Below are 48483 nucleotides of genomic sequence, written 5' to 3' on the forward strand. Positions count from 1 at the left end.
CCGTCCTCGAGGGCCGACAGCCACTCGTGCTCCTTGCTGTACCGCAGCTGCTGGGGGTTGCTCATGACCTGAATTCTCCTGTACGCGGGGGAGTGCTGACGAACGGTGGTCTTACGGTGTGAGACACGAATGCGTCACGTGCGGGACGCCACGGATCAGGCGCGGCGCTTGTAGAAGGGCAGCGCGACGACCTCGTACGGCTCGTGCGTGCCCCGGATGTCGACGCCGACACCCTCGGTGCCGGGCGCGGCGTGCGCCGCGTCCACGTAGGCCATGGCGATCGGCTTGCCCAGGGTGGGGGAGGGGGCGCCGGAGGTGACCTCGCCCACGACCTCCCCGCCGGCCACGACGGGGTAGCCGGCGCGCGGCACCCGGCGGCCCTCGGCGATCAGGCCGACCAGCTTGCGGGGCGGGGCCGCCTCCGCGCGGGCCGCGGCGGCGGACAGCGCCTCGCGGCCGACGAAGTCGCCCTCCTTCTCGAACTTCACGACCCGGCCCAGACCCGCGTCGAACGGCGTCAGCGCGGTGGTCAGCTCGTGCCCGTAGAGCGGCATGCCCGCCTCCAGGCGGAGCGTGTCGCGGCAGGAGAGCCCGCAGGGGATCAGACCGTACGGCGCGCCCGCCTCGGTCAGGGCCTGCCACAGCCGCTCCGCGTGACCGGGGGCCACGAAGAGCTCGAAGCCGTCCTCACCGGTGTAACCGGTACGGGCGATCAGCGCGGGGACGCCGGCGACCGTCCCGGGGAGCCCGGCGTAGTACTTCAGTCCGTCCAGGTCGGCGTCCGTGACCGACTTCAGTACGGCGGGTGAGTCGGGGCCCTGCACGGCGATCAGCGCGTACGCGTCGCGGTCGTCCCGCACCTCCGCGTCGAAGCCCTCGGCACGCGCGGTCAGGGTGTCCAGGACGAGCTGGGCGTTGCCCGCGTTGGCCACCACCAGGTACGCGGGGGCGCCGGCCTCCTCCAGGCGGTAGACGATCAGGTCGTCCAGGATCCCGCCGTCCGCCGCGACGATCATCGTGTAGCGGGCCCGGCCCGCACCGACGGTGGCGATGTTGCCGACCAGCGCGTAGCTCAGGAACGCCGCCGCCTGCGGACCCGTGACCGTGATCTCACCCATGTGCGACAGGTCGAACAGGCCGGCCCGGGTGCGCACGGCGAGGTGCTCGTCGCGCTCGCTGGCGTACCGCAGCGGCATGTCCCAGCCCGCGAAGTCGGTCATGGTCGCGCCCAGGGACCGGTGCAGGGCGTCGAGGGCGGTGAGACGGGGGGCAGTGCTCATGGGCATGGCTCCAGGGCATGACGACAGGGGGTGGATCCCTCCCCATCTGTCATCGGAACCTGAGAGGTTCGCCGAAAGCCCCTGAAAGGGTCCTGACGGGATGGTCCCCGTCCGGGTCGGCTTGCACCTTGGGTGGGACCGCGCAGCGGCCCGCTTTTCAGATCTGCCTCATCCACGCGGTACGGGGCCTGAGAGATTCAAGGGAGGAACTTGCTCCTTCGGCGCCCGGTGCACACGGTGACCGGGACTCTCCCGCGCGGATTCAAACGGCCGGTATGCAGTTGGCGGGGTCATCATCGCACGCATTGCGCAAGAGTGGGGCGTCCGGTCCGCACGGGTACCGGTCCCGACACGGACCGCCCGGAGCGGTTGTGCCGCATTACCTTTTCTTTACACTTCTGGGGGCAGGTCAGTGGGCGACTCGGCAGGGGGAAGGCGATGACGTTGCAGCACTCTGCGACCACCGCGGGGACGGCACGCGGTGCGATGCCCCGGCAGCCCGGAGCACCCGCGCGCGAGCCGCTGGGCGGGCACCCGCCGGCGGTGCGCGACCTGCGGGGACTGGGCGGCGGGGGGCCGTGCGTCCTGGACTTCCCGGCGGGGGACGTGGTGGTGGTCTCCGGACTGCCCGGCAGCGGGAAGTCCACCCTGATCCGGCGGACGGCCCGGGAGCACGCGGTGGACTCCCAGGACACCAGGGACCGCTGGGAGGACGCGCTGCCCGTCTTACTGCCGTACGCCCTCTACCGGCCCCTGGTGCGCGCCGCGCACTACGCGGGGCTGCTGCGGGCCCTGCGTGCGGGCGGCCCGGTCGTCGTCCACGACTGCGGCACCCAGACCTGGGTGCGCCGCTGGCTGGCGCGTGAGGCCCTGCGCAGGCACGGCGCCCTCCACCTCGTCCTGCTCGACGTCACCCCCGAGGTCGCCCGCCGGGGGCAGCGGGAGCGGGGCCGCGGGGTGTCCGGCTACGCCTTCGCCCGGCACCGGCGGGCGGTCGGCCGGCTGCTCCGCGACACCGGGAGCGGAGTGCTGCCGCCGGGGTGCGCCTCGGCGGTGCTGCTCGACCGGGAGGCGGCGGCGGGCATCGGGCGCATCTCCTTCCCCGAGCGGTAGCCGCGGCCGGGCCCCGGAGGCTCCGGGGCGCGATCGGCGGTGTCACCGTTCGCATACGCACAGTTCGCGCCCCGCCGGCCGGCTGTCCGGTATCTGGACAGTACGGCGGGCCGGGGCACCGCTCCCGCCTGCGGCCCTGCGGGCGCGCCGCGGTGCGGTCTAAGGTTTCGACCGCACCGCATGGCGAGAAAGGGACACAGACACCGTGGACATTCCGGCTCAGGCCCAGGCCCCTTCGTATCCGTCGCAGGGATGGCCCGCCAACGAGTTCGAGGAGACGCTCAGCGCCTCGCTCGGCGTGCCCGGGGCCGGCGGACGGCTGGTCGAGGTCCTCGGCCGCAGCCACGTCTGGGTGCCCCTGCCGAACGGCGGCGGCCCCGGCAGCACCGACCTCGACCTGCCGACGGTCGAGATAGACGGCGGGGCCTACGTCCCGGTGTTCAGCTCCGAGGCGCAGTTCCTCCAGTGCGTCGGCTCCCACCTCTCCTTCACCGTGGCGCCCGCCCGCGAGTTCGCCCGTGGACTGCCCCCGCAGCTCGGGATGGCGGTCAACCCCGGCGGCGCCGTCGGGGTCCCCCTGCCGCCGGCCGCCGTCGCCGAGCTCTGCCGGGCCGGGCGCACCGTGCTGGACGGCCCCGCGAGCGGCGGCCGGGTGCGGCTGTACGAGCCGGACTGGAAGGAGGACCCCGTCGACTTCCTCGCCGAGGTGTCCGCGGAGTTCCGGGCGACCGGAGTGGTGAGCACCGGGCGGAGGGCGCTGGCCAGCATCGAGGGCGACAGCCCCGCCCTGTTCGTCGGCGTCGAGTTCGCCGCGGGGGAGACCGCGGAGCAGAGCGTCCCGCTGGACGCCCTGGGCCGGGCCCTGGGCCGGGTCCAGGTGCCCTGGCCGGTCAACCTCGTCCTGCTGGAGGTGGCGCAGGACCCCGTCGGCGACTGGATGCTGGAGAAGGTCCGCCCGTTCTACCGGCGCGACGGGCACTGAACGCCGGGGCCCCGGCCGCACCGTGGCGTCGGGACGGTGTCGGGACCGGCGCATAAGCTGGTTGGATGACGAGGCCGCCCCGTGTGCCCGGGAGCGGCACCACAGCACCGCGCAGCACGCGCAACAGCGGATCGTAGAGGGGCGGGACCCAGGGTGAGTGCGTCAGGCACCGCGGCGGCCGGGCAGGTCGAGCACATGCTTCGCCAAGTGACCCCCGGGCGTCTCGACGCGTACGAGGCCCTGTTGCGGTCCCTGGCGGACGGCCAGGTCTGGATGCTGCTCTGGCACGGCACGGCGGGTTCCCCCGACGCCCAGTACGGCAACATGGAGGTCGACGGCGCGGGCTACGCCCCGTGCGTCACCTCCGCCCAGGAGCTCTCGGCCAGCGGCTGGAGCAGGGCCCACGAGGTGACCACCGGCCGTGACATCGCGCGCTCCCTCTTCCCCGACCGGTGGGGCATCTGGCTCAACCCGCACGCCCCCGGCGGCGGCGTCGGCATCCCGTGGCTGGACCTGCGGCGCATCGCCACCGGCCTCGACCGGATGCCCGCCGGTCCGCTGCGGCTCACCGAACCCGCCGTCGACATCCCGCAGTTCTACGCCCTGCTCTCGCAGAACGCCCACCGCACGCCCGCGGTCCGCGCGCTGCGGCGCGCCTGGGTGCAGCCGGCGCTCGGTGTCCCGTACCTCGCGATCGGGCTCGACCTCTACGACACGGGCCGGCCGTCCGTCGACGCGGTCCGCGCGATGATGCGCGAGTCGGTCGGCGTGGTCCCCGAGGGGCTGCCCGTCTCCACCGTCTCGCTGTCCGACGAGTACGATCCCGTCGCGATGTGGCTGAACGCCAACTCCCGGCCGTTCTACGACCGGGAGGCGCACGTCCAGGCGCCTCCGGCCGCCGGTTACGGCTACCCGCCGGTCCCCGGCGGCGCTCCGCACGTCTCCTAGGATGAAGTGGGTCCGCTCCGGCGGACCGGTCCGACCAGGGGCTCTACCCGGCTGCCCGGGTGCGGTTGAACGGCTTCTCCGCAACAGGGCTTCCACGGCCGGGGAGTTCGCTCAGGAAGCACAGCTGTCCGGATAACGGAAGCCCTTGGACAGCATCACGGTTATGCAAACATTCGCCGTCAGGTCTGGCGGTTGATCGCGAAGTGGCTGAAGACTCCTCGCAGCAGGTGGTCCATGCCCGGCGCGAGCCCTTTTCAAACCAGGGCTGTTCAGTCGTACATCGCCACATGTGTCACATTTCGTCAGAGCCGCTACAGCGGCGGTTCACAGGCCGGCCACCGTCGGCCGAGAGGGGTCTCCAACGCAATGACGGCACCGATCGAGACCACCGGGGCGGACGCGCGGCCCGAGACGGTGCTGGAAGGCGCCGGGCGCAAGGAGATCGAGGGACGTTCGCTCGGCCGCATCGCCTGGACGCGTTTCAAGCGGGACAAGGCCGCGATGGCCGGTGGCATCGTTGTCGTGCTGCTGATCCTCGTCGCGGTGGCGTCCAAGCCGCTGCAGTCGCTGCTCGGACTCGACCCCAACGCGTTCAACCAGAGCCTGGTCGACCCGGTCCTGCTGGCGCCCAAGGGTTCCCTCGGGGGCATCAGCTGGGACCACCCCCTGGGTGTGGAACCGCAGACCGGACGCGACATCCTGGCCCGCATCCTCGAAGGCTCCTGGGTCTCCCTCGTGGTCGCCGTGGGCTCGACCCTGCTCTCCGTCGTCATCGGCGTCGTCATGGGCGTCGTGGCCGGGTTCTACGGCGGCTGGATCGACGGCTTCATCAGCCGCCTGATGGACACCTTCCTGGCCTTCCCGCTGCTCCTCTTCGCGATCTCCATCTCCGCCTCCCTCCAGGGCAAGGCCTTCGGGATGGAAGGGCTCACGCTGCGGATCGCGGTCCTGATCTTCGTGATCGGCTTCTTCAGCTGGCCCTACATCGGCCGCATCGTGCGCGCGCAGACCCTGTCGCTGCGCGAGCGCGAGTTCGTCGAGGCCGCCAGGTCCCTGGGCGCACGCGGCCCGTTCATCCTCTTCCGCGAGCTGCTGCCCAACCTGATCGCGCCGATCCTCGTCTACGCGACGCTGCTGATCCCCACGAACATCCTCTTCGAGGCCTCCCTGTCCTTCCTCGGCGTCGGCATCGCACCGCCGCAGGCGTCCTGGGGCGGCATGCTCACGCAGGCGGTCGACCTCTACGAGGTGGACCCGATGTTCATGGTCATCCCCGGTATGGCGATCTTCATCACCGTGCTGGCCTTCAATCTGCTGGGGGACGGGCTGCGTGACGCACTCGACCCTCGTGGCAAGTAATCGCGGCAGTGCCGCACCGGACTAGCGAGGGGGCTTTCCTCAGCATGCAGAACAGAAAGACAGCAGCGGCCATAGCCGTGGCCGTGGCGGTTTCGCTCGGCGCATCGGCCTGCAGCGGCAGCGACTCGGGCGGTGACAGCAACGGCGGTGGGGGCAACGTCAAGGCTGACGCCGGTCTGACCAGCATCGTCAACGCGACCGACAAGAAGGGGGGAACGGTCACGCTGGAGCACGCGAGCGGTCCGGACTCCCTGGACCCCGGCAACACGTACTACGGCTGGGTGCAGAACTTCTCCCGCCTGTACGGCCGTTCGCTGGTGACCTTCAAGCCGGCCGCCGGCAAGGAGAGCCTGGAGGTCGTCCCCGACCTCGCGACGGGTCTGGGCAAGGCCAGCGATGACGCCAAGACCTGGACGTACACGCTCCGCAAGGGCGTGAAGTACGAGGACGGCACCGAGGTCACCTCGAAGGACGTCAAGTACGCCGTCGAGCGCTCGAACTTCGCGCCGGAGGCCCTGTCCAACGGCCCGACGTACTTCAAGGCGTACCTCGAGGGCGGCGACAAGTACAAGGGTCCGTACAAGGACAAGTCGGCCGAGGGCCTCAAGTCCATCGAGACGCCGGACGACCACACGATCGTCTTCAAGCTCAACAAGCCGTTCGCGGACATGGACTACCTCGCGGCGTTCTCGCAGACCGCCCCGGTGCCGCAGAAGGCCGACACGGGCGCCAGCTACGTCCAGAAGATGGTCTCCTCGGGTCCGTACAAGTTCTCGGCGTACGACGAGAGCAAGGGTGCGACGCTGGTCCGCAACCCGGAGTGGGACCCGAAGTCGGACCCGATCCGCAAGGCGCTGGCGGACAAGGTCGAGCTCAAGTTCAACATCAACGCCACGACGATCGACGACCACCTGCTCAACGACGTCATCACCGTCGGCGCCGAGGGAACGGGTCTGCAGTCCAAGACCCAGCCCAAGGTCCTGGTGAAGGCCGCGGAGAAGGCGAAGACGGACAACCCGTACGCGGGCGCCCTGCAGTACCTGGCGCTGAACGTCAACGTGAAGCCGTTCGACAACGTCGAGTGCCGCAAGGCCGTCCAGTACGCCGTGGACAAGCAGAGCATGGTCGACTCGATCGGCGGCTCGGTCAAGGGCGACCCGGCCACCACGGTCATCCCGCCCACCGTCGCCGGGTACAAGAAGTTCGACCTGTACCCGTCCGAGGGCAGCAAGGGTGACGTCGCCAAGGCCAAGGAGCACCTGGCCAAGTGCGGTAAGCCCAAGGGCTTCAAGACCACGCTGACGGCCCGCTCGGACCGTCCTGACGAGATCACCGCCGCCACGCAGCTCCAGGGCAGCCTGAAGGCGATCGGCGTCACCGCCGAGATCAAGCAGTTCCCGGCGGACAAGTACTTCACGGACTTCGCGGGTGTCCCGGACTGGGTCCACAAGAACAACGCGGGCATGATGATGATGGCCTGGGGTGCCGACTGGCCGACCGGCTTCGGCTTCCTCGACCAGATCGTGAACGGCTCGGCCATCAAGCCGTCCGGTGGCACGAACCTGATGGAGCTCGACGACAAGGCGATCAACGAACTCCTCGTCAAGGGCATCGGCACCGTCGACACCGAGGCGCGCAACGCCACGTGGGGCGAGGTCGACCAGAAGGTCATGGAGAACGCCTCGGTCGTTCCGCTCTTCTACCGCAAGAACCTGCTCTACCGCCCGGATTCGGCGGCCAACGTCACCGTCACGGACGCGTACCTCGGCATGTACGACTACGTGCTGATGACGTCCGCCAAGTAACACCTGTTCATCGACAGCATCCCCTGAAAGGCAGGTGAAGGCGCCGGGCCGGCGGGCGTACCCCGTCCGCCCGCCCGGCGCCGCACGGCTGTGGCTGCGTACATCATTCGACGCGTGTTCGCCGCGGTGTTGCTGCTGCTGGTGGTCAGCGCAGTCACATTCGCGATCTTCTTCCTGGTGCCCCGCCTCGGCGGACAGACCCTCGACTCGATGGCCGCCCAGTACGTCGGGAAGAGCCCCGACCCCGACGTCATCGCCGCGGTCAAGAAGAACCTGGGGCTCGACCAGCCCCTCTACCTGCAGTACTGGAACTTCGTCAAGGGCATCGTCGTCGGCGCCGACTACCAGTTCGGCCCCGACCCGGTCACCTGCAACGCCCCGTGCTTCGGCTACTCCTTCAAGACCCACACCGAGATCTGGCCGCAGCTGGTCGACCGTGTCCCGGTCACCCTGTCGCTGGCCGTCGGTGCCGCCGTCATCTGGGTCGTCTCCGGTGTGGCGATCGGTGTCGTCTCCGCCCTGAAGCGGGGCTCGTTCTTCGACCGCATGTCCATGGGCGTCGCCCTCGCCGGCGTCTCGCTGCCGATGTTCTTCACCGGTCTCGTCGTGCTGGCGCTCTTCGGCAACGGGGAGTACGTGCCCTTCGCCGACAGTCCCGTCGAGTGGGCGGGCAGTCTGGTCCTGCCCTGGTGCACGCTCGCCCTGCTGTACTCCGCGCTCTACGCCCGGCTGACCCGTGCGGGGATGCTGGAGACGATGGGCGAGGACTACATCAGAACGGCGCGGGCCAAGGGCCTCCAGGAACGCAAGGTGGTCGTCAAGCACGGGCTGCGCTCCGCGCTGACCCCGCTCGTCACCATCTTCGGCATGGACTTCGCGCTGCTGCTCGGCGGCGCGGTCATCACCGAACGCGTCTTCTCCTTCCAGGGGCTGGGTGCCTTCGCCATCCAGGGCGTCACCACCGCCGACCTTCCCAAGGTGATGGGCGTGACCCTGGTCGCGGCCTTCTTCATCGTCATCTGCAACCTGCTGGTGGACCTCGTGTACGCCGCGATCGACCCCCGGGTGAGGCTCTCATGAGCGACGCAATCAAGAAGGACTCCCCGGCGGCGGACGCCGTTCCGGCACAGCGGTCCGGCGACGACAAGGAATTCCTGTCCGTCCGCAACCTCAGCGTCCACTTCGACACCGACGACGGTCTGGTCAAGTCCGTCGACGGCGTCAGCTTCGACCTGAAGGCCGGCCAGACCCTCGGCATCGTCGGCGAGTCCGGCTCCGGCAAGTCCGTGACCTCCCTGGGGATCATGGGGCTCCACACCTCGGAGCGCGCCCGGATCGGCGGCGAGATCTGGCTCGACGGCGAGGAGCTCATCAGCGCCGGCCCCGAGCGGGTGCGCCGTCTGCGCGGCCAGAAGATGGCCATGATCTTCCAGGACCCGCTGTCCGCCCTGCACCCGTACTACAGCATCGGCGCGCAGATCGTGGAGGCCCACCGGGTCCACAACAAGGTCGACAAGAAGACGGCGAAGAAGCGTGCCGTCGAGATGCTCGACCGGGTCGGGATCCCCGAGCCGCACCGCCGCTACGAGGACTACCCGCACCAGTTCTCCGGCGGTATGCGCCAGCGCGCGATGATCGCGATGGCCCTGGTCAACAACCCGCAGCTGCTCATCGCCGACGAGCCGACGACCGCCCTCGACGTCACCGTCCAGGCGCAGATCCTCGACCTGATCCGCGACCTGCAGAAGGAGTTCGGCTCCGCGGTCGTCATGATCACCCACGACCTCGGCGTCGTCGCCGAGATCGCGGACAACCTGCTCGTGATGTACGCGGGACGCTGCATCGAGCGCGGCGCCTCCGAGAAGGTGTTCTACGAGCCGCAGCACCCCTACACCTGGGGCCTGCTCGGTTCGATGCCCCGCATCGACCGCGAGCAGACCGAGCGGCTCATCCCGGTCAAGGGCTCGCCGCCCAGTCTCATCAACGTCCCGTCGGGCTGCGCCTTCCACCCGCGCTGCCCGTACGCCGACGTCCCGCCGGACAACATCACCCGCACCGAGCGTCCGGAGCTGCAGCAGGTCAGCGACGGGCACTACTCCGCGTGCCACATGTCGCGTGAGCAGCGCGACCGTATCTGGACCGAAGAGATTGCGCCGAAGCTGTGACTGATCTGAACAAGAAGACTCCCGTGTCTTCCGCGGCCGGGTCGGACGGGTCCGAGCCGCTCCTCAAGGTCGACGGCCTCGTCAAGCACTTCCCGATCACCAAGGGCGTGCTGAAGCGCAAGGTCGGCGCGGTCCAGGCCGTGGACGGGCTCACCTTCGACGTGCGTCCCGGGGAGACCCTGGGCGTCGTGGGCGAGTCGGGCTGCGGCAAGTCGACCATGGGCCGGCTGGTGACCCGCCTGCTGGAACCGACCGGCGGCAAGGTCGAGTTCCAGGGGCGCGACATCACGCACCTGTCGGCGGGTCGGCTGCGTCCGATGCGCCGCGACATCCAGATGATCTTCCAGGACCCGTACGGCTCGCTGAACCCGCGCCACACGGTCGGCGGGATCGTCGGGACCCCCTTCCGGCTCCAGGGGGTCAAGCCCGAGGGCGGTGTGAAGGCGGAGGTCCAGCGGCTCCTGGAGCTGGTGGGGCTCAACCCCGAGCACTACAACCGCTACCCGCACGAGTTCTCCGGCGGCCAGCGCCAGCGCATCGGCATCGCGCGTGCGCTCGCCCTGAAGCCGAAGCTGGTCGTCGCGGACGAGCCGGTCTCCGCGCTGGACGTGTCGATCCAGGCGCAGGTGGTGAACCTGCTGGACGACCTCCAGGACGAGCTCGGGCTCACGTACATGATCATCGCGCACGACCTCTCGGTCATCCGGCACGTCTCGGACCGGATCGCGGTCATGTACCTCGGCAAGATCGTCGAGCTGGCGGACCGCACCTCGCTGTACGAGGCGCCCATGCACCCGTACACCAAGGCCCTCATGTCGGCCGTGCCGGTCCCGGACCCGCGCCGGCGCGGAGCCAAGAGCGACCGCATCCTGCTCAAGGGCGACGTGCCGTCGCCGATCTCGCCGCCGTCCGGCTGCCGCTTCCACACCCGGTGCTGGAAGGCCACGCAGGTCTGCGCGACCACCGAACCGCCGCTGCTCCAGCTGAAGACCGGGCACCAGGTGGCCTGCCACCACCCGGAGAACGGCGAGGACCAGGCACCGGGGGACGCTCCGCTCGTCGCGGACGTCATCACGGTGAGCTCGGCGGGCGCGCCGGAGCCGTCGGGGACGGCGAAGGCCGCGGAGACGGCACCGGCCACGGCTGCCGAGACGGCTGAGGCCACGGAGACGGCCGAGGTCACGGCCGCGGAGACGGGGAAGGCGGAGGCGGAGCCGGCGAGCGCGCCCTCCGGACCCGTCGCGTCGGCCGGTTCCGCCGCGTCGTCCGGTTCCGCCGCGTCGTCCGGGACCGCCGCTCCGGAGGGACCGGAGAGGACCGCCGAGGCCGCCGCCGCGCCCGAGGGCGGGAGCACCTCCGCTCCGTCCGCCGATGCGGAGGACGAGCCGAAGGCGTAGTGCGGGCACAATTGCCCGGTGCTCAACGAACTCTTCACCCCCTCCGTCCAGCATGCGCTCGACATCGTCGGAATCTTCGTCTTCGCGATCTCGGGAGCCCTGCTCGCCGTACGCAAGAACTTCGATGTCTTCGGCATCGCGGTCCTCGCCGAGGTGACAGCGCTGGGCGGGGGGATCTTCCGTGACGTGATGATCGGCGCCCTCCCCCCGGCGGCCTTCACGGACCTCGGCTACTTCCTGACCCCGCTGCTCGCCGCCGGCCTGGTGTTCTTCCTGCACCCGCACGTCGAACGCATCCAGGTCGGTGTGAACGTCTTCGACGCGGCGGGCCTGGGTCTCTTCTGCGTCTCCGGCACGATCAAGGCCTACGAGTACGGTCTCGGGCTCACCTCGTCCGCCGCCCTCGGGCTGGCCACCGCGGTCGGCGGCGGTGTGCTGCGCGACGTCCTGGCCAACGAGGTGCCCTCGCTGCTGCGCTGGGACCGCGACCTGTACGCCGTGCCCGCGATCGTCGGAGCCGTCACGGTGGTCCTCTGCATCCGGTTCGACGCGCTGAACGCCTACACCAGCGGGGCCGCCGCGATCGCCGGGTTCGTCCTGCGGCTGCTGGCCATGCGCTTCCACTGGCGGGCGCCGCGCGCCTACAACCGGCGCTCGGCGCAGGCGGAGGAGAACGCGGACGTCATCTGACGGCAACAAGAAGCTACCGCTCAGTAATACGATCGGTGTACGGTGCATGCCATGGCACAGGCAGCAGCGCAGGAGTCGCCCGCGGTACGGGCGACCATCGGTGACAGCGAGTTCGACCGCGACACCGCCGTCACGCTCCGGGAGGAGGGCGTCTACGACGCCGAGCTCTCCGCGGGCTGGACGATCATCCGCGCCGTCAACGGCGGCTATCTGCTGGCCCTGCTCGGCCGCGCGCTCGGCGAGGCGCTCCCGCACTCCGACCCCTTCTCGGTGTCCGCGCACTACCTCACGGCGTCCGTGCCCGGGCCGGCGGTGATCCGCACCCAGGTGGTCCGCACCGGCCGCACCCTCTCCACCGGCGAGGCCTCGCTCTTCCAGTACGCCGAGGACGGCACGGAGGTCGAACGCATCCGGGTGCTGGCCACCTACGGCGACCTGGACGGCCTGAGCGACGAGGTCCGTACGTCGGCCGAACCCCCGGCCGTCCCGCCGCTGGAGCAGTGCCTCGGGGCGAGCGACGGCGCGCCGGTGATCCCCGGCAGCTCCGCCATCACCGAGCGGCTGGACATCAGGCTCGACCCGGCGACGGTGGGCTGGGCGGTCGGCGCACCGTCCGGCAAGGGGGAGATGCGCGGCTGGTTCGGGCTGGCGGACGGCCGCGACGCCGATCCGCTGTCCCTGCTCCTCGCCGTGGACGCCCTGCCGCCCACCTCCTTCGAGCTGGGGCTGAAGGGCTGGACGCCCACCATCGAACTCACCGTCCACATCCGGTGCCGCCCGGCCCCGGGTCCGCTGCGCGTCTCCATCACCACCCGCAACCTCGCGGGCGGCTTCCTGGAGGAGGACGCGGACGTGTGGGACGGTGCCGGCCGCCTCGTCGCCCAGTCCCGCCAGCTCGCCCGGGCGCCGCGCGGCTGAGCCCCGCCCCGAGGGCGCGGACCGGCCGGCCGTCTCCCCTGTGGCGGGAGCGGCCGAGCGTGCGCCGCGCCGTCGGATGGGGGGCGTGGTGCGGCCCCGGATGCGGAGGGGCGGGTGGCCCCCGGTGCTAGGGCGCGTCCAGCCAGTGGGCCCGGCCCAGCGTGACCAGGCGCAGCCGGCGCCGCGCCACCCGGACGACCTCCCGCTCACCCTCCGGGCCGGCGTCCAGCAGGGCCGACGCCGTGAGCACCATGTGGTCGACGTACAGCCCGCCCAGCATCAGCAGGTCCTCCCGGCCCCAGCCCGCCGACTCGGCCTCCGTGCCCAGGGCCTCGGCGACCTCCTCGGCGAATCCGCGCAGCTCGGCGGCGATGGCCGCCCGCACCCGCCCGACCCCGCCGTGCTGTTCGCGGGCGATGAAGCGGAAGTGGGCGGGCTGCGCCGTGACGTGGCGGGCTATCAGCTCGACACTGCGGTCCAGTCGCTCCTCGCTGTCCCCGGTCTCGGCGAGGATCGCGCCGATCATGCCGTGCAGGCTCCCCAGGGTCTCCTCGACGAGGGCGACGCCCAGGGCCGCGGTGTCGTCGAAGTGACGGTAGAAGGCGGTCGGGGCCACACCCACCGCGCGTGTCACCTCGCGCAGTCCCAGACTGCTCAGGCTCTGGTGCTCCAGCAGCTCCAGGGACGCGTCGAGCAGCGCCTGCCGGGTCTTCAGCTTCTGGGCCTGGCGGATGCCGGTGGTGTGACTCATGCCATTCAGTAAACAACCGTTCTCCGGGCCGTGGAAGAGCTGAAGGGTCTAGACTCATAAGTCAGTGAACAGTCGTACTCTCAAGTTCGCAGAAAGGCCGGACATGCTCGTCCTCGTCGCCGCCCTGCTCCTGCTGGGGGTCGTCCTCGGAGCGGTCGCCCACCTCCCGCTCCCCGTGGCCCTGACCGCCGCGGCCGTGATCGGCCTCTGGCTCGCGGTCTTCGGCGTCCGCGAACGCCTCGCCCGCCGCACCCGCTGACGCGAAGGAGCCCTCACCATGGCACTCACCACCGCACGCACCGCACCGCGCGACGCCCGTACCGCCGACGCTGCCGTGACCGGCGGCGCTCCCGAGACCGGCGGAGGCCCGAGCACAACCCGTCCGGAGGGGGCCGGCCCCGAGGGCGCGCGGCCGGCCGAGGTCCGTCCGGCGGACGCGCGTCCGGCCGGGGCCCCTCCCGCCGGAACCCGGCCGGCCGGGCGGGAGGCCGACGGGCTGGCCGTCGCCTCGTTCGTCCTCGGGCTGCTCGGCCTCCTGGTGATGAACATCCTGCTGGGGCCGGTCGCCATCGTCATGGCGGTCGTCGCCCTCGCCCGCTCCACCACCCGCCGCGGACGCGCCCTGCTGGGGCTGGCCCTCGGCGTCGCCGACCTGGTGGTCCTCGCCGTCCTGGTCACGGTGAACGGCACCGTCTCCTGGGGCCTCGCGGGCTGACTCGGCCGCCCGCTCCAGCCTCCCCGGGGCGCCCGGGCCCCGCTGCCCGGGCCGCACGAGCGGGCCTGAGCCGGGGCCGCGGCCGCCGGCGGCGAAGCCCTCGGCACGCCCCGCAGCAGGGGCTCGTAGAATCGTCCCCACCATGGCCTACCTCGACCACGCCGCGACCACGCCGATGCTTCCGGAGGCGATCGCGGCGATGACCGCGCAGCTCGCCGTCACCGGCAACGCGTCCTCACTGCACGCCGCCGGGCGCCGGGCCCGCCGTACCGTCGAGGAGTCCAGAGAGACCCTCGCCGAAGCGCTCGGCGCACGCCCCAGCGAGGTGGTCCTCACCTCCGGCGGCACCGAGGCCGACAACCTCGCGGTGAAGGGCCTCTACTGGGCCCGGCGCGACGCCGACCCCCGCCGCACCCGCGTCCTGACCAGCCCCGTGGAGCACCACGCCGTCCTGGACGCCGTGGACTGGCTCGCGGAGCACGAGGGCGCCACCGTCGAACACCTCCCGGTCGACGGACACGGGCGGGTGCATCCGGACGCGCTGCGCGAGGCGCTGATCCGCGACCCCGACGACGTCGCCCTCATCACCGTGATGTGGGCCAACAACGAGATCGGCACCGTCATGCCGGTGCGTGAACTCGCGGAGGTCGCACGCGAGTTCGGCGTGCCCATGCACGCCGACGCGGTGCAGGCCTTCGGGCAGCTGGAGGTCGACTTCGCCCGGTCCGGGCTGGCCGCGATGACGGTCAGCGCGCACAAGATCGGCGGCCCGTTCGGCATCGGCGCGCTGCTGCTCGGGCGCGACCAGACCCCCGTGCCCGTCCTGCACGGCGGCGGACAGGAGCGGCACGTCCGCTCCGGCACCCTCGACGTCCCCGCCGTCGCCGCGTTCGCCGTCGCCGGGCGGCACGCCGCCGACGGGCGCGAGCGCTTCGCCCGGGAGACCGGCGCGCTCCGGGACGAGCTCGCCGCCGCCGTGAGCGCGGCCGTCCCCGACGCGATCCTCGGCGGCGACCCGGCCCCCGGCGGGCGGCTCCCCGCCAACGCCCACTTCACCTTCCCCGGCTGCGAGGGCGACTCCCTGCTGCTGCTCCTCGACGCCCAGGGCATCGCCTGCTCCACCGGGTCCGCCTGCACCGCGGGCATCGCACAGCCCAGTCATGTGCTGCTGGCCACCGGCACCGATCCCGCGCTGGCGCGCGGCACCCTGCGCTTCTCGCTCGGCCACACCTCGACCCCCGGGGACGTGCAGGAGCTCGCGCGGGCGATCGGCCCCGCCGTCGACCGGGCCAGGAACGCCGGACTCAGCTAGCCGGCGCCCCGCCCGTGGAGGCCGCGCGCACCAGCTTCATGTAGCGGGGCCAGTCCCAGTGCGGCCCGGGATCGGTGTGGTCCGCGCCGGGGACCTCGATGTGCCCGATGATGTGCTCCCGGTCCACCGGGATCGCGTACCGCTCGCATATCGCCGCGGTCAGCTTCGCGGAGGAGGCGTACATCTCCGCCGTGAAGTCCTCCGGGCGGTCCACGAAGCCCTCGTGCTCGATGCCGACGCTCCGCTCGTTGAACGAGCGGTTCCCCGCGTGGTACGCCACGTCCAGCTCGCGGATCATCTGCGTCACACGGCCGTCCTGGCCGACGAGGTAGTGCGTCGCCGCCTGGTGCGCCGGGTCCTGGAAGACCTTGACCGCACTGGCCAGGCTGCCCTGGGTGACGTGGACGATCACCCGGTCCACGCCGTAGTCGTCGGGGCGGTCGGCCCGCCGCCAGTTCGCCTCGGATGCCGCGATCCAGCGGGCCGGGGCGTAGTCGAGCTCGCCCTCCTTGCGGGGCTTCTCGACGCCCGGCACCCGCCACCACAGACGCCGGATCTCGTCGGCGGTCAGCGCCGCCGTGCCCGCCGCCGCGGCCGCCCCGCCGCCGATCAGCAGTGTGCGCCGGCTGATGCCGCGACCGGAGCCCTTCTCCGGTGACCCGGCACTTCCGTTGTTCCCCATGTGCTCCACAACGCTCCGCCGCGAGCATTCGGTTCCCGCGGCCCCGTACTCTGGACGGGCTATGACTCAGACCTCCCAGCGCCCCCTCCGCGTGCTCGCCGCCATGTCGGGCGGAGTCGACTCCGCCGTCGCCGCGGCCCGAGCCGCCGAGGCGGGGCACGACGTGACCGGTGTGCACCTCGCCCTCTCCGCGAACCCGCAGTCCTTCCGTACGGGCGCGCGCGGCTGCTGCACCATCGAGGACTCCCGGGACGCCCGCCGCGCGGCGGACGTCATCGGCATCCCGTTCTACGTGTGGGACCTCGCGGAACGCTTCCGCGAGGACGTCGTGGACGACTTCGTCGCGGAGTACGAGGCCGGGCGCACCCCCAACCCCTGCCTGCGCTGCAACGAGAAGATCAAGTTCGCCGCGCTGCTCGACAAGGCCCTCGCACTCGGCTTCGACGCGGTGTGCACCGGCCACTACGCCACCGTCGTGCTGAAGGACGACGGCACCCGCGAGATGCACCGCGCCTCGGACATGGCCAAGGACCAGAGCTACGTCCTCGGAGTGCTGGACGAGAAGCAGCTCGCCCACGCGATGTTCCCGCTCGGTGACACCCTCACCACCAAGGACGAGATCCGGGCCGAGGCCGAGCGCCGGGGCCTCGCGGTCGCCAAGAAGCCCGACAGCCACGACATCTGCTTCATCGCGGACGGCGACACCCAGGGCTTCCTGGCCGGCCGGCTCGGCGGCCCGGCCGAGGGCGACATCCTCGACGAGGAGGGCGCCAAGGTCGGCACCCACGAGGGCGCCTTCGGCTTCACCATCGGCCAGCGCAAGGGCCTGCGCATCGGCCACCCGGCCCCCGACGGCAAGCCCCGCTACGTCCTCGACATCTCCCCGGTGAACAACACGGTGACGGTCGGCCCGGCCGAGGCCCTGGACGTCACCGCCCTCACCGCGATCAGGCCCCGCTGGTGCGGCACCGCCCCCTCCGGCCCCGGCACGTACACCGCCCAGCTCCGCGCCCACGGCGGCGAGACCGAGGTGACGGCGGAGCTGACCGACGGCATCCTGTCGGTCACCTTCACCGAACCGGTCCGGGGCGTGGCGCCCGGCCAGGCGGTGGTGCTGTACGACGGCACGCGCGTCGTCGGCTCGGCCACCATCGCCACGACGGTGCGCCGGGAGCGGGCCGCAGCGGCCGGCTGACGGGCGGTTCTCCGCGCGGGTCACGTCCGACCCCTGTACGGGCGCGACCCGCGCGAAGAGGTCAGGCGACCCGGCCGGCGAGCACCCGGCGGGCGAAGAACTCCGCCAGCACCGGGGCGATCGCGTGCGGGGCCAGCTCATGGGTCTGACCGGTCAGGGTGCGCTGCCTGGCCCGGGGGACCGCCGTCGCGAGGGCCAGGCTCGCAGCCCGCGCCTCCTCGGTGCAGAAGCCGCCCGTCACGACCAGGGTGCGCGCGGTGACGGACGCGAACCGTGCGGCGGGGACCGAGCCGTCGCCGAGCAGGGCGTCGTCGTGGGCCAGGGTGTGGGCCACCGCTTCGAGGCCGGACCACAGCGGCGCCCGGCGCATGCGGGCGATCGTCTCCCGCGGGACCCCGGTCAGGGACAGGTGCAGCTCCACGGCCCCGGCCCGGTCGCCCGCGGCGAGCAGCCGGCGCAGCAGCGCGGTGCGGCGGGACGCCCGCCGCAGGCCGTCCGGGCCGGGGGAGTACGGCGGCTGGTACACCGCGAGCAGGTCCACGGGCAGCCCGGCGGCCTGCGCCTCCAGGGCCAGCGCGCCGCCCGACAGCATGCCGAACAGCGAGACGCGCCCGCCCACCGCCGCCGCGACCGCCGCCAGGTCCTCGACCTCGCGGAGCGGCGCGTACGGCCCGCCGTCGCCGCTCGCCCCGCGCCCCCGCCGGTCGTAGGTGACGACCGTGAAGCGCGTGGCCAGCAGCGCCGCCAGCGGCGCCTCGTCCGCCGCGGTGCTCAGGGCCCCGCCGACCAGGATCACCGGCGGCCCGTCGCCGCGTCGGCGGTACGCGATCGACGTGCCGTCACCGGAGAGAGTCTTGTCCATGTGAGGGTGGACTGCCGGGCCGCCCGGAACTCATCGCCGGTGCGGAGAAATATTTCTGACGGTCAGTCGGCGACGACCTCCGTGGCGTAGAAGCAGAAGTGGTCCCTGATCGCGGCGACGTCCGCCAGGGGCTCCGGATAGGCCCAGACGAGGTCCGCGGCGCCCGGGACCGACCAGTACGCGGCGTCCCCCTTGAACGGGCAGTGGGTCCGGGTGTCCGACGGGGACAGCAGCGCCGTACGCACGTCCTCGGGCGGCAGGTAGTAGCGGTCGGGGCAGCCCGTCTCGCGCAGCACCAGCGGGCGCCTGCTCTCGGCGAGCAGCCGCCCTTCGTGCACCGCGCGCACGTGCGTGGCGGAGGGTTCGACGGTGATGGTGTGTCCGGTGCGTGAGCTCATACCGGGTTCAGCCCCGGGGGCGCCCGGTTTCTTCCCGCCGCCGGCCGTACCGTGGGCGCATGAACATCTGCGTCTTCCTCTCCGCCGCCGACCTCGACGACCGCTACACCGTGCCCGCCCGCGAGTTCGCCGAACTGCTGGGCCGGGGCGGGCACACCCTGGTCTGGGGCGGGTCGGAGAGCGGGCTGATGAAGGTCGTCGCCGACGGCGTCCAGGAGTCCGGCGGGCGGCTGGTCGGGGTGTCGGTGGACTTCCTCGCGGCGAAGGCGCGGACGAACGCCGACGAGATGGTCGTCGCCCGGGACCTGGCCGAGCGCAAGGCGCTGCTCCTGGAGAAGGCCGACGCGGTCGTGATCATGGTCGGCGGCACGGGGACGCTCGACGAGGCCACCGAGATCCTGGAGCTGAAGAAGCACGGCAAGCACACCAAGCCCGTCGTCCTGCTGAACACCGCCGGGTTCTACGACGGCCTGCACCAGCAGTTCCAGCGTATGGAGGACGAGGGCTTCCTGCCGCTGCCCCTCACCGAGCTGGTCTTCTTCGCCAAGGACGGTGTCGGCGCGCTGGCCTACCTGGAGGAGTCGGCCGGGCTGCGCTGACCACCGGGCCGGCACGCGCCCGGCCCGGCCCCGGCACGAACCGGCCCGGCCTCGCCCGTCCGCGGACCGGTTCGCCCGAGGGCCGGCCCGGCCGGACCGGCCCCGCGCCGACCGGGACGCCCCCCGGCCCCCGGCGGGACCGGCAGGCCTGCGGTGATGCCGGTCCGCCCTGATGCGAGCATGAGGGCATGCCTACTCACCTCATCACCGGTGCCGGCTCCGGCATCGGCGCCGCCGTCGCCCGCCGCCTCCTGGAGCGCGGCGACGAGCTCCTGCTGCTGGCCCGGGACGCGGGACGCGCCAAGGAACTGGCCGCCCTCCACCCCGGGGCCGGGACGCTCGTCGGCGACCTCGGCAATCCCGACCGGCTCTCCTGGGCGTTCGGCCACCAGCCGATGCCCGAGCGCCTCGACTCGCTGCTGCACATCGCCGGCGTCGTCGAGCTCGGCACGATCGGCGACCTGACCCCCAAGGCCTGGCACCACCAGCTCAACACCAACCTGGTCTCCCCGGCCGAGCTGACGCGGCTGATGCTGCCGCAGCTCCGCGTCGCCCAGGGCCACGTGGTCCTCGTGAACTCCGGGGCGGGACTCGCCGCCCACGCCGAGTGGGGTGCGTACGCCGCGAGCAAGCACGGGCTCAAGGCGCTCGCCGACTCGCTGCGCCACGAGGAGCACGGCAACGGGGTCCGGGTCACCTCGGTCTACCCGGGCCGCACCGCCAGCCCCATGCAGGCCAAGGTCCACCAGCAGGAGGGCAAGGAGTACGACCCGGCGCGCTGGATCGACCCGGAGTCCGTGGCCGCCACGATCCTGCTGGCCCTCGATCTGCCCCGGGACGCCGAGATCAACGACCTGACGGTCCGCCCCGGCCGCTGACGCCCGGGTGGCCACGGAGGGCCCGGCCCCCGGGGCCCGTACGCTTTCCGCGTGAGTGAGAAGAGCGGGTTCAGCGCGAGTGCAGCCACCGGGATCGGGTCCATGCCGGGGGGAGACGCCCGGGAGGCGGCCAAGACCGTCACCGGGTCCTTCGCGGACGGCCGGGGCCTGCCGTACCTGGCGGAGCTGCCCGCGCGGGGCCCCGGCGCGGACATGACCGGACGGACCGTCGGCCTGCTCGCCGAGATGTACGGCCACGTCGAGCCCAGCGGCTGGCGGATCAGCGACCGACCCGGCCGCGACACCCGCCGGGCCCGCTCCTGGCTGGGCGAGGACCTCGACGCGCTGGAGGAGTTCACCCAGGGCTACGCAGGGCTGCTGAAGGTCCAGGCCGTCGGCCCCTGGACCCTCGCCGCCGGACTGGAACTGCGGGGCGGTGAAGCCATGCTGGGCGATCCGGGCGCCTGCCGCGACCTGGCCGGCTCGCTGGCCGAAGGACTCCGCTCCCACCTCGCCGAGGTGCGGCGCAGGGTCCCCGGCGCCGAGGTCGTGCTCCAGCTCGACGAACCCTCCCTCACCGCCGTGCTGCGGGGGCGCATCAGGTCCGCGAGCGGCTACCGCACCTACCGCGCGGTGGACCGGCAGGTCGTCGAGGGAACCCTGCGCGAGGTGCTCGCGGCGAACGGCGGCGGGCCCACCGCCGTCCACTCCTGCGCCCCCGAGGTGCCGTTCGCCCTGCTGCGGCGCGCCGGGGCGGATGCGGTCTCCTTCGACTTCTCCCTGCTCACCGAGCGTGAGGAGGAGGCGATCGGGGAGGCCGTGGAAGGCGGTACCCAGCTCTTCCTCGGCGTGGTTCCCGGCCTGGACACCGCATCGGCCGCATTGTCGGACCCGGGCGGTAGCGTCAAGGAGGTCAGGACGTTGTGGAGCAGGCTGGGGCTGGATCCGGGGACTCTCAGCGAGTCCGTCGTGATCACCCCGTCCTGCGGTCTTGCGGGAGCGTCGCCCGGGTACGCGCGCGCCGCGCTCGCCCACTGCGCCCGGGCCGCGAGGTCGCTCGCGGACAACCCTGAGTGACGGGGAGTCCGGGTCGGAAGTCAACGGGGCAACGGGAGGAACGGACGATGGCCGGCGAACAGCAGGCGCGGCAGCTGACGGGTGTGCCGGCGGAGGTGCGGGAGCGGCACGCACGCCTCGCCGAGCAGATCGAGGAGCACCGCTTCCGGTACTACGTGAAGGACCGGCCGGTCGTCGACGACGCCGAGTTCGACCGGCAGATGCGCGCCCTGGAGGCCATCGAGGACGCACACCCCGAGCTGCGCACACCGGACTCACCGACCCAGAAGGTCGCGGGCCCCTACACCACGGAGTTCACCTCCGTGGAGCACCGGGAGCGGCTGCTCTCCCTGGACAACGCCTTCGACGACGGGGAGCTCGCCGCCTGGGCCGAGCGCGTGGCCAAGGACGTGGGCGGCGGCGGACACCACTTCCTGTGCGAGCTCAAGGTGGACGGCCTCGCCGTCAACCTCACCTACGAGCACGGCAGGCTGACCCGCGCGGCGACCCGCGGCGACGGCCGCACGGGGGAGGACATCACCCCCAACGTCCGCACGATCGCCGAGATCCCCCACCGCCTCACCGGCGACGACGTGCCCGCGCTCGTCGAGATCCGCGGCGAGGTCTTCTTCCCCATGGAGGCCTTCGAGGTCCTCAACGCCCGGCTGGTCGAGGCCGGCGACAAGCCCTTCGCCAACCCGCGCAACGCGGCGGCCGGATCGCTGCGGCAGAAGGACCCGAAGGTCACCGCCACCCGCCCGCTGCACATGGTGGTCCACGGCATCGGCGCCCGCGAGGGCTTCGACATCGACCGGCTCTCCCAGGCCTACGACCTGCTGCGGGAGTGGGGCCTGCCGACCGCCCGGCACAACAAGGTGGTCGAGTCCCTCGACGAGGTGCGGGAGTTCATCGCCTGGTTCGGGGAGAACCGCCAGTCCGTCGAGCACGAGATCGACGGGGTCGTCGTCAAGCTCGACGAGATCCCGCTCCAGGGCAGGCTGGGCTCCACCTCCCGCGCACCCCGCTGGGCGATCGCCTGGAAGTACGCCCCGCAGGAGGTCAACACCAAGCTGGTCAACATCCGCGTCGGCGTCGGGCGCACCGGACGGGTCACGCCGTACGCCCAGGTCGAGCCGGTCGAGGTGGCGGGATCGGAGGTCGAGTTCGCCACCCTGCACAACCAGAACGTGGTGAAGGCCAAGGGCGTCCTCATCGGGGACACGGTCGTGCTCCGCAAGGCGGGCGACGTCATCCCGGAGATCCTCGGACCGGTCGTCGACCTGCGGGACGGCGGCGAGCGTGCGTTCGTCATGCCGTCCGAGTGCCCCGAGTGCGGGACGCCGCTTCGCCCGATGAAGGAGGCCGACATCGACCTCCGCTGCCCCAACGCCCGCTCCTGCCCGGCGCAGTTGAGGGAGCGCCTGGCCTATCTGGCGGGCCGCAAGTGCCTGGACATCGACCACTTCGGCTATGTGGCCGCCGCGGCCCTCACCAGACCGCTGGAGCCCGAGGAGCCGCCGCTGCTGGACGAGGGCGACCTCTTCGGTCTGACGGTGGACCGGCTGCTGCCCATCCGCGCGTACGTCCTGGACCCGGACAGCGGACTGCCCAAGCGGGACCCGAAGACCGGTGAGGAGAAGATCGCCACGGTCTTCGCCAACCAGCAGGGCGAGCCCAAGAAGAACGCCCTCGGCATGCTGGAGGGCATCGCCGCGGCCCGGACGGCCCCGCTCGCCCGGATCCTCACCGGGCTCTCGATCCGGCACGTGGGACCGGTGGCCGCCGTCGAACTGGCCCGCCAGTTCCGCTCCGTCGACCGGATCGACGAGGCGTCCGAGGAGGAGCTCGCCGCCGCGGACGGCGTGGGACCCATCATCGCCGCGTCGGTCAAACAGTGGTTCGCCGAGGACTGGCACCGCGAGATCCTGCGCAAGTGGCGGGAGGCCGGAGTCCGCATGGAGGACGAGGGCGCCGGCGAGGACGAGGGGCCGCGGCCCCTGGAGGGCCTCACCGTCGTCGTCACCGGCACGCTGACCGCGCACACCAGGGACGGCGCCAAGGACGCCCTGCAGAGCCGGGGGGCGAAGGTCACCGGCTCCGTCTCGAAGAAGACCTCCTTCGTGGTGGTCGGCGACAACCCGGGGTCGAAGTACGACAAGGCGGTGCAGCTGAAGGTGCCCGTCCTCGACGAGGAGGGCTTCGCGGTGCTCCTCGGACAGGGGCCGGACGCGGCCCGGGAGGCCGCGGTGCCCGTCGAGGCCTGATCGGGACCCGGACGGCGCGTGGCCGCGGGCGGGAAGGGGAAGTATCCCCACGAGGCGGACGGGAGAGCGCCGGCGGGTCCGGGCCGGTGCGGACGCGTCACCTGTTCGGCGCCTATCAGACAGCCCGGGACACCGGGGCCGCATTCGGGCAAGACCTGCGGAGCGCTGCCCGCAACGGCCCTCCTCCGCCTACTGTTGAACGTGCACCTGCCGTGCCCGGCCGCGTGGTGGGATGGGGTCGTGGTGGCATCGGGGCGGGGGTCACCGTGGGACATCGGCACCGCCGGCTGTGAGAGGGACGGAATGAAACCGACCGAGAGCGCCGTAACGGTGTCACGGCTGCAGGGTTTCGCGGGCCTCACGTCCAGAGTGGGCGCCCTCGTCGTGGCGGCCGCCGCGGTGCTGCTCGCGACCGGGTTGTACCGGACGGTCGACGCGGGCGACGCGCTCTTCCCGTCCGGCACCGCGGGCTGGTCGCTCGCCGTGCTCACCGGGATCGTCGTGGGCCACCTGGTCGCCCTCGGGCGGGACCGCTGGTGGGGCGGCACGGGCTCCGGCGCGGCCCTCACCCTCGCCGTCCTGCTCCTCTACGGCTGGGTGGCCGCCGGGCTGGTCAGCCTCGTCGTCGTGGTGCTCGTCGGGACGGCCAGGCGTCACCGCTGGTGGCAGGGGCTGCTGCACGGCGCGGTGGACATCATCGGCATCGGCGCGGCCGCGCTCGTCCTGGACGCCTTCGGTCAGGTGGCGAGCGTCGAGACACCCTGGCGACCACTCCACTGGGGCATCGAGGCCGCACCGGAAGTGCTGCTCGCCGCCGGCGCGTACCTCCTCGTCACCCGCTTCCTGCTCTGGCTGGCCCGGGCGTCGCAGACCGGCGGACTGCCGACCGTCGCCCGCACCGCGCTGCTGCGCCAGGGACTCGTGGCGGTCGCCCTGCTCGGCATCGCCCCGCTGATCTGCGTGGTGGCGTCCGCCATGCCGGTGCTGCTGCCGCTCTTCGCCGTTCCGCTGATCGCCCTGGACTCCACGCTCTGGATAGCCCGTGCGCGCGCCGAGGAACAGCTGAGGGACCCGCTCACCGGACTGCCCAACCGCCAGTGGCTCCTGGAGCGGACCTGGACGGCGCTGGAGGAGACCGCCGCCACCGGCGAGCGGTCCGCGCTCGTCCTCATCGACCTCGACCGGTTCCGGGCCGTGAACGACACCCTCGGCCATCTCGCCGGTGACCGGCTGCTGCTCCAGATCGCGGAGCGGCTGCGGCTCGCCCTGCCGCGCGGTGCGGAGGCCGCGCGGCTCGGCGGCGACGAGTTCGCCGTGCTGCTGCCGACCGCGGACTCGATCACCAGCGCCCAGCGCATCGCCCGCCACCTGGTCGCCGCCCTGTCCTCCCCTCTCGACCTGGACGGGCTCACCCTGGTGCTGGAGGCCAGCGCCGGGGTCGCCGTGCACCCCGACCACGCCCTGGACGCCGAGGGCCTGCTCCGCCGCGCGGACGTGGCCATGTACCAGGCGAAGCGGGACCGCACGGGCGTGGAGGTCTACGAGTCCAAGCGCGACAGCAACACCCCCGACCGGCTGGGCCTGCTGGGCGACCTGCGCCGCGCGCTGGACGCCCGCGAGGTCGAGCTCCACTACCAGCCGAAGGTCCGGTTCGACGGTCAGGTGGCCGGTCTCGAAGCGCTCGTGCGCTGGGTGCACCCGGAGCGCGGGCGGGTTCCCCCGGACGAGTTCATCGCCATCGCCGAGTCCTCCGGGCTGATGCCCCACCTCACCGAGTACGTGCTGGAGACCGCGCTGGCCCAGGTGGCGAGGTGGCGGGCGCAGGGACTGATGGTCCCCGTCGCCGTCAACGTCTCGCCGCGCGACGTCCACACCCCCGGTTTCGCGGGCAGCGTCGCCGCCCGGCTCGCCCGGCACGGTGTCCCGGCCGGGGCCCTGCAGCTGGAGATAACGGAACACGTCCTGCTGGAGGACCCGCAGCGGGCCGCCGACACCCTGGCGGGGCTCACCGGGCACGGGGTGAAGATGTCCCTCGACGACTTCGGTACCGGCTACTCCTCCCTCGTACACCTGCGCAGGCTGCCGGTGAGCGAGCTCAAGATCGACCGGTCGTTCGTGGCGCGGCTGGCCGTGGACAACGAGGACGCGGAGATCGTCCGCTGCACCATCGACCTCGCCCACTCGCTCGGCCTGGTGGTCGTGGCCGAGGGCGTCGAGGACGACGAGACCTGGGAGCGGCTGCGGGACCTGCGCTGCGACGCGGTGCAGGGATGGCTCGTCGCGGCGGCCATGCCGCCGCAGGAGACGACGGCCTGGCTGCGCGCCCGGGGCGAGCACGGCTGGCGCCGCCCGTCGGAGCTGGAGGCCGCGGCCGCCCCGGCGGCGGCCGAGCAGGCGCCCCGGCCCGCGGGGCACGCGCTCAACCCGGGCCCGGCCACGGCCTGAGGGCACCGGCGGGGCGGGCACCGCAGGGCGGAGGACCCGGGGCGCGGCGTCCCGGGGCCGGTCGCGCCCGGCGGCTCCCCGGCGGACCGGGACGGCGTCCGGCACCGGACGGCGGACGGAGGTCAGGGCCGGCCGCCCCGCGGCACCGGCGGGCCGGACGGGGAGGGCCGGGACGGCGCCCGGCGGCCGTTTTGTCCTCAATCGGCGGCCGGGCTCGATCCGGCCGCCGCGGAGGGGCCCGGCGACCCCATAGGATTGGGCCACACCCACACACCGAACCCTGAGGATCGCTGCATGCCTGGCATCACGCGCGAGGAGGTCGCCCACCTCGCCCGGCTGGCGCGTCTGGAGCTGAGGGGCGAAGAGCTCGAACACTTCGCCGGTCAGCTCGACGACATCATCGGCGCGGTCGCCCGCGTCTCCGAGGTCGCCGACCAAGACGTACCGCCGACCTCCCACCCGCTGCCGCTGACCAACGTCATGCGCGCGGACGAGGTCCGTCCGTCGCTCACCCCCGAGCAGGCGCTCTCCGGCGCCCCGGCCCAGGAGCAGCAGCGTTTCAAGGTGCCGCAGATCCTGGGGGAGGACTAACAGCCATGACGGACATCAGCACCATCATCAAGCTCACCGCCGCGGAGATCGCCGCGCGGATCGCCTCCGGCGAGCTGACGGCCGTCGAGGTCACCGAGGCCCACCTGGCCCGGATCGACGCCGTCGACGAGAAGGTCCACGCCTTCCTGCACATCGACCGCGAGGGCGCGCTCGCGCAGGCCCGCGCCGTCGACGCCAAGCGCGAGGCGGGCGAGAAGCTCGGCCCGCTGGCCGGCGTCCCGCTCGCGCTCAAGGACATCTTCACCACGCGGGACATGCCGACCACCGTCGGTTCGAAGATCCTCGAAGGCTGGGTCCCGCCGTACGACGCGACCCTCACCGGGAAGCTGAGGGCCGCCGACGTCGTCATCCTCGGCAAGACCAACATGGACGAGTTCGCCATGGGGTCCTCCACCGAGAACAGCGCGTACGGCCCGACCGGGAACCCGTGGGACCTCACCCGCATCCCGGGCGGCTCCGGCGGCGGCTCCTCCGCCGCGCTGGCCTCCTTCGAGGCGCCGCTCGCCATCGGCACGGACACCGGCGGCTCCATCCGCCAGCCCGCCGCCGTCACCGGCACCGTCGGCGTCAAGCCCACCTACGGCGGCGTCTCCCGCTACGGCATGGTCGCCTTCTCGTCCTCCCTCGACCAGGGCGGCCCCTGCGCCCGCACGGTCCTGGACGCGGCCCTGCTGCACGAGGTCATCGGCGGCCACGACCCGCTCGACTCGACGTCCATCGACGCACCGGTCCCGCCGGTCGTCGAGGCCGCGCGCAACGGCTCGGTCCAGGGCATGCGCGTCGGCGTGGTCAAGCAGTTCGCCGGCGAGGGCTACCAGGCCGGGGTCGTCCAGCGCTTCAACGAGTCCGTCGACCTGCTGAAGTCCCTCGGGGCCACGGTCGTCGAGCTGGACTGCCCGTCCTTCGACCTCGCCCTCTCGGCGTACTACCTGATCGCCCCGTCCGAGTGCTCGTCGAACCTGGCGCGCTTCGACGCGATGCGCTACGGCCTGCGGGTCGGCGACGACGGCACGCGCTCCGCCGAGGACGTCACCGCGCTCACCCGCGAGGCGGGCTTCGGCGACGAGGTCAAGCGCCGCATCATCCTCGGTACGTACGCGCTCAGCTCCGGCTACTACGACGCGTACTACGGCTCCGCGCAGAAGGTCCGCACGCTCATCACGCAGGACTTCGAGAAGGCGTTCGAGCAGGTGGACGTGATCGTCTCGCCGACGACCCCCACCACCGCCTTCCCGATCGGCGAGCGCGCCGACGACCCGATGGCGATGTACCTCGCGGACCTGTGCACGATCCCGACCAATCTCGCCGGCAACTCCGCCATGTCGCTGCCCTGCGGCCTGGCGCCCGAGGACGGGTTGCCGGTCGGGCTGCAGATCATCGCCCCCGCCATGAAGGACGACCGGCTGTACAAGGTCGGAGCCGCCGTCGAGGCGGCCTTCGTGGAAAAGTGGGGGCACCCGCTGCTTGAGGAGGCTCCGTCCCTGTGAGTGCCATGGCAAAGAAGGCCAAGAACTTCAAGAAGTCCAAGTCCGGCGTGTACCTGTCGCTCGGCACCACCGCTTTCGGCGCGCTCAGCGTCGTCAAGCAGGCGAGGATGGCCCGCCAGGACAACGACACGCTGCGGCTGATCGACGCCGCCGTGTCCGCCGCCGCGATCGTGACCGGCATGGCGATCCTCTACCGCGAACTCAAGCGTCTCGGCGACGACGACGTCCTGCTGGGCTGAGAGGGAAAGTTTCACCGTGACTGTCATCGACCTGGAGTCGTACGAGGACGCCCTCGCGACGTACGACCCCGTCATGGGCCTCGAGGTCCATGTCGAGCTCGGCACCAAGACCAAGATGTTCTGCGGGTGCTCCACCGAGCTCAAGCAGGACGCGAACTCGCAGACCTGCCCGGTCTGCCTCGGACTGCCGGGCGCGCTCCCGGTCGTCAACGAGATCGGCGTCGAGTCCGCCGTCAAGATCGGGCTCGCGCTGAACTGCGAGATCGCCGAGTGGTGCCGCTTCGCCCGGAAGAACTACTTCTATCCGGACATGCCGAAGAACTTCCAGACCTCCCAGTACGACGAGCCGATCGCCTTCGACGGCTACCTGGACGTCCAGCTGGAGGACGGCGAGGTCTTCCGCGTGCAGATCGAGCGCGCGCACATGGAGGAGGACACCGGCAAGTCGACGCACGTCGGCGGTGCCACCGGCCGTATCCACGGCGCCTCGCACTCGCTGCTGGACTACAACCGCGCGGGCATCCCGCTCATCGAGATCGTCACCAAGCCGATCGAAGGAGCCGGAGCGCGCGCCCCCGAGGTCGCCAAGGCGTACGTCGCCGAACTGCGCGAGCTCATCAAGGCGCTCGGCGTCTCCGAGGCCCGCATGGAGATGGGCCAGATGCGCTGCGACGTCAACCTGTCGCTGCGTCCGCACGGCACCGAGACCTTCGGTACGCGCTCCGAGACGAAGAACGTCAACTCGCTGCGCTCCGTGGAGCGCGCCGCCCGCTTCGAGATCCAGCGCCACGCCGCGGTGCTGAACTCCGGCGGGACGATCGTGCAGGAGACCCGGCACTTCCACGAGGAGGACGGCTCCACCACGGCCGGCCGCATCAAGGACAACGCCGAGGACTACCGCTACTTCCCCGAGCCGGACCTGGTGCCGGTCGCCCCTGCGCGCGCCTGGGTCGAGGAGCTCCGCAAGGAGCTGCCCGAGCTGCCCCGGCTGCGCCGCAAGCGGCTGAAGGAGGAGTGGGGTGTCAACGAGCACGACATGCAGTCCATCCTCAACGCCGGCGCGGTCGACCTGATCGTCGCCACGACCGACGCGGGCGCGCCCTCCGACCAGGCCCGCAAGTGGTGGATGGGCGAGCTCGCCCGCAACGCCAACGAGACCGGCCGCAGCCTGGACGAACTGCCGGTCACCCCGGCGCAGGTCGCCCGGGTCGCGGAGCTCGTCGCCGCCGGGGACCTCAACGACAAGCTGGCCCGTCAGGTCCTCGAAGGCGTCCTCGCGGGCGAGGGCGACCCGGACACCGTCGTCGAGAAGCGCGGCCTGAAGGTCGTCTCCGACGAGGGCGCCCTGGGCACCGCCGTCGACGAGGCGATCGCGGCCAACGCGGCGATCGCCGACAAGATCCGCGGCGGCAAGGTCGCGGCGGCCGGAGCGCTCGTGGGCGCGGTCATGAAGGCCACCCGCGGCCAGGCGGACGCGGCGCGCGTGCGCGAGCTGATCCTGGAGAAGCTCGGCGTCGAGGGCTGACCCCTGCGACGCCCTGGGGGCGGTGCACCCGTCGACCGGGTGCACCGCCCCCTTCGCGTCGCCGGGCACGGGGCGTGAAGGTCGCCCGTGAGGGTTGCCGCACACGGGGCGGGAGCGCCGCCCTCCCCGCGTCGCCGGACGCAGAGCGGGAGCGCCGCCCGCGAGGGTCGCCGCACACCGGCCGGGAGCGCCGCTCTCCTCGCGTCGCCGGGCACCGAACCCGGCACCGAACCCGCCGCGCCGTGCCGCCCGCGCTGCCCCTGCCACGCCGCTCGTGACGGGTCGTGCCGTGCGCCCGCCGTGCCGCCCGCGCGGAGACGTTCACCGCCAGGCCGTGCGGCGGTCTTCCCGCAGCCACCCGTCGTGACTAGCTTCCCAGGCGTAGACACGGAACCGGGAGGCTCACTTGACGACGGACATGTCACGGCGGCGGCTCTTCGCGCTCGGGGGCGGCGCGCTCGGCGCCGCGGCGGCGGGATCGTTCCTGCCCCCGTCGCTCCAGGCGGCGCTCGCCGCAGGGCCCCCGGCCGGGCAGTCCGGTGGTGCGGGGCTGGACGCCATCGACCACGTGGTGATCCTGATGCAGGAGAACCGTTCCTTCGACCACTACTTCGGGACGCTGCGCGGCGTGCGCGGCTTCGGCGACCGCAACGCCCTCGAACTCCCCTCCGGCAGGCCCGTCTTCGAGCAGCCGGGACCGGCCGGTACCACCGTCCTGCCGTTCCCCGTGCGGGAGGCGGCGGAGGCGCAGAAGAAGGACCTGCAGTACATCGGCGCCCTCGACCACTCCTGGAGCGGTGGCGCCAGAGCCTGGTCCGAGGGCTGGATGGACGGCTGGGTCACCGCGAAGACCGCCGCGACCATGGCGTACTACGACCGCGACGACATCCCGCTGCACCACGAACTCGCCGACACCTTCACGGTGTGCGACGCCTACCACTCCTCGATCCACACCTCCACCAGCCCGAACCGCAACCACCTGTGGAGCGGCCGGACGGGCGACGAGGCCGACGGCAGGCGCGCCGTGGGCAACGACGCCTACGACGAGGGCACCCACCCCGGATACGACTGGGGCACGTACGCGGAGCGGCTGGAGAAGGCCGGGCGGAGCTGGCGGACGTACACCGAGTGGGAGAACTTCACCGACAACCAGATCGAGTTCTTCGCCACCTTCAAGGCCGTCGCCCGCAAGGCGCTGGCCAGGACCGGCGGGCACACCTACATGGAGTCCTTCTACGCCGTCGTGCGTGAGGCGGACGAGGCGGAGCGGGAACGGCTGCTCGGCCTGCTCGACGAGGGCGTAGCCGCCCTGACCCCCGCCGAGCGCAGCCTGTTCGAGCGCGGGCTGCGCCGGGTCCCGACGGGCACGCTCGTCGACGCGTTCGCCCGGGACGTCGCGGCCGGGACCCTGCCCGAGGTCTCCTACCTGGTCCCCTCCGCGGTGGACTCCGAGCACCCGAGCGTCTCCTCACCGGTACACAGCGCGACCGTCGTCTACCGGGTGCTGGACGCGCTCGGCCGGCACCCCGACGTGTGGCGCCGCACCGTCGTCCTCATCAACTACGACGAGAACGACGGCTTCTTCGACCACGTCCCGCCGCCGGTCGCCCCGCCCGAGGTGACCGAGGAGCACTGGGAGGGCCATCCCACCGGACTGGGCGTGCGGGTGCCGCTGCTGGTCGTCTCGCCCTGGTCGGTCGGCGGACACGTCTGCTCCGAGGTCTTCGACCACACCTCCGTGATCCGCCTCCTGGAGCGCTGGACGGGAGTCGCCGAGCCCAACATCGGTGCCTGGCGGCGCCGGGTCACCGGTGACCTCACCTCGGCCTTCGACTTCACCCGTGCGCGGCGGCAGCCGGAGACGCGGCGCCCGGCCCCGGTACCGCCGTTCGGCGGCCGGTGGCAGCCCGAGCCGCCGGCCCGCCAGCGGATGCCCGTCCAGGAGCCCGGCACCCGCCCCGCCCGGCCCCTGCCCTACCAGCCCGACGCCCGGGCGACGCTCGTGGACGGCGGGCTGCGGGTGGACCTCAGCAACACCGGCCGGTCCTCGGCGCACTTCGCCCTCTACCCCTACGCCGGGGAGTTCCCCGCTCCGCAGCACCGGGACGTCAGGGGAACGGACCGCTGGACGGTGCCGCTGGACGGCCAGGGGTACCGCTTCACGGTCACCGGGCCGAACGGCTTCCGCCGGGAGTTCGAGGGCGCGGCCGTCGGCGGCGCCGAGGTGTCCTCCCGACTCGACGCCCACGAGCGGGACCTGCACCTCACGCTGCGGAACCACGGCAGGCGGACGCTCACCTTCACCGTGCGGCCGCTCGGATACGTCGACGAGGACGACCTGCGGAACTGGAGCCGGACGATCCGGGTCAAGCCGGGGCGCAGCCGCACCGTCGTGCACTCCGCGGCCGACGCCCACGGCTGGTACGACGTCGAGGTGACGGCGGACGAGCGCGGCTCCTTCCGGCGCCGGCTGATGGGCCACATCGAGAACGGCCGGCCGAGCGTCTCCGGCTGACCGGCGGCGACGGGGCGGCCCGGGCCCGCTGAGGGCCGTACCGCCGCCCAGGCGCGGAAGACGCGGGGCCGGAGGAGCGCACGGCGCGGAAGACGCGAGGCCGGAGACGCGGGGACGGAGGCGCGCACGGGGCGGAGGCCGAGCCGTGTGACCATGCCCACGAAAGGGGCACAACGCCGGAAACGGCTGACACAGTGAGGCTCTCAGGTCATGTGACTTCGTGGGATGTCCGCGTATGTCCCCCGTGGTCCACGAACCCCAGGAGCCCGTCCGTTGGCCGCCATCGCACGCTGGTGCCTCAGGCACCGCCTCGCCGCCGTCCTCATCTGGCTGTTCGCCCTCGGGGGCGTGGCCACGGCCGCGGGGTTCGCGGGGTCCGCCTACTCCGACGACTACGAGGTGCCGGGCACCGAGTCGGGCCGTGCCGGTGAACTCCTGCAGGCGGGGTTCGCGGACCTCGGGGGTGACACCGCCACCGTCGTCTGGCACACCCCGGCCTCCACCGTCCGCGACGGGACCGTCGAGCGGGCGATGACCGGCACGCTGCACACGATCGCCGCGCTGCCCGGAGTCGGCGACGTCACCGGCCCCTACGAGGAGGCGTCGCAGGGGCAGATCAGCGCCGACGGACGCACCGCCTACGCGACCGTGACGCTCGACCACCGGGCCGGTGCGCCGCCGCCCGGGCAGGCCCGGGCGCTCGCCGACACCGCGCGGGAAGCCACCCGTGAGGGACTCCAGGTCGAGATCGGCGGCACCGCCGTCGCGGCCACCGAAGCCCCGGTGTTCCACCTGAGCGAGGTCGTCGGGGTGGCCGTCGCCGCGGTCGTCCTCTTCCTCGCCTTCGGATCACTGGCTGCGAGCCTGCTGCCCCTCGCCACCGCCCTCGTCTCCGTCGGCACGGCGTACGCGGGCATCGTGCTGCTCGGCCATGTCATGACCGTCGCCGACTTCGCGCCGATGCTCGGCATGCTCATCGGGCTCGGGGTCGGGATCGACTACGCCCTCTTCATCGTCACCCGGCACCGCCGGGGGCTGCGGCGCGGCCTGTCCGTGCACGAGGCGGCCCGCAACGCCGTCGCGACCACGGGCCGCGCCGTCGTGTTCGCCGGCGCCACCGTCTGCGTCGCCCTGCTCGGCATGCTGGTCCTGCGGCTCGGCTTCCTCAACGGCGTCGCGGTCGCCGCCTCCCTCACGGTGGTGCTGACCGTCGCGGCCTCCGTGACCCTGCTGCCCGCACTGCTCTCCCTCATCGGCATGCGCGCCCTGAGCCGCCGCGAACGCGCCAGACTCGCCGAGCACGGCCCGGTGAGCGAGCGGGCCACCGGCTTCGCGGCCCGGTGGTCGGCCTTCGTCGAGCGCCGCCCCCGGCTGCTGGGAGCGGTCGCCGCCGCCCTCATGGCGGTCCTCGCGGTGCCCACCCTCTTCCTCCACCTGGGCACCTCCGACCAGGGCAACAACCCCGCCGCGACCACCACCCGCCAGGCGTACGACCTGCTGGCCGACGGGTTCGGCCCGGGCGTCAACGGACCGCTGACCGTCGCCGCCCACCTCGACGGAGCCGACGACCGGCTCGCCCTCGACGGGCTGCCCGCCGTGCTGCGGGGCACCGACGGCGTCGCCTCGGTGAGTCCGCTCACCTACAACGGCAGCGGTGACACCGCGTTCCTCAGTGTCGTCCCCGAGACCTCGCCGCAGTCCCTGCGGACCAGTGAACTCGTCGACCGGCTGCGCGACGACGTCCTGCCGCCCGTCGCCGAGGCGACCTCGCTCCGGATGTACGTGGGCGGGGTGACGGCCGGACACGACGACTTCGCGGAGATCATCATCGGCAAGCTGCCGCTCTTCGTCGGGGTGGTGATCGGGCTCGGCTGCCTGCTCCTGCTGCTGGCGTTCCGGTCGCTCGCCGTGCCCCTCAAGGCCGCGGTGATGAACGTGGCCGCCGTGGCCGCCTCCTTCGGCGTCGTCGTCGCGGTCTTCCAGTGGGGGTGGGGGAGCGAACTGCTCGGGCTGGGCAGCGCGGGCCCGATCGAGCCCTTCCTCCCCGTGATCATGGTCTCGGTGCTCTTCGGGCTGTCGATGGACTACCAGGTCTTCCTCGTCGGCCGGATGTACGAGGAGTGGCGGGAGACCGGCGACAACCGCCGGTCCGTCCGGGTCGGACTGGCCGAGACCGGCCGGGTGATCAACTCCGCCGCCGTGATCATGATCTCGGTCTTCCTCGCCTTCGTCCTCAGCGGCGACCGCGTCATCGCGATGTTCGGCATCGCGCTCGCCGCCGCCGTCGCCCTCGACGCGTTCGTCCTGCGCACCCTGCTGGTGCCCGCCCTGATGCACCTGCTCGGAGGTGCCAACTGGTGGCTGCCCGCCCGGCTCGACCGGCTCCTCCCGCACATCAGCATCGAGCCGCCGGACCGCCCGGTCCCGCGTGCGAAGATCCCGGGGGAGCGCACCGGAGAGGCCGGCCTGCCGGCCGCACAGCGCGTGCACTGAGCTTCAGCGCCGGACGCCGGACGCCGGACGCTGACGAACAGCGACCGACGCCGACAAACGCTGACAAACGACGACGAACGACGACCAACGAGGAGAGCCACTGTGTTCACGGTGTCGCTGGGGGACGACGGGGCGGAGCTCCGCCCGCTGGAGCCCTGGCAGGCGGAGGAGTTCCTGACCCACATGGACCGGGCCAGGGCCCTGGTCGACCCCTGGATCCCGTTCGCGTCCGCCGCCACGGACCTGGCCTCCGCCCGGACGCTGCTCCAGCGGTACGCGGACCAGCAGGCGGCCGACAGCGGCCGGCTCTACGGCATCTGGCTGGACGGCACCCTGGTCGGCGGCGTCCTCTTCCGGACCTTCGAGGCGAAGAACGGCACCTGCGAGATCGGCTGCTGGCTGGAGGCCGCCGCGGAGGGCCGTGGCCTGGTCACCCGCGCGGCCCGGATCCTGATCGACTGGGCCGTCGACGTGCGGGGCATGCACCGGGTGGAGTGGGTCGCCTCCTCGGCCAACCGGCGCAGCCTCGCGGTGGCCGAGCGGCTCGGCATGACCCGCGAGGGGGTGCTGCGCGAGGCGTATCCGTACCGCGGCAAGCGCCACGACGAGGAGATCTGGGCCGTTCTCGCACCCGAGTGGCGTAACGGACGGGGCTGAGGGGCCCCTGATTAAGGAGGTTCTCATAGAGGCCCCCTAGCGTGCGGCGCATGAACACCTCCCCCTCCACCCCGACCACCGACGACACCGAGGAGACGCAGGCGGCGCACGGAACCGCCACCGCACCGGACGCCACCGCCCCGGCGGAGACGGCCACCGCACCCCGGGTGACGAAGCAGGCCGACTCCCCGGAGGCCGTCGTTCCGGACGGTGTCGCACCGGGCGTGACCGCGTCCGACGTGACCGACATGGACGTGGCCGCGACGGACGCCGCCGCGGAGGACGGCCGCGAGACCGACCTGACACCCGACCCGTACGCCGACGCCGAGGCGGCCGCGGCCACCGGGGCCGGCACCGGCGCGGCGGCCGTGGTCGCCGCCGGACTCGGCATCGTCTCGCTCTCGGGCGCCTGGACCGGCCGCGTGGCCGCCGAACGCGAGACCCTGATCGGCCAGATCAAGACCTCCGGCGGCGGCAGCGCCGCCCAGCAGATCTCCGAGATCTACGGGGACGCCTGGCACAGCACCGCCCTCGTCAACGGGATCTTCGCCCTGCTCGCGCTGATCGTCGGCGTCTTCGTGCTGGTGCGGCCCGCCTTCGGTGCCCCCTCCGTGCTTCCGCAGGCCGGCTGGGTGCGCTCCGTCGCCCTGGCGGGCATCGCGCTCGGGGTGCTCGGTCTGCTGATCTCCGTGGGGATGTTCTTCGACCTCTTCGTCGCCCTGCCGTCCGCCGCCGGGGGCTGAGCCCCCGCCCGCCGCCGGACCCGCCCGGACCGGACCGCCTGCCGGCACCCCGCCTGCCCGGTACCGGTCCGCCGGTCGCCGGGCCGGCCGGGTCCGGCGGTGCGTCGCTACCGCACCTTCAGCAGCAGGATCCGGTCGTCGCCCGCCTTGGGGGTACCCCGCCCGTCCGTGTTGCTCGTGACCAGCCAGAGCCTGTCGCCCCCCGCGGCGACCACGGTGCGCAGCCGGCCGTACTTCCCGGTCAGGAAGGCCTGGGGGTCGGCCAGCGGCTGTCCGTCGGCCCGGCCCGACAGCGGGATCCGCCACAGCCGTTCACCCCGCAGCCCCGCCATCCAGATCGACCCCTCGGCGTACGCGATGCCGCTCGGCGAGGCCTGCGAGGTCTTCCACTCGGCCACCGGATCGACGAACCCGGACTTCCCCCGCTTCCCCTCGACCTCGGGCCAGCCGTAGTTCCCGCCCGGCTCGATCAGATTCAGCTCGTCCCAGGTGTCCTGCCCGAACTCGGACGCCCAGAGCCGCTTGCTGCTGTCCCAGGCCAGCCCCTGCACATTGCGGTGCCCGGAGGAGTAGACCGTCGAGTCGCCCCCGGGATTGCCGTGCACGGGCTCCCCGTCCGGCGTCATCCGGAGGATCTTCCCTCCGAGGGAGGACGCGTCCTGGGCCAGCCCCGTGTCCCCGGTCTCCCCGGTGCCCGCGTACAGCATGCGGTCGGGCCCGAACGCGATCCGGCCGCCGTTGTGGATGGCCCCCTTCGGAATGCCCCGCAGGATGGTGTCCGGGGCTCCCAGCTGCCGGCCGGCGGGCTTCTTCTCGTCGTACTGGAGGCGGGCGATCCGGTTGTCCGACTCGGTCGTGAAGTAGGCGTAGACGAGATGGTCCGCGCCGAAGGTCGGGGCGACCGCGAGGCCGAGCAGGCCCCCCTCACCCGCCGGTGCGACCCCCGGGACCGAGCCCAGCAGGGTCTTCTTCCCGCTCTCCCCGTCGACGCGGGTGACGGTCGCCTCGTCCCGCGAGCCGACCAGCAGGTCGCCCCCGGGCAGGGCGGCGACGCCCCACGGCGACGCGAGGCCGTCCGCGAGCGTCTTCACCACCTCGACCGAGCCCTCGGCCGGCGGCAGCTCCGCCGACGGGCTCGCCGTGGCCGGCGCGGAGGTGGGGGCCGCCGGGGGCGACGCCCCGTCACCGGCGGCCGGGCCGTCGGCGGACGAGCAGGCGGACAGCAGGAGGCAGGCCGAGGCGAGCAGGGCCATCACACCCCTGCGGAGCACGGGAGTTTGCACAGCACCGATCCTTTCGACGGTCGTACGACCACTGTTCCTACCCCGAGGACGGGTCACGGGTTCCCGGTCCCGGCTCATTCTCCCGTCCGCGGCCCCCGGATCCACGGTGCGCGGCCCGGACGCGGCCGCCCCGGACGCGGGTTCACCCGCGCACGGCCCGGGGGCGTCGCCCCGGACGGCACGGACCCGGGGCCCCGGCGTGCGCGCCCCGGGCCGTCGTCACGGACGCGGCCCCGGGCCCACGGTCCGCGCCCCGGCCGAGGCCGGCCGGGGCGGGCCTGCGGCGTCAGTCCCAGGACCCGCGGGCCCGCGGCAGCGCGGCAATCTCGGCCAGGTCCCGGTCCGTGAGCACCAGCTCCGCCGCTCCCGCGTTCTCCACGGCCCACCGCTCGTGTTTCGCGCCGGGCACGGGCACCACATGGGGACCCTGCCGCAGCACCCAGGCCAGGGCGACCTGGGCGGTCGTGGCGTCGTGCCGCTCCGCGATCCTGCGCAGCCCCGCCACCACGGGCTGGTTGGCCGCCATCATCTCCGCGGTGAAGCGGGGGTGCCTGGCCCGCGGGTCGTCCGGCTCGAAGCCCTGGCCCGGCTTGAGCGTCCCCGTGAGGTAGCCGCTGCCCAGCGGCATCGCGGCCAGCACGCCCACCCCCCGGGCCTCGCACCAGGGCAGCAGATCCGCCAGCGCCTGCGGCGACCACACGGAGAGCTCCGCCTGGACCGCGCTGACCGGGAAGACCTGCTGGACCCGTTCCAGCTGCCGGACGGTGCCGTCGTGCATCCGGGCCCCCCGACCGCGTCCGGCCCTGGCGCCCACCGCGCACAGTCCCAGCGCCCGCACCTTGCCGGCGGTCACCAGCTCCGCCATCGCTCCCCAGGTCTCCTCGACCGGCACCTCGGGATCCGCCCGGTGCAGTTGGTACAGATCGATCACGTCGGTCTGCAGCCGTCGCAGCGAGGCGTCACAGGCCCGGCGCACATAGCCGGGACGTCCGTTCGCCACGATGTGCTGATCGCCCACGAGCAGACCGCACTTCGTGGAGAGGAAGGCCTCGGACCGGCGCCCCCGGAGCGCCCGCCCGACGAGCAGCTCGTTGGTGAACGGCCCGTACATGTCGGCGGTGTCGAGCAGTCGGACGCCCGCGTCCAGCGCGGCGTGCACGGTCCGCACCGAGCGGTCACCGCGCTGCTGCGACGTGCTGTAGGCCCAGCTCATCGGCATACAGCCCAGCCCGACCGCACCCACGGCGAGTGCCGCCGCACCGATAGTCCTGCGCTCCAACTCCCCGGCCCCTCCCTCGATTCCATGATCACGGACCCCGTCCGCACCCCAAAGTAGCCGCTGTGGTCCGGTGCCCTTCGCATAGCCTCGTGACCATGACTACCGCACCTGCCAAGGACGTATGGCTGCCCTTCGCGGCCGAGGAGATCGACGGCCTCCCGGAGGGCCTCGACTACCGCTTCTGGGACGGCGGCCGGGAGTACCCGGCGGACCCCGACGACTGCGCGTTCTACGTCGTTCCGTACATGAAGGGCTCCGAGGTCGCCGTCCGCCCCCTGGAGGCGATGAAGGCCGTCCAGGTCGTCCAGACCCTCTCGGCGGGCATAGACCACGTCCAGCCGGGGCTCGCCCTGCTGCCCGCCGGAGTCCGGCTGTGCAACGCCCGGGGCGTGCACGAGGCGTCGACGGCCGAGCTCGCGCTCGCCCTGGTCCTCGCCTCGCTGCGCGGCTTCCCCGGCTTCGTGCGCGGCCAGGACGCGGAGGAGTGGCGGTCCGGCTTCTACCCGGCCCTCGCCGACAAGTCCGTCCTCGTGGTGGGCTACGGATCGATCGGCGAGGCCATCGAGGACCGGCTCGAACCCTTCGAGTGCGCGCGGGTGGTGCGCGTCGCGCGCTCCGCGCGGACGTCCGCGCGCGGTCCCGTGCACGCGATGGAGGCGCTTCCGGAACTGCTCCCGGAGGCCGATGTCGTGATTCTGTCCACCCCGCTGAACCCCTCCACCCGCGGGCTGGTGGGGCCCGGCTTCCTCGCCGCGATGCGGGACGGCGCGCTGCTCGTGAACGTCGCCCGGGGCGCCGTCGTCGACACCGGCGCCCTGCTCGCCGAGCTCGAATCCGGGCGGCTGCGCGCCGCACTCGACGTGACCGACCCCGAACCCCTGCCCGCCGGCCATCCTCTCTGGCATGCTCCCCACACACTGATCTCTCCTCATGTGGGTGGCAGCACCTCGGCGTTCCTGCCCCGGGCCAAGCGGCTGCTGGCCGGACAGCTCACCCGCTTCGCCGCGGGGGAGCCGGTCGGCAACCTCGTCCTCACGACGGACTGACCGCGCCCCGCAGCCGTCCGGGAGCACCGCGGCCCGGCAACACCCCAGGTCGTCACGGAGAGTAGAGGAACTATGTCCCTGAGTGACGACTCTGGTGTATCGTCCACAAGAGGGCAGCGTCGTGGAAGGGACGGCGCCGGGGAGGAAGTGGATCGCGAGGGGGCGATGGGCGATGTTCGGCCAGTGGAGATACGGACCGGCGCGGCGGGACGGACGGCGGAGGCCGGCGGCGGGGACGCCGGGGCCGGTCGGAGGGGCTCTCCGGTGAGCGCCCTCGGGGGTCTTCTCTCCCAGCGGCAGACCGCCGAGCGGGCCACGGGAGTGCGCACCCAGCTCGTCCTCGCCGTCGTCTGCGCCGGATACGCGGTGGGAGCCGTGTGCGGCTGGGGATCACCCGGATTCGCCCTGTTCATGGGGGACTTCGGCCTCAGCATCGCCGCCCTGATCGCCGCCGTCTCCTGCTTCCTGTACGCCCGCGCGGGCGGTGCCCGTCTCCGGCCCGCCTGGCTGCTCTTCTCGCTCTCCTCGGCCATGGCCGCCGGGGGCAACGCGGTCTGGGGATGGTACGAAGTGGTGCTGGGCCGGGGGGTCCCCACCCCCTCCCTGGCGGACCTCTTCTTCCTCTGCTTCGCCCCGCCCGCCATCGTCGGGCTGCTGGTCCTCGCCAAACGCCCCGTCACCCGGGCGGGCTGGGTCTGCCTGGTGCTGGACGCCTGGCTGATCGGCGGATCGCTGCTGACGCTCTCCTGGAGCCTCGCCCTGGCGCACACCGCACAGGTCGCCAACGCCGAGGGGGAGAGCGTCGCGAGGGCGGCCCTCTCGCTGGCCTACCCGCTGCTGGACATCGTCCTGGTGTCCATGGTCCTGGCGCTCCACTTCCGGCGGGTCAACGTCAACCGGTCGGCGGTCAACACGGCCATCGCGGGTCTCGCCCTGACCGTGCTGTGCGACGCCCTGTTCACGGCCCCGCTGCTGCGCTCGGCCTACCACTCCGGCCAGTTGCTGGACGCGGGCTGGTTCGCCGGCTCCCTGCTCCTCGCGTACGCCCCCTGGGGTGCGCACCGCGGCCAGGACAACGCTGTCGAGGCCCCCGCCGTCCCGGAGCCGCGTGCGGTGAGCCGCCCGATCGCCGGGTCGCTCGCCGCCCTCACGCCCTACCTGGCGGCGGCGGTCTGCACCCTCGGCATCCTGTACAACGTCGTCGAGGGGCGCAGGGTCGACCGGGTCGTGGTCCTCACCGGCTGCACGGTCGTGCTCGCCCTGGTCCTGCGACAGGCGATCATGCTCCTCGACAACATCGCGCTCACCCACGAACTGGCCCAGAAGGAGAACCACTTCCGCTCCCTGGTGCAGGGCTCCAGCGACGTCATCATGATCGCCGAGCCGAGCGGGGTGCTCCGCTACGTCAGCCCCGCGGCGGCCGGGGTCTACCGGCGGGAGGCCGAGGACCTCGTCGGCACGGAGCTGTCGTCGATCATCCACCCCGACGACCTCGGGGGAGTCGTCCACGAGCTGCGGCGCTTCCTCGCCGCACCGGCGCGCGAGAAGCCCACCACCCGGATCGAGTGCCGCTTCGGGGCCGGCACGGGCGACTGGCTGCACGTCGAGTCGACCGTCAACCGCCACCAGGGCGGCCTGCTGCTCAACAGCCGCGACGTGACGGAGCGGGTCAGGCTGCAGGCGCAGCTCCAGCACAACGCCGAGCACGATCCGCTCACCGACCTGCCCAACCGCGCCCTCTTCACCAGCCGCGTCGGCAAGGCGCTCGGGGGCCGCCGGGCCGGGGACCCCGGCACCGCCGTGCTCTTCATCGACCTCGACGGGTTCAAGGCGGTCAACGACTCCATCGGCCACCAGGCGGGCGACGAACTCCTCATCCAGGCCGCGCGCCGCCTCCAGGAGTCCGTGCGCACCTCGGACACCGCGGCGCGCCTCGGGGGCGACGAGTTCGCCGCGCTGATCGTCGGTGACGGGACGCGCGACCAGGCCGCCCGGGAGTACCAGGTCCACGAGATCGCCGACCGGCTGCGGCTGCGGCTCTCCCAGCCGTACCGGATCGGCACCGGCGAGGTGCGGGTGGCGGCCTCCATCGGGGTCGCCTTCGCGGAGCCCTCCATCACGCCCAAGGACCTCATGCGCAACGCCGACCTCGCCATGTACCGGGCGAAGGCGGGCGGCAAGGACCGGGTCGAGCTGTACGCCCCCCAGATGCAGGCCGACGTGGTGCGCCGCTCCGAGCTCGCCGCGCGGCTGCGCACGGCCCTGCGCGAGGGCGAGTTCGCCCTGCTGCACCAGCCCGTCGTCCATCTGGCCAGCGGGACGGTCGCGGCCGTCGCGGCCCAGGCCCGCTGGCGCTCCGCGCAGGGCCTCCTCTTCACCCCCGCCGAGTTCCTCCGGGTCTCCGAGGGCAGCGAACGCGCCGCCGAGCTCGGCACCTGGCTGCTGGAGGAGGCCGTCGAGCAGGCGGCCGACCGGTTCCGGGCCGGGCACCCGGTCTCCGTCTCCGTGCGGGTGTCGGCGGCCCGGCTGCTGGACCGGGCCCTGCCGCCGGGCTCCGTCGAGGAGCTCCTGACCCGGCACGGCCTGCCCTCGGGCGCCCTGATGATCGAAGTGGGCGACAACGACCCCCGGATCTCCTTCGACGAGCTGGAGCAGCGGCTGGTCGCCCTGCGCCGCCTCGGGGTCCGGATCGCCCTCGACGGCTTCGGCAGCGGGTACGCCGCGGTCCACGCGCTGCGCCGGCTGCCCGTCGACGTGCTGAAGCTGGACCGGTGCCTGGTGGAGGGGGTTGTCGAGTCGGCGCGGCTGCACAAGATCACCAGCGGGCTGCTGCGCATCGCGGGAGACCTCGGCATGCAGTCGGTGGCCGACGGCGTGGACATGCCCGAACAGGTGCGCGTACTGCGGGCCATGGGGTGCACCCACGGGCAGGGGATGGCCTTCGCCGGGCCGCTGGACGAGTACCGGCTGCGGCGCACTCTGACCAGGGGGAAGTTCCCCGTCCCCGGTGTCGGCCCGGTCGCCCGGACGGTGCTCGCGGGCGGGGCCATCCCGCTCCAGGGCCGCTCACATGATGAGACGGCCGTCCCACCCACTTGACACCGTGTGCGTGCCGGAGAGAGGGTCAATGCCATGCGCACCCGAATTCTCGTACTTGGAAAGCGCGTCGGCTGAAGCAGGGTCACTCATGGACACCCTGCAGACCGCACCGGCGCGCTCCCCTCGCTTGCCTCACGGCACGAGGGGTTTTTTGTTGCACCGGGGCCGCTCAGAACCCCGCAAAAACACCGCATAAACCCTCAGCTTCGAGAAGAGAATGCCGATGACCGAGCAGGCCACCGGGGCCCAGCACCCGCAGCCGCGGGCCCGTAACGGCGGACCGTCCTCCGCCTCCGTTGAGCACCTCACGGGCGCGCAGTCCCTCATCCGCTCGCTCGAGGAAGTCGGCGCCGACACGGTATTCGGTCTCCCCGGCGGCTGCATCCTGCCGGCCTACGACCCGCTGATGGACTCCACCCGGGTCCGCCACGTGCTGGTCCGCCACGAGCAGGGCGCGGGGCACGCCGCCACCGGCTACGCGCAGGCCACCGGCAAGGTCGGCGTCTGCATGGTCACCTCGGGGCCCGGTGCGACCAACCTCGTCACCCCGATCGCCGACGCCGCCATGGACTCCGTCCCCATGGTCGCGATCACCGGTCAGGTGGCCTCCGCCGCCATCGGCACGGACGCCTTCCAGGAAGCCGACATCTGCGGCATCACCATGCCGATCACGAAGCACAACTTCCTGGTCACCCGCGCCGAGGACATCGCGCACACCGTCGCCGAGGCCTTCCACATCGCCTCCACCGGCCGCCCCGGACCGGTCCTGGTCGACATCTCCAAGGACGCCCTGCAGGCCAGGACGACCTTCAGCTGGCCCCCGACGATGGACCTGCCCGGCTACCGCCCGGTCACCAAGCCGCACGCCAAGCAGATCCGCGAGGCCGCGAAGCTGATCGCCCAGTCCAAACGCCCCGTCCTCTACGTCGGTGGCGGCGTCCTCAAGGCCGGTGCCACCGCCGAGCTGAAGGTCCTGGCAGAGCTCACCGGAGCGCCCGTCACCACCACCCTGATGGCGCTCGGCTCCTTCCCCGACAGCCACCCGCTGCACGTGGGAATGCCCGGCATGCACGGTTCGGTCACCGCCGTCACCGCGCTGCAGAAGGCCGACCTGATCGTCGCGCTCGGGGCCAGGTTCGACGACCGCGTCACCGGCAAGCTGGACAGCTTCGCCCCGTTCGCCAAGGTCGTCCACGCGGACATCGACCCGGCCGAGATCGGCAAGAACCGTGCCGCCGACGTCCCGATCGTCGGCGACGCCCGCGAGGTCATCGCCGACCTCGTCCAGGCGGTCCAGGCCGAGCACACCGAGGGCACCACCGGCGAGGCCGCCCGGTCGGGGTACGCGTCCTGGTGGAAGGACCTCAACCGCTGGCGCGAGACCTACCCGCTCGGCTACGACCTGCCGGACGACGGCAGCCTCTCGCCGCAGCAGGTCATCCAGCGCATCGGCGAACTCGCCCCGGACGGGACGATCTTCGCGGCGGGCGTCGGCCAGCACCAGATGTGGGCCTCGCACTTCATCCAGTACGAGCAGCCCGCCACGTGGCTCAACTCCGGCGGCGCCGGGACCATGGGGTACGCCGTCCCGGCCGCCATGGGCGCCAAGGCGGGCATGCCCGAGCGCGCGGTCTGGGCGATCGACGGCGACGGCTGCTTCCAGATGACCAACCAGGAACTCACCACCTGCGCGCTCAACAACATCCCGATCAAGGTCGCGATCATCAACAACGGCGCCCTCGGGATGGTCCGCCAGTGGCAGACCCTGTTCTACAACCAGCGCTACTCCAACACCGTGCTGCACTCCGGCGCGGACAGCGACGGCGTCCCCGCCAAGGGCACCCGCGTCCCGGACTTCGTCAAGCTGTCCGAGGCCATGGGCTGCCACGCGATCCGCTGCGAGGACCCGGCCGACCTGGACAAGGTCATCGCCGAGGCCAACGCGATCAACGACCGCCCGGTCGTCGTCGACTTCATCGTCCACGAGGACGCCATGGTCTGGCCGATGGTCGCCGCCGGCACCTCCAACGACGAGGTCATGGCAGCGCGCGGCGTCCGCCCCGACTTCGGCGACAACGAAGACGACTGAGAGACAGAGAGAGACCGACTCCATGTCCAGCAAGCACACGCTCTCCGTCCTGGTCGAGAACAAGCCCGGCGTCCTCGCCCGGATCACGGCCCTGTTCTCCCGGCGCGGCTTCAACATCGACTCGCTCGCGGTCGGTACCACCGAACATCCCGACATCTCACGCATCACCATCGTCGTGAACGTCGAGGGCCTGCCCCTGGAGCAGGTGACCAAGCAGCTCAACAAGCTGGTCAACGTCCTGAAGATCGTCGAACTCGAGCCCACCGCAGCGATCCAGCGGGAGCTCGTCCTGGTGAAGGTCCGCGCAGACAACGAGACCCGCTCCCAGATCGTCGAGATCGTCCAGCTGTTCCGCGCCAAGACCGTGGACGTCTCCCCGGAGGCCGTCACGATCGAGGCGACCGGGGGCGCCGACAAGCTGGAGGCCATGCTCAAGATGCTCGAACAGTTCGGCATCAAGGAGCTCGTCCAGTCCGGCACCATCGCCATAGGGCGCGGCGCGCGCTCGATCACCGACCGTTCCCTGCGCGCACTCGACCGCACGGCGTGAACCCCGGGCCGCCTCGCCGCTCGTATGGCGAGACCCGGCAACGTATCCGACGCACCCCGCCGTACGGTGGGACGCAACACCTGCACACCAAGGAGAAGACCCAGTGGCCGAGCTGTTCTACGACGACGATGCCGACCTGTCCATCATCCAGGGCCGCAAGGTCGCGGTCCTCGGCTACGGCAGCCAGGGCCACGCCCACGCGCTGTCGCTGCGTGACTCGGGTGTCGACGTCCGTGTCGGTCTGCACGAGGGCTCGAAGTCCAAGGCCAAGGCCGAGGAGCAGGGCCTGCGCGTGGTCACCCCGTCCGAGGCCGCGGCCGAGGCCGACGTCATCATGATCCTCGTCCCGGACCCGATCCAGGCCCAGGTCTACGAGGAGTCCGTCAAGGACAACCTCAAGGACGGCGACGCGCTGTTCTTCGGCCACGGCCTCAACATCCGCTTCGACTTCATCAAGCCGCCGGCCGACGTCGACGTCTGCATGGTCGCCCCGAAGGGCCCCGGCCACCTGGTCCGCCGCCAGTACGAAGAGGGCCGCGGCGTCCCGTGCATCGTGGCCGTCGAGCAGGACGCCACCGGCAAGGGCCTGGAGCTCGCCCTCAGTTACGCGAAAGGCATCGGTGGCACCCGCGCCGGCGTCATCAAGACGACCTTCACCGAGGAGACCGAGACCGACCTGTTCGGTGAGCAGGCCGTCCTCTGCGGTGGCACCGCCGCTCTGGTCAAGGCCGGTTTCGAGACGCTGACCGAGGCCGGCTACCAGCCGGAGATCGCGTACTTCGAGTGCCTCCACGAGCTGAAGCTCATCGTGGACCTCATGTACGAGGGCGGCCTGGAGAAGATGCGCTGGTCCATCTCGGAGACCGCCGAGTGGGGCGACTACATCACCGGCCCGCGCATCATCACGGACGCCACCAAGGCCGAGATGAAGAAGGTCCTCGCCGAGATCCAGGACGGCACGTTCGCCAAGAACTGGATGGCCGAGTACCACAACGGTCTGCCCAAGTACAACGAGTACAAGAAGAGCGACAGCGAGTCGCTGCTGGAGACCACCGGCAAGGAGCTGCGCAAGCTCATGAGCTGGGTCGACAACGAGGACGCCTGAGGCGTCGCCGGGGGCGGGTCCGCAGCGGACCCGCCCCCGGCCCCGGTCGGCCCCGCACCCCGTGTCACTGCGGGACGGGGCGGGGTGGTGGCACGCCGGCGGCGCGGGTCCGGACGGACCGTTCGTCCCGTGCGAGTGATCCTTTTCCCAAGGCGCTGTCAGCGCCCGGCCGCATGACTACACTGCTGAACACATACACGCGTCAGGGCCCACAGTGTCGTGCGTCTTTCACGCGGCTAGCCCCTCCACCGCCTGCGGCCGTCGGGACGGCCGTCCGCACTGGACTTGTGAGGACACACGTGAGCCCGAAACCTGTCGTACTCATCGCCGAAGAGCTGTCGCCCGCCACGGTCGAAGCCCTGGGTCCGGACTTCGAGATCCGGCACTGCAACGGCGCGGACCGCGCCGAACTCCTCCCCGCGATCGCCGACGTCGACGCGATCCTGGTGCGCTCCGCCACCAAGGTCGACGCCGAGGCCATCGCCGCGGCGAAGCAGCTCAAGGTCGTCGCCCGTGCCGGTGTCGGCCTGGACAACGTCGACGTCGCCTCGGCCACCAAGGCCGGTGTGATGGTGGTCAACGCGCCGACGTCCAACATCGTCACCGCGGCCGAGCTGGCCTGCGGCCTGCTCGTCGCCACCGCGCGCAACATCCCGCAGGCCAACACCGCCCTGAAGAACGGCGAGTGGAAGCGCTCCAAGTACACGGGTGTCGAGCTCAGCGAGAAGACCCTCGGCGTCGTCGGCCTCGGCCGCATCGGTGTGCTCGTCGCGCAGCGCATGTCCGCCTTCGGCATGAAGATCGTCGCGTACGACCCCTACGTGCAGCCCGCGCGGGCCGCGCAGATGGGCGTCAAGCTCCTCACGCTGGACGAGCTGCTGGAGGTCTCCGACTTCATCACGGTGCACCTGCCCAAGACCCCGGAGACGCTCGGCCTGATCGGCGACGAGGCGCTGCACAAGGTGAAGCCCTCGGTGCGCATCGTCAACGCCGCGCGCGGCGGCATCGTCGACGAGGAGGCGCTCGCCTCCGCCCTCAAGGAGGGCCGGGTCGCCGGCGCCGGCCTGGACGTGTACACCAAGGAACCCTGCACGGACTCCCCGCTGTTCGAGTTCGACCAGGTCGTCTGCACCCCGCACCTCGGCGCCTCCACGGACGAGGCGCAGGAGAAGGCGGGCATCGCGGTCGCCCGGTCCGTCCGTCTCGCCCTCGCCGGTGAGCTCGTGCCCGACGCGGTCAACGTCCAGGGCGGGGTCATCGCCGAGGACGTGCGTCCCGGACTGCCGCTCGCCGAGAAGCTCGGCCGGATCTTCACCGCGCTCGCGGGCGAGGTCGCGGCCCGCCTCGACGTCGAGGTCTACGGCGAGATCACGCAGCACGACGTGAAGGTGCTCGAACTCTCCGCGCTCAAGGGCGTCTTCGAGGACGTCGTCGACGAGACGGTGTCCTACGTCAACGCCCCGCTCTTCGCGCAGGAGCGCGGCGTCGAGGTGCGCCTCACGACCAGCTCCGAGTCGCCGGACCACCGCAACGTGGTGACCGTCCGCGGCACGCTGTCGAGCGGCGAGGAGGTCGCGGTCTCCGGCACGCTGGCCGGCCCCAAGAACCTCCAGAAGATCGTCGCGATCGGCGAGCACGACGTCGACCTGGCGCTCGCCGACCACATGGTCGTCCTGCGGTACGAGGACCGTCCGGGCGTCGTGGGCGCGGTCGGCAAGATCCTCGGCGAGGCCGGCCTGAACATTGCGGGCATGCAGGTCTCGCGGAAGGACGCGGGCGGCGAGGCGCTGGTCGTCCTCACCGTCGACGACACGATTCCGCAGCCGGTGGTCACCGAGATCGCCGACGAGATCGGAGCCACCTCGGCGCGTTCGGTGAACCTCACCGACTGAGCGAGGTGTGACACGGCCGCGCCCGGCCGACGGATCCCGGATCCGTCGGCCGGGC

At 72.3% G+C, this 48483-nt stretch carries 41 protein-coding genes and 1 riboswitch (1 of these 42 cut by a window edge); of the genes, 33 read left to right on the forward strand and 8 right to left on the reverse strand.

Annotated elements, in window-relative coordinates:
- Nucleotides 1-65 carry the start of a glycine cleavage system protein GcvH gene (gcvH, locus tag ABZ172_RS18940; RefSeq protein ID WP_147959602.1) on the reverse strand. Its footprint begins 313 nt before the window's first position, so only the first 65 of its 378 coding nucleotides appear in the window; the start codon lies at nucleotides 63-65; its stop codon lies beyond the left edge, outside the window.
- A gap of 90 nt (nucleotides 66-155) precedes the next feature.
- The gene (gene gcvT / locus ABZ172_RS18945) at nucleotides 156-1280 is read right to left on the reverse strand and encodes a glycine cleavage system aminomethyltransferase GcvT (protein WP_356884862.1); all 1125 of its coding nucleotides are present in this window, start codon (nucleotides 1278-1280) and stop codon (nucleotides 156-158) included.
- Nucleotides 1281-1447: 167 nt separating this feature from the next.
- Nucleotides 1448-1545, reverse strand: a riboswitch (glycine riboswitch).
- Nucleotides 1546-1718: 173 nt separating this feature from the next.
- Between gcvT and ABZ172_RS18950 the strand changes: the two genes are divergently transcribed.
- The 10 genes from ABZ172_RS18950 (at nucleotide 1719) to ABZ172_RS18995 (ending at nucleotide 12657) form a co-directional block, all read left to right on the forward strand.
- On the forward strand, nucleotides 1719-2393 hold the full coding sequence (locus ABZ172_RS18950; RefSeq protein WP_356884863.1) for an AAA family ATPase: 675 nt from the start codon (nucleotides 1719-1721) through the stop codon (nucleotides 2391-2393).
- A gap of 205 nt (nucleotides 2394-2598) precedes the next feature.
- Nucleotides 2599-3375, forward strand: a complete 777-nt coding sequence (locus ABZ172_RS18955) for an enhanced serine sensitivity protein SseB (protein WP_356884864.1) — start codon at nucleotides 2599-2601, stop codon at nucleotides 3373-3375.
- A gap of 153 nt (nucleotides 3376-3528) precedes the next feature.
- Entirely contained in the window at nucleotides 3529-4323 is a 795-nt protein-coding gene (locus ABZ172_RS18960) for an enhanced serine sensitivity protein SseB C-terminal domain-containing protein (protein ID WP_356884865.1), read from the forward strand.
- Nucleotides 4324-4689: 366 nt separating this feature from the next.
- Nucleotides 4690-5682: an ABC transporter permease gene (locus ABZ172_RS18965; RefSeq protein ID WP_356884866.1), complete on the forward strand. Its 993-nt coding sequence runs from the start codon at nucleotides 4690-4692 to the stop codon at nucleotides 5680-5682.
- A gap of 44 nt (nucleotides 5683-5726) precedes the next feature.
- A complete protein-coding gene (locus tag ABZ172_RS18970; RefSeq protein WP_356884867.1) occupies nucleotides 5727-7487 on the forward strand; it encodes an ABC transporter substrate-binding protein in 1761 nt (586 codons plus the stop codon).
- Between the two features lie 90 nt (nucleotides 7488-7577).
- Complete coding sequence (locus ABZ172_RS18975) at nucleotides 7578-8567, forward strand: ABC transporter permease (RefSeq protein WP_356884868.1); 990 nt, start codon at nucleotides 7578-7580, stop codon at nucleotides 8565-8567.
- Complete coding sequence (locus ABZ172_RS18980) at nucleotides 8564-9652, forward strand: ABC transporter ATP-binding protein (protein WP_356884869.1); 1089 nt, start codon at nucleotides 8564-8566, stop codon at nucleotides 9650-9652. The genes ABZ172_RS18975 and ABZ172_RS18980 overlap by 4 nt, the downstream gene beginning before the upstream one ends.
- On the forward strand, nucleotides 9649-11049 hold the full coding sequence (locus ABZ172_RS18985; protein WP_356884870.1) for a dipeptide ABC transporter ATP-binding protein: 1401 nt from the start codon (nucleotides 9649-9651) through the stop codon (nucleotides 11047-11049). Before ABZ172_RS18980 ends, ABZ172_RS18985 begins: the two co-directional genes overlap by 4 nt.
- 18 nt (nucleotides 11050-11067) lie before the next feature.
- Nucleotides 11068-11739: a trimeric intracellular cation channel family protein gene (locus tag ABZ172_RS18990; protein WP_356884871.1), complete on the forward strand. Its 672-nt coding sequence runs from the start codon at nucleotides 11068-11070 to the stop codon at nucleotides 11737-11739.
- Between the two features lie 51 nt (nucleotides 11740-11790).
- Nucleotides 11791-12657 carry a thioesterase family protein gene (locus ABZ172_RS18995; RefSeq protein WP_356884872.1) on the forward strand — a complete coding sequence of 289 codons (867 nt, stop codon included), beginning with the start codon at nucleotides 11791-11793 and terminating at the stop codon, nucleotides 12655-12657.
- Between the two features lie 127 nt (nucleotides 12658-12784).
- On the opposite strand, the gene ABZ172_RS19000 is transcribed toward ABZ172_RS18995, so the two are convergent.
- Nucleotides 12785-13408 (reverse strand): TetR family transcriptional regulator, encoded by a 624-nt coding sequence (locus ABZ172_RS19000; RefSeq protein WP_356884873.1) that lies wholly within the window; start codon nucleotides 13406-13408, stop codon nucleotides 12785-12787.
- A 64-nt stretch (nucleotides 13409-13472) separates the two neighbouring features.
- On the opposite strand from ABZ172_RS19000, the gene ABZ172_RS19005 reads away from it, so the two are divergent.
- From ABZ172_RS19005 to ABZ172_RS19015, 3 genes are all read left to right on the forward strand, one after another.
- A complete protein-coding gene (locus ABZ172_RS19005) occupies nucleotides 13473-13667 on the forward strand; it encodes a hypothetical protein (RefSeq protein ID WP_356884904.1) in 195 nt (64 codons plus the stop codon).
- Between the two features lie 75 nt (nucleotides 13668-13742).
- Entirely contained in the window at nucleotides 13743-14123 is a 381-nt protein-coding gene (locus ABZ172_RS19010) for a DUF4190 domain-containing protein (protein WP_356884901.1), read from the forward strand.
- A gap of 142 nt (nucleotides 14124-14265) precedes the next feature.
- Complete coding sequence (locus ABZ172_RS19015) at nucleotides 14266-15435, forward strand: cysteine desulfurase family protein (RefSeq protein WP_356884874.1); 1170 nt, start codon at nucleotides 14266-14268, stop codon at nucleotides 15433-15435.
- Here ABZ172_RS19015 and ABZ172_RS19020 read toward each other — a convergent pair.
- Nucleotides 15428-16117: a peptidoglycan recognition family protein gene (locus tag ABZ172_RS19020; protein ID WP_356884875.1), complete on the reverse strand. Its 690-nt coding sequence runs from the start codon at nucleotides 16115-16117 to the stop codon at nucleotides 15428-15430. The genes ABZ172_RS19015 and ABZ172_RS19020 overlap by 8 nt on opposite strands.
- 61 nt (nucleotides 16118-16178) lie before the next feature.
- Between ABZ172_RS19020 and mnmA the strand changes: the two genes are divergently transcribed.
- Entirely contained in the window at nucleotides 16179-17312 is a 1134-nt protein-coding gene (mnmA, locus tag ABZ172_RS19025; protein ID WP_356884876.1) for a tRNA 2-thiouridine(34) synthase MnmA, read from the forward strand.
- Nucleotides 17313-17373: 61 nt separating this feature from the next.
- Here mnmA and ABZ172_RS19030 read toward each other — a convergent pair whose 3' ends face one another.
- Together ABZ172_RS19030 and ABZ172_RS19035 are read right to left on the reverse strand one after the other, a co-directional pair.
- The gene (locus ABZ172_RS19030) at nucleotides 17374-18174 is read right to left on the reverse strand and encodes an alpha/beta fold hydrolase (RefSeq protein ID WP_356884877.1); all 801 of its coding nucleotides are present in this window, start codon (nucleotides 18172-18174) and stop codon (nucleotides 17374-17376) included.
- Between the two features lie 62 nt (nucleotides 18175-18236).
- The gene (locus ABZ172_RS19035) at nucleotides 18237-18572 is read right to left on the reverse strand and encodes a DUF427 domain-containing protein (RefSeq protein WP_356884878.1); all 336 of its coding nucleotides are present in this window, start codon (nucleotides 18570-18572) and stop codon (nucleotides 18237-18239) included.
- A 59-nt stretch (nucleotides 18573-18631) separates the two neighbouring features.
- On the opposite strand from ABZ172_RS19035, the gene ABZ172_RS19040 reads away from it, so the two are divergent.
- The 13 genes from ABZ172_RS19040 to ABZ172_RS19100 all read left to right on the forward strand — a co-directional run bounded on the left by ABZ172_RS19040 (nucleotide 18632) and on the right by ABZ172_RS19100 (nucleotide 36085).
- Nucleotides 18632-19171: a TIGR00730 family Rossman fold protein gene (locus ABZ172_RS19040; protein WP_356884879.1), complete on the forward strand. Its 540-nt coding sequence runs from the start codon at nucleotides 18632-18634 to the stop codon at nucleotides 19169-19171.
- 188 nt (nucleotides 19172-19359) lie between these two features.
- A complete protein-coding gene (locus ABZ172_RS19045; RefSeq protein WP_356884880.1) occupies nucleotides 19360-20049 on the forward strand; it encodes an SDR family oxidoreductase in 690 nt (229 codons plus the stop codon).
- 51 nt (nucleotides 20050-20100) lie between these two features.
- Nucleotides 20101-21126 carry a methionine synthase gene (locus tag ABZ172_RS19050; RefSeq protein WP_356884881.1) on the forward strand — a complete coding sequence of 342 codons (1026 nt, stop codon included), beginning with the start codon at nucleotides 20101-20103 and terminating at the stop codon, nucleotides 21124-21126.
- Nucleotides 21127-21173: 47 nt separating this feature from the next.
- On the forward strand, nucleotides 21174-23369 hold the full coding sequence (gene ligA, locus ABZ172_RS19055; protein ID WP_356884882.1) for an NAD-dependent DNA ligase LigA: 2196 nt from the start codon (nucleotides 21174-21176) through the stop codon (nucleotides 23367-23369).
- A gap of 303 nt (nucleotides 23370-23672) precedes the next feature.
- Nucleotides 23673-25814 (forward strand): bifunctional diguanylate cyclase/phosphodiesterase, encoded by a 2142-nt coding sequence (locus tag ABZ172_RS19060; RefSeq protein ID WP_356884883.1) that lies wholly within the window; start codon nucleotides 23673-23675, stop codon nucleotides 25812-25814.
- A 294-nt stretch (nucleotides 25815-26108) separates the two neighbouring features.
- Complete coding sequence (gene gatC / locus ABZ172_RS19065) at nucleotides 26109-26405, forward strand: Asp-tRNA(Asn)/Glu-tRNA(Gln) amidotransferase subunit GatC (protein WP_356884884.1); 297 nt, start codon at nucleotides 26109-26111, stop codon at nucleotides 26403-26405.
- A 5-nt stretch (nucleotides 26406-26410) separates the two neighbouring features.
- Complete coding sequence (gatA, locus tag ABZ172_RS19070) at nucleotides 26411-27913, forward strand: Asp-tRNA(Asn)/Glu-tRNA(Gln) amidotransferase subunit GatA (RefSeq protein WP_356884885.1); 1503 nt, start codon at nucleotides 26411-26413, stop codon at nucleotides 27911-27913.
- 5 nt (nucleotides 27914-27918) lie between these two features.
- Nucleotides 27919-28152: a hypothetical protein gene (locus ABZ172_RS19075; RefSeq protein WP_356884902.1), complete on the forward strand. Its 234-nt coding sequence runs from the start codon at nucleotides 27919-27921 to the stop codon at nucleotides 28150-28152.
- A 16-nt stretch (nucleotides 28153-28168) separates the two neighbouring features.
- Nucleotides 28169-29677 (forward strand): Asp-tRNA(Asn)/Glu-tRNA(Gln) amidotransferase subunit GatB, encoded by a 1509-nt coding sequence (gatB, locus tag ABZ172_RS19080; protein WP_356884886.1) that lies wholly within the window; start codon nucleotides 28169-28171, stop codon nucleotides 29675-29677.
- Nucleotides 29678-30083: 406 nt separating this feature from the next.
- Nucleotides 30084-32192, forward strand: a complete 2109-nt coding sequence (locus tag ABZ172_RS19085) for a phosphocholine-specific phospholipase C (RefSeq protein WP_356884887.1) — start codon at nucleotides 30084-30086, stop codon at nucleotides 32190-32192.
- A 273-nt stretch (nucleotides 32193-32465) separates the two neighbouring features.
- Nucleotides 32466-34685 carry an efflux RND transporter permease subunit gene (locus ABZ172_RS19090; protein WP_356884888.1) on the forward strand — a complete coding sequence of 740 codons (2220 nt, stop codon included), beginning with the start codon at nucleotides 32466-32468 and terminating at the stop codon, nucleotides 34683-34685.
- Nucleotides 34686-34787: 102 nt separating this feature from the next.
- Nucleotides 34788-35342 carry a GNAT family protein gene (locus ABZ172_RS19095; RefSeq protein WP_356884889.1) on the forward strand — a complete coding sequence of 185 codons (555 nt, stop codon included), beginning with the start codon at nucleotides 34788-34790 and terminating at the stop codon, nucleotides 35340-35342.
- 41 nt (nucleotides 35343-35383) lie between these two features.
- On the forward strand, nucleotides 35384-36085 hold the full coding sequence (locus tag ABZ172_RS19100) for a hypothetical protein (protein ID WP_356884890.1): 702 nt from the start codon (nucleotides 35384-35386) through the stop codon (nucleotides 36083-36085).
- A 107-nt stretch (nucleotides 36086-36192) separates the two neighbouring features.
- On the opposite strand, the gene ABZ172_RS19105 is transcribed toward ABZ172_RS19100, so the two are convergent.
- Nucleotides 36193-37368: a PQQ-dependent sugar dehydrogenase gene (locus ABZ172_RS19105; protein WP_356884891.1), complete on the reverse strand. Its 1176-nt coding sequence runs from the start codon at nucleotides 37366-37368 to the stop codon at nucleotides 36193-36195.
- 286 nt (nucleotides 37369-37654) lie between these two features.
- A complete protein-coding gene (locus tag ABZ172_RS19110; protein ID WP_356884903.1) occupies nucleotides 37655-38611 on the reverse strand; it encodes an aldo/keto reductase in 957 nt (318 codons plus the stop codon).
- 131 nt (nucleotides 38612-38742) lie between these two features.
- Here ABZ172_RS19110 and ABZ172_RS19115 point away from each other — a divergent pair, with 131 nt between their 5' ends.
- The 6 genes from ABZ172_RS19115 to serA all read left to right on the forward strand — a co-directional run bounded on the left by ABZ172_RS19115 (nucleotide 38743) and on the right by serA (nucleotide 48428).
- Nucleotides 38743-39693, forward strand: coding sequence for a 2-hydroxyacid dehydrogenase (locus tag ABZ172_RS19115; RefSeq protein WP_356884892.1), 951 nt, complete (start codon nucleotides 38743-38745; stop codon nucleotides 39691-39693).
- Between the two features lie 264 nt (nucleotides 39694-39957).
- Nucleotides 39958-42792, forward strand: a complete 2835-nt coding sequence (locus ABZ172_RS19120; protein ID WP_356884893.1) for an EAL domain-containing protein — start codon at nucleotides 39958-39960, stop codon at nucleotides 42790-42792.
- A gap of 217 nt (nucleotides 42793-43009) precedes the next feature.
- Nucleotides 43010-44881 carry an acetolactate synthase large subunit gene (locus ABZ172_RS19125; RefSeq protein ID WP_356884894.1) on the forward strand — a complete coding sequence of 624 codons (1872 nt, stop codon included), beginning with the start codon at nucleotides 43010-43012 and terminating at the stop codon, nucleotides 44879-44881.
- Between the two features lie 22 nt (nucleotides 44882-44903).
- The gene (ilvN, locus tag ABZ172_RS19130) at nucleotides 44904-45431 is read left to right on the forward strand and encodes an acetolactate synthase small subunit (RefSeq protein WP_103760243.1); all 528 of its coding nucleotides are present in this window, start codon (nucleotides 44904-44906) and stop codon (nucleotides 45429-45431) included.
- 103 nt (nucleotides 45432-45534) lie between these two features.
- Nucleotides 45535-46536 (forward strand): ketol-acid reductoisomerase, encoded by a 1002-nt coding sequence (gene ilvC / locus ABZ172_RS19135; protein WP_356884895.1) that lies wholly within the window; start codon nucleotides 45535-45537, stop codon nucleotides 46534-46536.
- A 299-nt stretch (nucleotides 46537-46835) separates the two neighbouring features.
- Nucleotides 46836-48428: a phosphoglycerate dehydrogenase gene (gene serA / locus ABZ172_RS19140; RefSeq protein ID WP_356884896.1), complete on the forward strand. Its 1593-nt coding sequence runs from the start codon at nucleotides 46836-46838 to the stop codon at nucleotides 48426-48428.
- Nucleotides 48429-48483: the final 55 nt, after the last annotated feature.

The organism is Streptomyces sp. NPDC006296 (assembly GCF_040613235.1).
In the GTDB taxonomy this organism is placed as follows: Bacteria; Actinomycetota; Actinomycetes; order Streptomycetales; family Streptomycetaceae; genus Streptomyces.

Excerpts from the sequence above, each read along its gene's own strand:
- gcvT (WP_356884862.1), bottom strand. The coding sequence starts at position 1,280 with ATGAGCACTGCCCCCCGTCTCACCGCCCTCGACGCCCTGCACCGGTCC.
- ABZ172_RS18950 (WP_356884863.1), top strand. The coding sequence starts at position 1,719 with ATGACGTTGCAGCACTCTGCGACCACCGCGGGGACGGCACGCGGTGCG.
- ABZ172_RS18965 (WP_356884866.1), top strand. The coding sequence starts at position 4,690 with ATGACGGCACCGATCGAGACCACCGGGGCGGACGCGCGGCCCGAGACG.
- ABZ172_RS18970 (WP_356884867.1), top strand. The coding sequence starts at position 5,727 with ATGCAGAACAGAAAGACAGCAGCGGCCATAGCCGTGGCCGTGGCGGTT.
- ABZ172_RS18980 (WP_356884869.1), top strand. The coding sequence starts at position 8,564 with ATGAGCGACGCAATCAAGAAGGACTCCCCGGCGGCGGACGCCGTTCCG.
- ABZ172_RS18995 (WP_356884872.1), top strand. The coding sequence starts at position 11,791 with ATGGCACAGGCAGCAGCGCAGGAGTCGCCCGCGGTACGGGCGACCATC.
- ABZ172_RS19000 (WP_356884873.1), bottom strand. The coding sequence starts at position 13,408 with ATGAGTCACACCACCGGCATCCGCCAGGCCCAGAAGCTGAAGACCCGG.
- ABZ172_RS19015 (WP_356884874.1), top strand. The coding sequence starts at position 14,266 with ATGGCCTACCTCGACCACGCCGCGACCACGCCGATGCTTCCGGAGGCG.
- ABZ172_RS19020 (WP_356884875.1), bottom strand. The coding sequence starts at position 16,117 with ATGGGGAACAACGGAAGTGCCGGGTCACCGGAGAAGGGCTCCGGTCGC.
- mnmA (WP_356884876.1), top strand. The coding sequence starts at position 16,179 with ATGACTCAGACCTCCCAGCGCCCCCTCCGCGTGCTCGCCGCCATGTCG.
- ABZ172_RS19030 (WP_356884877.1), bottom strand. The coding sequence starts at position 18,174 with ATGGACAAGACTCTCTCCGGTGACGGCACGTCGATCGCGTACCGCCGA.
- ABZ172_RS19035 (WP_356884878.1), bottom strand. The coding sequence starts at position 18,572 with ATGAGCTCACGCACCGGACACACCATCACCGTCGAACCCTCCGCCACG.
- ABZ172_RS19040 (WP_356884879.1), top strand. The coding sequence starts at position 18,632 with ATGAACATCTGCGTCTTCCTCTCCGCCGCCGACCTCGACGACCGCTAC.
- ABZ172_RS19045 (WP_356884880.1), top strand. The coding sequence starts at position 19,360 with ATGCCTACTCACCTCATCACCGGTGCCGGCTCCGGCATCGGCGCCGCC.
- ligA (WP_356884882.1), top strand. The coding sequence starts at position 21,174 with ATGGCCGGCGAACAGCAGGCGCGGCAGCTGACGGGTGTGCCGGCGGAG.
- ABZ172_RS19060 (WP_356884883.1), top strand. The coding sequence starts at position 23,673 with ATGAAACCGACCGAGAGCGCCGTAACGGTGTCACGGCTGCAGGGTTTC.
- gatC (WP_356884884.1), top strand. The coding sequence starts at position 26,109 with ATGCCTGGCATCACGCGCGAGGAGGTCGCCCACCTCGCCCGGCTGGCG.
- gatA (WP_356884885.1), top strand. The coding sequence starts at position 26,411 with ATGACGGACATCAGCACCATCATCAAGCTCACCGCCGCGGAGATCGCC.
- ABZ172_RS19075 (WP_356884902.1), top strand. The coding sequence starts at position 27,919 with ATGGCAAAGAAGGCCAAGAACTTCAAGAAGTCCAAGTCCGGCGTGTAC.
- ABZ172_RS19115 (WP_356884892.1), top strand. The coding sequence starts at position 38,743 with ATGACTACCGCACCTGCCAAGGACGTATGGCTGCCCTTCGCGGCCGAG.
- ABZ172_RS19125 (WP_356884894.1), top strand. The coding sequence starts at position 43,010 with ATGCCGATGACCGAGCAGGCCACCGGGGCCCAGCACCCGCAGCCGCGG.
- ilvN (WP_103760243.1), top strand. The coding sequence starts at position 44,904 with ATGTCCAGCAAGCACACGCTCTCCGTCCTGGTCGAGAACAAGCCCGGC.